The organism is Vibrio sp. Vb1127 (assembly GCF_033338735.1).
GTDB classification, from domain to species: Bacteria; Pseudomonadota; Gammaproteobacteria; order Enterobacterales; family Vibrionaceae; genus Vibrio; species Vibrio alginolyticus.
In genome coordinates this window covers 1-57,671 of sequence record NZ_JAWOTF010000020.1, presented here as the reverse complement: position 1 = coordinate 57,671, position 57,671 = coordinate 1, and the positions used below count along the sequence as shown (strand labels likewise).

51 protein-coding genes (1 of these 51 running past the window's edge) are annotated in these 57,671 nt (G+C 46.2%); 33 read left to right on the top strand and 18 right to left on the bottom strand.

The window, feature by feature from the left end:
- The 4 genes from secB to R7H07_RS19745 all read left to right on the top strand — a co-directional run.
- A protein-coding gene (gene secB, locus R7H07_RS19760) for a protein-export chaperone SecB (RefSeq protein ID WP_005386410.1) crosses the window boundary here: on the top strand, nt 1–103 show its final stretch. Its footprint begins 362 nt before the window's first position; only the last 103 of its 465 coding nucleotides appear in the window; the start codon falls outside the window, past its left edge; the stop codon is at nt 101–103.
- A 195-nt stretch (nt 104–298) separates the two neighbouring features.
- Complete coding sequence (gene gpsA / locus R7H07_RS19755; protein ID WP_005381474.1) at nt 299–1,336, top strand: NAD(P)H-dependent glycerol-3-phosphate dehydrogenase; 1,038 nt, start codon at nt 299–301, stop codon at nt 1,334–1,336.
- Nucleotides 1,337–1,414: 78 nt separating this feature from the next.
- Nucleotides 1,415–2,236 (top strand): serine O-acetyltransferase, encoded by an 822-nt coding sequence (gene cysE, locus R7H07_RS19750; protein WP_005381475.1) that lies wholly within the window; start codon nt 1,415–1,417, stop codon nt 2,234–2,236.
- 27 nt (nt 2,237–2,263) lie between these two features.
- On the top strand, nt 2,264–3,409 hold the full coding sequence (locus R7H07_RS19745) for a murein hydrolase activator EnvC family protein (RefSeq protein ID WP_169643939.1): 1,146 nt from the start codon (nt 2,264–2,266) through the stop codon (nt 3,407–3,409).
- A 73-nt stretch (nt 3,410–3,482) separates the two neighbouring features.
- On the opposite strand, the gene R7H07_RS19740 is transcribed toward R7H07_RS19745, so the two are convergent.
- The 4 genes from R7H07_RS19740 to epmA all read right to left on the bottom strand — a co-directional run bounded on the left by R7H07_RS19740 (nt 3,483) and on the right by epmA (nt 6,596).
- On the bottom strand, nt 3,483–4,439 hold the full coding sequence (locus tag R7H07_RS19740) for a DHH family phosphoesterase (protein ID WP_206954764.1): 957 nt from the start codon (nt 4,437–4,439) through the stop codon (nt 3,483–3,485).
- 144 nt (nt 4,440–4,583) lie between these two features.
- Nucleotides 4,584–5,219: a TetR/AcrR family transcriptional regulator gene (locus tag R7H07_RS19735; protein WP_005381480.1), complete on the bottom strand. Its 636-nt coding sequence runs from the start codon at nt 5,217–5,219 to the stop codon at nt 4,584–4,586.
- Between the two features lie 21 nt (nt 5,220–5,240).
- The gene (locus R7H07_RS19730; protein WP_017635567.1) at nt 5,241–5,615 is read right to left on the bottom strand and encodes a VanZ family protein; all 375 of its coding nucleotides are present in this window, start codon (nt 5,613–5,615) and stop codon (nt 5,241–5,243) included.
- A 9-nt stretch (nt 5,616–5,624) separates the two neighbouring features.
- The gene (gene epmA / locus R7H07_RS19725; protein WP_005381485.1) at nt 5,625–6,596 is read right to left on the bottom strand and encodes an elongation factor P--(R)-beta-lysine ligase; all 972 of its coding nucleotides are present in this window, start codon (nt 6,594–6,596) and stop codon (nt 5,625–5,627) included.
- 435 nt (nt 6,597–7,031) lie between these two features.
- On the opposite strand from epmA, the gene frdA reads away from it, so the two are divergent.
- The 4 genes from frdA to frdD are packed head-to-tail and all read left to right on the top strand — an operon-like array spanning nt 7,032 to nt 10,364.
- Complete coding sequence (gene frdA / locus R7H07_RS19720; RefSeq protein WP_005381487.1) at nt 7,032–8,831, top strand: fumarate reductase (quinol) flavoprotein subunit; 1,800 nt, start codon at nt 7,032–7,034, stop codon at nt 8,829–8,831.
- Nucleotides 8,831–9,589, top strand: a complete 759-nt coding sequence (locus R7H07_RS19715; RefSeq protein ID WP_005381489.1) for a succinate dehydrogenase/fumarate reductase iron-sulfur subunit — start codon at nt 8,831–8,833, stop codon at nt 9,587–9,589. The genes frdA and R7H07_RS19715 overlap by 1 nt, the downstream gene beginning before the upstream one ends.
- A 2-nt stretch (nt 9,590–9,591) precedes the next feature.
- Nucleotides 9,592–9,975: a fumarate reductase subunit FrdC gene (frdC, locus tag R7H07_RS19710; protein WP_005381491.1), complete on the top strand. Its 384-nt coding sequence runs from the start codon at nt 9,592–9,594 to the stop codon at nt 9,973–9,975.
- Between the two features lie 11 nt (nt 9,976–9,986).
- Nucleotides 9,987–10,364, top strand: coding sequence for a fumarate reductase subunit FrdD (frdD, locus tag R7H07_RS19705; protein ID WP_005381493.1), 378 nt, complete (start codon nt 9,987–9,989; stop codon nt 10,362–10,364).
- Nucleotides 10,365–10,465: 101 nt separating this feature from the next.
- Here the strand turns inward: frdD and R7H07_RS19700 are convergent, their stop codons facing one another.
- A complete protein-coding gene (locus R7H07_RS19700) occupies nt 10,466–11,869 on the bottom strand; it encodes an SPFH domain-containing protein (RefSeq protein ID WP_005386397.1) in 1,404 nt (467 codons plus the stop codon).
- A 256-nt stretch (nt 11,870–12,125) separates the two neighbouring features.
- Nucleotides 12,126–12,692, bottom strand: a complete 567-nt coding sequence (gene efp, locus R7H07_RS19695) for an elongation factor P (protein WP_005381500.1) — start codon at nt 12,690–12,692, stop codon at nt 12,126–12,128.
- Between the two features lie 32 nt (nt 12,693–12,724).
- Here efp and epmB point away from each other — a divergent pair, with 32 nt between their 5' ends.
- Together epmB and R7H07_RS19685 are read left to right on the top strand one after the other, a co-directional pair.
- On the top strand, nt 12,725–13,747 hold the full coding sequence (gene epmB, locus R7H07_RS19690; RefSeq protein ID WP_005381502.1) for an EF-P beta-lysylation protein EpmB: 1,023 nt from the start codon (nt 12,725–12,727) through the stop codon (nt 13,745–13,747).
- A 95-nt stretch (nt 13,748–13,842) separates the two neighbouring features.
- A complete protein-coding gene (locus tag R7H07_RS19685; RefSeq protein WP_005381504.1) occupies nt 13,843–14,340 on the top strand; it encodes an MgtC/SapB family protein in 498 nt (165 codons plus the stop codon).
- A 100-nt stretch (nt 14,341–14,440) separates the two neighbouring features.
- Here the strand turns inward: R7H07_RS19685 and R7H07_RS19680 are convergent, their stop codons facing one another.
- The 3 genes from R7H07_RS19680 to R7H07_RS19670 form a co-directional block, all read right to left on the bottom strand.
- Nucleotides 14,441–15,004, bottom strand: a complete 564-nt coding sequence (locus tag R7H07_RS19680; protein ID WP_005381507.1) for a VC2662 family protein — start codon at nt 15,002–15,004, stop codon at nt 14,441–14,443.
- Nucleotides 15,005–15,318: 314 nt separating this feature from the next.
- Nucleotides 15,319–16,956: a chaperonin GroEL gene (gene groL, locus R7H07_RS19675; protein WP_042523711.1), complete on the bottom strand. Its 1,638-nt coding sequence runs from the start codon at nt 16,954–16,956 to the stop codon at nt 15,319–15,321.
- 77 nt (nt 16,957–17,033) lie between these two features.
- Nucleotides 17,034–17,324: a co-chaperone GroES gene (locus R7H07_RS19670; protein WP_005381516.1), complete on the bottom strand. Its 291-nt coding sequence runs from the start codon at nt 17,322–17,324 to the stop codon at nt 17,034–17,036.
- 240 nt (nt 17,325–17,564) lie between these two features.
- On the opposite strand from R7H07_RS19670, the gene R7H07_RS19665 reads away from it, so the two are divergent.
- On the top strand, nt 17,565–18,947 hold the full coding sequence (locus R7H07_RS19665; protein ID WP_065274941.1) for an MATE family efflux transporter: 1,383 nt from the start codon (nt 17,565–17,567) through the stop codon (nt 18,945–18,947).
- 90 nt (nt 18,948–19,037) lie between these two features.
- Here R7H07_RS19665 and pfkA read toward each other — a convergent pair whose 3' ends face one another.
- From pfkA to R7H07_RS19650, 3 genes are all read right to left on the bottom strand, one after another.
- Nucleotides 19,038–20,000, bottom strand: coding sequence for a 6-phosphofructokinase (gene pfkA / locus R7H07_RS19660; RefSeq protein WP_005381521.1), 963 nt, complete (start codon nt 19,998–20,000; stop codon nt 19,038–19,040).
- A 283-nt stretch (nt 20,001–20,283) separates the two neighbouring features.
- A complete protein-coding gene (fieF, locus tag R7H07_RS19655; RefSeq protein WP_053350704.1) occupies nt 20,284–21,192 on the bottom strand; it encodes a CDF family cation-efflux transporter FieF in 909 nt (302 codons plus the stop codon).
- Between the two features lie 111 nt (nt 21,193–21,303).
- Complete coding sequence (locus tag R7H07_RS19650; RefSeq protein ID WP_005386388.1) at nt 21,304–21,816, bottom strand: CpxP family protein; 513 nt, start codon at nt 21,814–21,816, stop codon at nt 21,304–21,306.
- Between the two features lie 190 nt (nt 21,817–22,006).
- On the opposite strand from R7H07_RS19650, the gene R7H07_RS19645 reads away from it, so the two are divergent.
- The 4 genes from R7H07_RS19645 to trmL all read left to right on the top strand — a co-directional run bounded on the left by R7H07_RS19645 (nt 22,007) and on the right by trmL (nt 25,489).
- A complete protein-coding gene (locus R7H07_RS19645) occupies nt 22,007–22,696 on the top strand; it encodes a response regulator (protein WP_005382384.1) in 690 nt (229 codons plus the stop codon).
- On the top strand, nt 22,696–24,090 hold the full coding sequence (gene cpxA, locus R7H07_RS19640) for an envelope stress sensor histidine kinase CpxA (RefSeq protein ID WP_005382383.1): 1,395 nt from the start codon (nt 22,696–22,698) through the stop codon (nt 24,088–24,090). The genes R7H07_RS19645 and cpxA overlap by 1 nt, the downstream gene beginning before the upstream one ends.
- A 174-nt stretch (nt 24,091–24,264) precedes the next feature.
- Complete coding sequence (locus tag R7H07_RS19635; protein ID WP_005382382.1) at nt 24,265–24,873, top strand: superoxide dismutase; 609 nt, start codon at nt 24,265–24,267, stop codon at nt 24,871–24,873.
- A 136-nt stretch (nt 24,874–25,009) separates the two neighbouring features.
- Entirely contained in the window at nt 25,010–25,489 is a 480-nt protein-coding gene (trmL, locus tag R7H07_RS19630) for a tRNA (uridine(34)/cytosine(34)/5-carboxymethylaminomethyluridine(34)-2'-O)-methyltransferase TrmL (RefSeq protein WP_005382381.1), read from the top strand.
- Between the two features lie 70 nt (nt 25,490–25,559).
- On the opposite strand, the gene R7H07_RS19625 is transcribed toward trmL, so the two are convergent.
- Entirely contained in the window at nt 25,560–26,078 is a 519-nt protein-coding gene (locus R7H07_RS19625) for an FxsA family protein (protein ID WP_005386383.1), read from the bottom strand.
- Nucleotides 26,079–26,509: 431 nt separating this feature from the next.
- On the opposite strand from R7H07_RS19625, the gene aspA reads away from it, so the two are divergent.
- From aspA to R7H07_RS19605, 4 genes are all read left to right on the top strand, one after another.
- Complete coding sequence (gene aspA, locus R7H07_RS19620; RefSeq protein ID WP_005382379.1) at nt 26,510–27,961, top strand: aspartate ammonia-lyase; 1,452 nt, start codon at nt 26,510–26,512, stop codon at nt 27,959–27,961.
- A 176-nt stretch (nt 27,962–28,137) separates the two neighbouring features.
- Nucleotides 28,138–29,445: an anaerobic C4-dicarboxylate transporter gene (locus R7H07_RS19615; RefSeq protein WP_005382378.1), complete on the top strand. Its 1,308-nt coding sequence runs from the start codon at nt 28,138–28,140 to the stop codon at nt 29,443–29,445.
- A 161-nt stretch (nt 29,446–29,606) separates the two neighbouring features.
- Nucleotides 29,607–31,439, top strand: coding sequence for a protein-disulfide reductase DsbD (locus R7H07_RS19610; protein WP_206960023.1), 1,833 nt, complete (start codon nt 29,607–29,609; stop codon nt 31,437–31,439).
- 194 nt (nt 31,440–31,633) lie between these two features.
- Nucleotides 31,634–32,263, top strand: a complete 630-nt coding sequence (locus tag R7H07_RS19605; protein WP_005382375.1) for a response regulator — start codon at nt 31,634–31,636, stop codon at nt 32,261–32,263.
- On the opposite strand, the gene R7H07_RS19600 is transcribed toward R7H07_RS19605, so the two are convergent.
- Nucleotides 32,260–34,011, bottom strand: coding sequence for a potassium/proton antiporter (locus R7H07_RS19600; RefSeq protein ID WP_005382374.1), 1,752 nt, complete (start codon nt 34,009–34,011; stop codon nt 32,260–32,262). The genes R7H07_RS19605 and R7H07_RS19600 overlap by 4 nt on opposite strands.
- 520 nt (nt 34,012–34,531) lie before the next feature.
- Between R7H07_RS19600 and R7H07_RS19595 the strand changes: the two genes are divergently transcribed.
- The 5 genes from R7H07_RS19595 (at nt 34,532) to R7H07_RS19575 (ending at nt 39,106) form a co-directional block, all read left to right on the top strand.
- Nucleotides 34,532–34,795 (top strand): DUF4212 domain-containing protein, encoded by a 264-nt coding sequence (locus tag R7H07_RS19595; RefSeq protein WP_005382373.1) that lies wholly within the window; start codon nt 34,532–34,534, stop codon nt 34,793–34,795.
- A 12-nt stretch (nt 34,796–34,807) separates the two neighbouring features.
- Entirely contained in the window at nt 34,808–36,535 is a 1,728-nt protein-coding gene (locus tag R7H07_RS19590) for a sodium:solute symporter family protein (protein WP_005382372.1), read from the top strand.
- 108 nt (nt 36,536–36,643) lie between these two features.
- Nucleotides 36,644–37,126, top strand: coding sequence for a hypothetical protein (locus R7H07_RS19585; RefSeq protein WP_005382371.1), 483 nt, complete (start codon nt 36,644–36,646; stop codon nt 37,124–37,126).
- 199 nt (nt 37,127–37,325) lie between these two features.
- Entirely contained in the window at nt 37,326–37,703 is a 378-nt protein-coding gene (locus R7H07_RS19580; RefSeq protein ID WP_005382370.1) for a hypothetical protein, read from the top strand.
- Between the two features lie 17 nt (nt 37,704–37,720).
- Nucleotides 37,721–39,106, top strand: coding sequence for a class II fumarate hydratase (locus tag R7H07_RS19575; RefSeq protein WP_206960025.1), 1,386 nt, complete (start codon nt 37,721–37,723; stop codon nt 39,104–39,106).
- Between the two features lie 90 nt (nt 39,107–39,196).
- On the opposite strand, the gene R7H07_RS19570 is transcribed toward R7H07_RS19575, so the two are convergent.
- The gene (locus R7H07_RS19570) at nt 39,197–42,628 is read right to left on the bottom strand and encodes a PAS-domain containing protein (protein WP_206960028.1); all 3,432 of its coding nucleotides are present in this window, start codon (nt 42,626–42,628) and stop codon (nt 39,197–39,199) included.
- A gap of 135 nt (nt 42,629–42,763) precedes the next feature.
- Nucleotides 42,764–43,951 (bottom strand): 3-phenylpropionate MFS transporter, encoded by a 1,188-nt coding sequence (locus R7H07_RS19565; RefSeq protein ID WP_206960038.1) that lies wholly within the window; start codon nt 43,949–43,951, stop codon nt 42,764–42,766.
- A 233-nt stretch (nt 43,952–44,184) separates the two neighbouring features.
- On the opposite strand from R7H07_RS19565, the gene R7H07_RS19560 reads away from it, so the two are divergent.
- The 9 genes from R7H07_RS19560 to fis all read left to right on the top strand — a co-directional run bounded on the left by R7H07_RS19560 (nt 44,185) and on the right by fis (nt 53,979).
- Complete coding sequence (locus R7H07_RS19560; protein ID WP_158156983.1) at nt 44,185–46,011, top strand: DUF294 nucleotidyltransferase-like domain-containing protein; 1,827 nt, start codon at nt 44,185–44,187, stop codon at nt 46,009–46,011.
- A 33-nt stretch (nt 46,012–46,044) separates the two neighbouring features.
- A complete protein-coding gene (locus tag R7H07_RS19555; RefSeq protein WP_005382363.1) occupies nt 46,045–46,674 on the top strand; it encodes a 3'-5' exonuclease in 630 nt (209 codons plus the stop codon).
- A gap of 237 nt (nt 46,675–46,911) precedes the next feature.
- A complete protein-coding gene (gene acs / locus R7H07_RS19550) occupies nt 46,912–48,864 on the top strand; it encodes an acetate--CoA ligase (RefSeq protein ID WP_005386359.1) in 1,953 nt (650 codons plus the stop codon).
- A gap of 303 nt (nt 48,865–49,167) precedes the next feature.
- Complete coding sequence (aroQ, locus tag R7H07_RS19545) at nt 49,168–49,617, top strand: type II 3-dehydroquinate dehydratase (protein WP_005382360.1); 450 nt, start codon at nt 49,168–49,170, stop codon at nt 49,615–49,617.
- A gap of 61 nt (nt 49,618–49,678) precedes the next feature.
- On the top strand, nt 49,679–50,140 hold the full coding sequence (gene accB / locus R7H07_RS19540; protein WP_005386355.1) for an acetyl-CoA carboxylase biotin carboxyl carrier protein: 462 nt from the start codon (nt 49,679–49,681) through the stop codon (nt 50,138–50,140).
- Between the two features lie 14 nt (nt 50,141–50,154).
- A complete protein-coding gene (gene accC, locus R7H07_RS19535; RefSeq protein ID WP_005382509.1) occupies nt 50,155–51,498 on the top strand; it encodes an acetyl-CoA carboxylase biotin carboxylase subunit in 1,344 nt (447 codons plus the stop codon).
- A 165-nt stretch (nt 51,499–51,663) separates the two neighbouring features.
- Nucleotides 51,664–52,551: a 50S ribosomal protein L11 methyltransferase gene (gene prmA, locus R7H07_RS19530; protein ID WP_065274944.1), complete on the top strand. Its 888-nt coding sequence runs from the start codon at nt 51,664–51,666 to the stop codon at nt 52,549–52,551.
- Nucleotides 52,552–52,690: 139 nt separating this feature from the next.
- On the top strand, nt 52,691–53,659 hold the full coding sequence (gene dusB, locus R7H07_RS19525) for a tRNA dihydrouridine synthase DusB (RefSeq protein ID WP_005382505.1): 969 nt from the start codon (nt 52,691–52,693) through the stop codon (nt 53,657–53,659).
- A 23-nt stretch (nt 53,660–53,682) separates the two neighbouring features.
- Nucleotides 53,683–53,979 carry a DNA-binding transcriptional regulator Fis gene (fis, locus tag R7H07_RS19520; RefSeq protein WP_000462885.1) on the top strand — a complete coding sequence of 99 codons (297 nt, stop codon included), beginning with the start codon at nt 53,683–53,685 and terminating at the stop codon, nt 53,977–53,979.
- A 74-nt stretch (nt 53,980–54,053) separates the two neighbouring features.
- Here the strand turns inward: fis and R7H07_RS19515 are convergent, their stop codons facing one another.
- Both R7H07_RS19515 and R7H07_RS19510 read right to left on the bottom strand, forming a co-directional pair.
- Complete coding sequence (locus R7H07_RS19515; RefSeq protein ID WP_065274945.1) at nt 54,054–55,211, bottom strand: MFS transporter; 1,158 nt, start codon at nt 55,209–55,211, stop codon at nt 54,054–54,056.
- Nucleotides 55,208–56,779, bottom strand: coding sequence for an ABC-F family ATP-binding cassette domain-containing protein (locus tag R7H07_RS19510; RefSeq protein WP_206960040.1), 1,572 nt, complete (start codon nt 56,777–56,779; stop codon nt 55,208–55,210). The genes R7H07_RS19515 and R7H07_RS19510 overlap by 4 nt, the downstream gene beginning before the upstream one ends.
- Between the last annotated feature and the right edge of the window lie 892 nt (nt 56,780–57,671).

Sequence of the window (57,671 nt, the reverse complement as noted above, 5' to 3'; positions counted from 1 at the left end):
TAAAGGTACGTTCCCTCAACTGAACCTAGCGCCAGTAAACTTTGACGCGCTATTCATGAACTACCTACAACAGCAAGCTCAACAAGGCGAAGCTGAAGCGTAATTCACGTTTTATAAGTGACGAATAGCCACAGTGCTGACGTCACCGAATCAAATAAAATGCACAGAGCGTCTACCATCCGATGCAATGTGCATTTTTTATTTCTGACAAAAGTTCCTAGTTCCTAATCGCCAGAAGGCGTAAAATTTGACGATTAGGAACTAGATTCTACTAGTAGCAAGACAATTAGGCGGTAGCATGACACAAGCAAATACAAACAATGCTTACGGTAAAGACATCGCAATGACTGTGATTGGCGCAGGCTCATACGGCACCTCTTTGGCAATCTCACTCGCTCGTAACGGCGCGAACGTTGTCCTTTGGGGACACGAGCCAGAGCACATGGCTCGCCTAGAAGCAGACCGAGCTAACCATGCCTTTTTACCAGGTGTTGATTTCCCTGAAAGCTTGATCATTGAATCGGATTTAGAAAAAGCCGTTCAAGCAAGCCGAGATTTGTTGGTTGTGGTTCCAAGCCATGTCTTTGGCATCGTGCTAAACAGCTGTAAACCATTCTTGCGCGAAGACTCTCGCATCTGTTGGGCAACCAAAGGGCTTGAACCTGAAACGGGGCGCCTACTGAAAGACGTCGCTTATGACATTATCGGTGAAAACTACTCACTAGCAGTATTGTCTGGCCCAACGTTTGCGAAAGAGCTCGCAATGGGTATGCCGACTGCAATCTCTGTTGCGTCTCCAGATTCTGAATTTGTTGCGGATCTACAAGAAAAAATCCACTGTAGCAAAACCTTCCGCGTATATGCCAATAGTGACTTTATTGGTATGCAATTGGGTGGCGCTGTGAAAAACGTTATTGCGATTGGTGCGGGTATGTCTGATGGTATCGGTTTTGGCGCCAATGCCCGTACTGCATTAATTACTCGTGGCTTGGCTGAAATGAGTCGCCTTGGTGCTGCGCTGGGTGCACAGCCAGAAACCTTTATGGGCATGGCGGGTTTAGGCGATCTTGTCCTGACATGTACCGATAACCAATCACGTAACCGACGCTTTGGCTTGGCATTAGGCCAAGGTAAAGACGTTGATACGGCTCAAGAAGAAATTGGTCAAGTGGTTGAAGGTTACCGCAATACAAAAGAAGTATGGCTACTTTCTCAACGTATGGGTGTTGAGATGCCGATAGTTGATCAAATTTATCAAGTATTGTATCAAGGAAAAGATGCGCGCTTAGCAGCGCAAGATTTACTTGCTCGTGACAAAAAAGCCGAAGGAAAGTAGCAATCTACCGCCCTTTGCAGCTCATCTGAGAAAAATTGAAGTTGTCGGGTCACGGAAGAACCACTCTGGATATTGAGAATGAAACACTGCGAAAAACAAAAAGTCTGGAACAAAATTGTCTCAGAAGCCCGTGAAATGTCAGAACAAGAGCCTATGCTGGCAAGCTTCTATCATGCCACCATTATCAAGCATGAAAGTTTGTGTGCCGCTCTGAGTTATATTCTGGCTAACAAATTGAACACCGCTTCCATGCCAGCGATGGCTGTGCGTGAAGTGGTTGAAGAAGCCTTTGCGGCTGATCCAACCATCACTGACGGTGCGGCTTGTGATATTTGTGCCACGGTCAATCGCGACCCTGCTGTTTCAATGTATTCAATGCCATTGCTGTACCTAAAAGGCTATCACGCACTGCAAGGCTACCGAGTAGCAAACTGGCTGTGGAAGCAAGGTCGTCACGCTCTTGCGACTTACCTACAAAATCAGATTTCGGTAGCATGTCAGGTCGATATTCACCCTGCAGCGCGCATTGGTAGTGGTATCATGCTCGACCATGCAACAGGCATCGTGATTGGTGAAACTGCCGTGGTCGAAAACGACGTGTCTATACTGCAAGATGTCACCCTTGGTGGTACTGGTAAAGAATGCGGTGATCGTCACCCGAAAATTCGCGAGGGTGTGATGATCGGAGCTGGTGCAAAGATTCTTGGCAATATCGAAGTCGGTGAAGGCGCGAAAATCGGATCTTGCTCTGTGGTATTGCAAGCCGTGCCTCCTCACACAACGGTGGCTGGCGTGCCTGCAAAAATCGTCGGACGTCCAAAAACGGACAAACCCTCTCTCGATATGGATCAAGGCTTTAACGGCAAGTCGCAAAGCTTTATCCATGGAGATGGTATTTAATCGTCAACAAACCTTTTTGACAACAACGTGGTAGGTAACTCTCAAGTGCGAAAACAAAATCACCCTGTTCTACGCTCGGCTATTTTATTAACTTGTGCTTTATCTGCCACTTATCCCATTACCTCCTCTGCTGTGAGTCAGCAAGAGCTCAAAGGCGTATCCAGTGAGATAAGCCGTCAGCGCAAATCGCTCTCTTCCCAAGAAAAGCAGCTCAATGAGTTACAGAAGTCACTAAAAGATCAAGAGCTTGGTATTTCTAAGCTTGAGCGTGAAATACGACAAACCAAGTCTAACCTCGCACAAGCAGACAAAAACATAGAAAACCTGGAAGAGAAAATTGCCTTGCAAGAAGCACAGCGTCAAGAGCAAGAAGAAGAACTCAAACAGCTGCTGCAAACGTATTACGTAACCGAGCGAGCGAAGGCCAATGGTCACTTGTTAAATCAAGGTGTGGAAGAAGACCGCATGAGCCAATACTTCCAGCATTTAGCTAAAGCACGTGCTGAAGTGATTGATGCGATCACCAAAATAACCCAAGAATTAGCGCACAACAAAAACCAGCTCGAGCTAGAAAAAGAGCAAATCGAGACTCTGCTCAAGCAGCAATCCGAAAAACGTACAGCACTAGCGAGTACACAATCCAAGCGTAAGCAAACCCTGAATAAAATTCAGAGCAGTATCAAGAATGACAAACGCTACTTAGCCGAGCTGCAACGCAACGAAACCCGTTTAAAAGCAGAGATCGCCAAAGCAGCGAAGCGTAATGCGGTGCCAATGGACGGACTCGGCAAACAGCGCGGTAAGTTGCCTTGGCCACTCAAAGGCAGTGTGTTACACAACTTTGGTACGCGACAAACCGGGCAGGTAAACTGGAAGGGCATGGTGCTGTCTGCCAACTATGGTCAACAAGTGAAAGCCGTTTATCCTGGTACTGTCGTATTTGCTGAGTATCTGCGCGGATACGGTTTAGTGGTACTGCTCGACCACGGAAAAGGTGACATGACCCTCTATGGTTACAACCAAGCGTTAACTAAAAAAGAAGGCGATCGAGTCACCGCCGGCGAAGTGATTGCTCTCGCGGGTGATACAGGTGGTCAAGACAGACCATCGCTGTACTTTGAAATTCGTCGTAATAGTGAAGCGCAGAATCCGAAATATTGGTTAAAGCGCTGATTATCTGACTTATTGACTTGTCATAAAAAAGGAGCCACTCGGCTCCTTTGTTGTATTCATGTTTTGGAAAACGCTATGCGTAGTAGGTTTCTACCGCATCAATAAAAGCATTCACATCATCTTTGCTTAACGCGTTGATTCCTGCCGCCGCCTCTCGCCCCCCACCTGTCGGGAACTGACCACACACGGCAACGGCACCTTGTTTATTGTTTAATGGGGCACGGAGTGAAACCGTATAAGTCCCATCTGCATTTTCAGTAAGTACCGCATGCGCAGAATCAGGGGTTTGGTTTGCTAGCCAGTTGCCATAAACACCACTGATTCGGCGTGATGCCGCCGTGTTTGGTAACTCAAACAACTTCAGCTTACCGCTCTCATGCATGGCAGGCACTGCGAGAGCCGCCTCCATGTCTTGTTGGTAAGCCGATTGCAATTGGTAGTATGGCGAGGCCGTATCTTCAATAGCTTCAAATGGTGATGTGTACTTCAGCAAAGCTCGGTACAGCTCCGCAGGGTGAAAGTGTAAATCTTCGACTTTCGATCCGTAGCCGTTGTAGTTAATTAAAGTACCCAGCTCTTTTAGCTGCTCTTTCTGTTGCTGCGACAAGCCCGCGTTATTCGCTAACTCATCGGCTTTAGCAATCATGTTATCGCCATAAGCCGCCGTAATCGCCCAGTCATGAAAACGCCCATCAAGCAACTTATCGACAATCAACGCCGTGCACATGTTGGCATCGAGATCGATGTGCGCATCCAAATTACCATGCTGAGGAATGTCGCCCGCTTTGTGATGATCGGCGTAAAAGACGTGCGCGCCTTGAGCCAAAGCTTGCTCTAGACCTGCCATGTTCTTTTCCATCGAAATGTCTAACACAGTCAGCTCATCACCCGCTTGCACATCTACTTTTTCCACCAGCTTGATGTCGCGCTTTACACCGGTTATTAACTGGGCATCGACAGGATCAGCCAAACGCAATTGTAGAAGAGCAATGATGCCATCAGCATCACCATTAAAAATGTCGTAATTCATGGGGCGATAGTTCCTTTATCGAGAATCTTATCCCTGCAAGGGTTTTTAGCGTATGGGACTATTGTGCGTGGCATATTTGACAAGTCAACTCGAGCCACGACTCGAAAATGAGAGTGACTCTCGAAATATTAAGCAGTTTGACGTTTAACTGTGTAGATTGCTAACCGCATCTTCTAATAACAGTAGCTGCTCTAAGCCCTGCTCAGTTGCTAATGGCTTAACGACATTAAGCATCTGCAACATCCCTTGCTTCACCATTTGCTCAGTAATGTTGGTTTTTGAAGCCATCGCAGATTGATACGCCAACCAACTACACGCAATCAAGTGCAATGTACATACCAGTGACTTCAACTGTTGTTGATCGACATTCAACAGCTTCATCGTTACGAACTCTTGCATAATAGCAATGAGGTTCGCTTGCAGCTTCTCTTGCACATCGATGTACTGTTCGTGTAGCTGTTCATCTCGTGACAAGATTTCTGGTAAGTTTGCGTAGAAAAAGCGGTATTTCCACATCAAGGTAAAAATAGAGTCTAGGTAGCTCTTCAGCATAGTCAGGCTCTCTTGCGAACCTTGAATAGGGGTAAATCTTTCTAAAAGTTCTGCTGAATAAAGCGCAAAGATCTCACGAACGATTTCTTGCTTATTGCGGAAGTGGTAATACAGATTACCAGGGCTAATTTCGATGTGATCGGCAATGTGATTGGTGGTGATGTTTCGCTCACCATGTTGGTTGAACAACTCCAGTGCCGCGTAGACGATTTTGTCGCGCGTTTTCATTGTTATCGTGTTCCCTCTTCATTAACGAATCGAGTATAGCGACTTCACCAACCTAGGTCGATAGAGGCTCCAAATACGGTAACATAACAGACCAGTTAAGATGCCAGTTGAGTTGGCGACAAGGTCTAACCAAGAAGTTTGTCGCCCTACATACCCTTGCAACCACTCAATAACGGCGCTGAATAGCAAAATACTAATCGCCACCGCCCAACGTTGACGCCAACGCCACACACAAAAACAACCTAAAAACGCAAAGCCGCTGTACGCCATAGCGTGCTGCATTTTGTCGAGATACGCGATATTGCCCCAGTCTTGCAGTTCACCTGAACTCAGAGATAAAAAAGCGATCAATATGGCGTAGCTAAAGATGACGAAACGTGCAGCCGTCAGGTTCATTGGACGTCCTTATGCAATTGGAAATGGAAAGGCCGTCACTTGATCAATGTGGTCACAGCCTAGCGCCAGCATGATCAAACGATCGATACCCAACGCGACCCCTGCACAATCTGGCAACCCTGCTTCCAGTGCAGAGATCAGATGATAATCGATCGGCTGTGGTTTTAAACCCATTTCGATACGCTTTGCGTTATCTTGTTCAAAGCGCGCTAATTGCTCTTTCGGGTTATCCAGTTCATGAAATCCGTTCGCCAGCTCTATCCCCTTAAAGTACACTTCAAAACGATCCGCGACGCGATGATCTTGAGGATTGATTTTCGCAAGCGCCGCCTGTGATGCAGGGAAGTCGTACACAAAAGCCGGCACGTCCTGACCAATTTTGTTTTCTACTCCCACGCTAAATAGTAGTTGCAGCAGCGTATCGCGATCTTCTTCTGGCTCAGCAATGTCACTCAAACCCAGCTTGCTTGCCGCCGCTTTCAGCTCAGTCATCGAGCCTTCCAGTGGACACACACCCAACACATCAATGAAGGCTTGCTGATACGTCATGCGCTGCGCTGCGCCACACTTCAATACCAGCTGCAACAGGTCATCCATTTCATCCATCAATTTATGATGGTCAAAGCCAACGCGATACCACTCCAACATCGTGAATTCAGGGTTGTGGTAGCGACCATTCTCTTCATTACGAAATGCTTTGTTGATTTGATAAATACAACCGCTGCCCGCAGCCAAAAGGCGCTTCATATGGAATTCTGGGCTGGTCATAAAAAACAGCTTACTGCCATCGGCATAGCCTGGGCCAACAAACTCGGTTTGGAAAGTATGCAAATGGATGTCAGTCACGGTTGCGTGACTCATGGCTGGCGTATCGACTTCCATCACCTGTCGGTCAGCGAAGAATTGTCGAATCGACGCGATTAACGTCGCACGTTGACGAAGTTGGTCAATGGAAGCAGTAGGTTGCCAGTTGGTTTGCATAACAAGTCTCTCAAACTTTAATTCAGCGAGGAAAGTCTCATTCTACATGCTTTTTACTCTTCAAGAAGAGAGGAATATCCCTTCTTCTTTTTACTAATGTGCTCGCAAATTTGAGGCAAGCATTACTCGTGCCGCAGAACAAAAAACACTCAGTTAAAATCCTATTATCCATGCGGTTAATGTCACGCAACACGGGTTTAACATCCCTAATGTTAATGCTTGAGGGCCAAAACCTCGATGCCGTGATAGCAGTCACATAACCTATAAATTCTATGCCCTTAAGTGCATTACCGAAGCAAAAACCCAATTACATCAATTTTTCTGCCATGTGGCTCATCTACACTAACCCTACTACTTTTGGGGAGTTCTTTTTAAGGAGCGCCTCGTAATGACAATAACAAGCGGATTTCCGCAATCACACACTGGAGGATAACTGTGCAAATTATCACCACAGATATCGCAGTCATCGGCGCAGGCGGCGCTGGTCTTCGTACTGCTATTGCAGCGGCTGAAGCAAACCCAGACTTAGAAGTCGCTCTGATTTCTAAAGTTTATCCAATGCGCTCCCACACGGTCGCTGCAGAGGGTGGCTCAGCAGCAGTTATCAAGGATGAAGATAGCTTAGACAACCACTTCAACGACACTGTTGGCGGTGGTGACTGGCTATGTGAACAGGATGTTGTTGAATACTTTGTAGAGAACGCGACTCGCGAAATGATCCAAATGGAGCAATGGGGTTGCCCATGGAGTCGTAAAGAGAACGGTGAAGTCAACGTACGCCGCTTTGGTGGTATGAAGGTTGAACGTACTTGGTTCGCTGCAGACAAAACTGGCTTCCACATGCTTCATACGCTATTCCAGACATCAATGAAGTACAGCAACATCAAACGTTTTGATGAGTACTTTGTGGTGGATCTGCTTGTTGATGAAGGCGAAGTTCAAGGTCTGATTGCTATTCACATGTCTGAAGGCGAGCTTGTTACTATCAAAGCAAAATCTGTTGTTCTAGCAACAGGTGGCGCGGGCCGTGTTTACCACTGTAACACCAACGGCGGTATCGTAACGGGCGATGGTATGGCAATGGCTTACCGTCACGGCGTTCCTCTACGTGATATGGAATTCGTTCAATACCACCCAACCGGTCTTCCAGGCACAGGTATCCTGATGACGGAAGGTTGTCGTGGTGAAGGCGGTATCATCGTTAACAAGAATGGCTACCGTTACCTACAAGATTACGGCATGGGCCCTGAAACTCCAGTTGGCCAACCGAAGAACAAATACATGGAACTGGGTCCTCGTGACAAAGTTTCTCAAGCTTTCTGGCACGAACAACAGAAAGGCAACACCATCAAACACCCACTGGGTGACGTGGTGCACCTAGACCTTCGCCACCTTGGTGAAGAGTACCTACAAGAACGTCTACCGTTCATCTGTGAGCTAGCAAAAGCTTATGTAAACGTGGACCCTGCAAAAGAGCCAATTCCAATTCGTCCAACCGTTCACTACACCATGGGTGGTATTGAAACGGACGGCGGTTGTGAAACTCGCATTAAAGGCCTATTCGCGGTGGGTGAATGTGCGTCTGTTGGTCTTCACGGTGCAAACCGTCTAGGTTCTAACTCACTGGCTGAATTCGTAGTATTTGGCCGCGTAGCGGGTGAAAACGCAGTGAAACGTGCGGCAGAATTCAAAGGCTGGAACGACGCGGCAATTGACGCGCAAGTCAAAGCCGTTGAAGAACGCATCGCAAAACTGATGAACCAAGAAGGCGACGAAAACTGGGCAGAAATACGCACAGAAATGGGCCACACCATGGAAGCGGGCTGTGGTATCTACCGCCAAGAAGATTTGATGCAAGCGACTATCGACAAAATCACTGAGTTGAAAGAACGCTACAAACGCATCAGCATCAAAGACAAAGGTAAAGTGTTCAACACAGACCTTCTATACGCAATCGAAGTGGGTTACGGCCTAGAAGTCGCAGAAGCGATGGTTCACTCTGCGATTCTACGTAAAGAATCTCGCGGTGCGCACCAACGTCTAGACGACGGTTGTACAGAACGTGATGACGTGAACTTCCTAAAACACTCACTTGCTTTCTACAAGCCAGAGTCAGCACCAAGTATCGATTACAGCAATGTGACCATCACTAAGTCACAACCAAAAGCTCGTCTATACGGTGAAGCAGCAGAAAAAGCCGCGGCTGAAGAGAAGAACGCAGAGGAGCAAGCATAATGTCAGCAAATCGCATTCAAAAAGTAGACATCCTGCGTTACGACCCAGAAAAAGATGCAGAACCATACAAGCAAACATTCGAAGTCCCATTCGATGAAACCATGTCTGTACTTGACGCACTTGGTTACATCAAAGACCACCTAGACAAAGATCTGTCTTACCGTTGGTCTTGCCGTATGGCGATCTGTGGTTCTTGCGGCATCATGGTGAACAACGTACCGAAACTTGCTTGTAAGAGCTTCCTACGTGACTACCCAGACGGTGTGACTATCGAGCCTCTAGCGAACTTCCCAATCGAGAAAGACTTGATTGTTGATATGACGCCATTCATCGAGCGCCTAGAAGCAATCAAACCATACATCATTGGTAACGATCGTAAACCAGAAGACGGTACGAACTTGCAAACGCCAGAACAGATGGCGAAATACAAGCAGTTCGCTGGCTGTATCAACTGTGGTCTGTGCTATGCAGCATGTCCTCAGTTTGGTCTTAACCCAGAGTTCATCGGTCCTGCTGCACTAACGCTAGCCCACCGCTACAACCTAGACAGCCGTGACAACGGTAAAGATGAGCGCATGAAGCTTATCAACGGTGAAAACGGTGCTTGGGGTTGTACGTTTGTTGGTTACTGTTCTGAAGTTTGTCCGAAGAACGTTGACCCAGCAGCGGCAGTAAACCAAGGCAAAGTGGAGTCTTCTATGGACTTCGTGATTGCTATGTTGAAACCTGATGGTTCACCAAAGAAAGTGGAGGCATAAGGATGAGCAATCGTAAACCTTACGTTCGTGAAGTAAAACGCACTTGGTGGAAGAACCATCCTTTCTACCGCTTCTACATGCTACGTGAAGCGACGGTGCTTCCGTTAATCCTATTCACTCTGTTCCTAACTTTCGGTTTAGGTTGCTTGGTGAAAGGTCCTGAAGCATGGCAAGGTTGGTTAGCGTTCATGGCGAACCCAATCGTAGTCGCAATCAACATCGTTGCACTACTCGGTAGCCTATTCCACGCTCAAACTTTCTTCAGCATGATGCCACAAGTAATGCCAATTCGTTTGAAAGGCAAACCCGTGGACAAGAAGATCATCGTATTGACTCAGTGGGCCGCGGTTGCGTTCATCTCACTGATCGTTCTCATCGTGGTGTAAGGAGCTGAGCAATGAAACCGAATTATAGTGTAAACACATCACCAAAACGTTCTGATGAGCCAATCTGGTGGGGTCTGTTTGGCGCAGGTGGTACTTGGTTCGCGATGATCACGCCAATCACTGTTCTTGTGCTAGGTATCTTGGTCCCACTAGGCGTGATTGATGCAGAAGCGATGAGCTACGAGCGTGTCTCTGCATTCGCAACCAGCATCATCGGTGCGCTATTCATCATTGGCACGCTAGCATTGCCAATGTGGCACGCAATGCACCGTGTACACCACGGCATGCACGACCTTAAATTCCACACTGGTGTGATTGGTAAAATTGCATGCTATGCATTTGCAGGCCTCATCACTGCACTAGCAGTTATCTTTATCTTCATGATTTAAGAGACTGACCAAAAAGAAAAAGCTGGCTAAATGCCAGCTTTTTTATTGCTTTGGGTTACCTATGATCTTTTTGCTTTTTAAGCTTTTGACCACCCATGATCTTATTGCTGTGCGACCTTCTTTGTCTGGTCCATAAGACCCAGAGCACCAAAGCCAGTAATCACATCTAGGTTTGTTTTCAAGCCCGTTTCGTCACTTCCACCAATGTAATTTTGTGGCATCTGAACTTGGAAGTTTTGCAAATTGTTGTACAGCGAGTTCGCTACGTCTCGATTCAATTCTGCCAAGTAAACTTCACGATTTGCTCCTAACGCCGCATACTTACCTTTTAGGACTTCAGATTCTGCGCGACCTTTCGCTAATATCGCTTTCGCTTCAAACTCAGCAGAAAGTGCGTTCGCTTTTTGAATCGCTAAGTTAGCCTCTGCGATAGCTAGCTCTTTCTCCTTCTCGACCTCAGCAAGTCGTTTGGTTTTTTCCACTTCAACGATTTCACGCTCTGCAATCTGACGTGCAACTTCCACTTCTTTTTGCTGAGCAATAATTGCGAGTTCTTTACCACGCTGAGCGTCTTGCACTTCACGAGTACGTTGAATTTCTTTGCGTAACTGCTCCGTTTCTGCCTGTGCTTTCGACGTTTCTTGTTCCTGAATCGCACGAATGCGATCCGCCACTAAACGCTTTTTATCCGCCAGCAATTGGTCGAGCTGTTTCTCTGGTTGTGGATCACCAATGGTCACCTGCGTCACTTGAATACCGTATTGTTGTAACGGATTGTCTTGACGAATTGGTTGCCCGGTTTTGTCTACGACAGGCACGGTTTTCCATACCAGTTGATTGGTGCGCTGTAATTGGTTCGGATTGGCTTGATTCGCCCCAACAGGCGCAAGATCCAACTCTTCCACTTCAACCTGACGTCGCTCTGTTAGATAAATCCCCTCTCGTAACTGATCGCCAAGTTTCGATTTGAACTGGTTCAAGCCACCTTGGAAAAACTCTTCACCCGTGTATTGGGTTGCGGTAATCACCGTTACGTTACGTGCGTTCTTTACAAGCAGCGCATCGATCAAGTTACTGTTGTTGCGGAACTCTTTGTGCATCTTCTTCACCGCTTCAGGGTCATTACTGAGCTTAAAGCGGAATGTTACGGGGATCTGACCAATATAGGTGTCGGCAAATCGAACCTGAATCGCATCAAGACGTTGATAAAAATCTTCGCCCTTGCTGTTACCGAATGACACGGTGATCACTTGGTCATACTTGGTGATTTTGGACAGAAATGGCATGCGAAAATGAATGCCAGGTTCAGTAAACACATCCAACTCACCAGTAATATTATTCTGATGCACGTAGCTGTAACCCGCATCGGTCATCAGCACCGAGCTATTAATCGTTAAGCCTATTGCCAACAGCGGTACGCCAAATACGGCTGCTTTTAATCCTTTATGTAGTAACTGACGTCTTTCTTCCACCTTTAAACCCCTTCCTAAACCTCTGCTTTCCATTTTGTTCTCCTTTTTGGATTGTTACTGAGTTAAATCGATAAAAATCAGATTGCTATGCAACTCAGCGACAAGTACTAATGTATCAAAATGTTACATTAAGGAATAATCGACAGATTCATGGAATAAATAAGATTTTTACGAATAATACAAAATCATCAAAAATTTGCGGAGGATATCGATGTTTTACGCAGAGGGATTAATCACAGGCAATAAAAAAGGCCGCCGAAGCGACCTTTCTAACAATCATATAAAGTGCTTACTTCACACGACCTACGTATTCAGCAGTACGAGTATCTACACGAATCACTTCACCAATTGAGATGAACAGAGGAACACGAACAACAGCGCCAGTTGATAGCGTCGCTGGTTTACCGCCAGTACCTTGAGTATCACCTTTCAGGCCAGGGTCTGTGTCTACAACTTCTAGCTCAACGAAGTTTGGTGGAGTAACAGTAATTGGGTTACCGTTCCAAAGAGTGATCATACAAGTGTTGTTTTCTACCAACCACTTAGCGTTTTCACCTACCGCTTTTGCATCCGCTGCGATCTGTTCAAACGTTTCACTGTTCATAAAGTGGTAGAATTCGCCGTCTGAATATAGATAATCTAGGTCGATATCCATTACGTCTGCCACTTCACAAGTGTCACCAGACTTGAATGTTTTCTCTAGCACTTTACCAGAAAGAAGTTTACGAATTTTAACACGGTTGAACGCTTGGCCTTTACCTGGTTTAACGTATTCGTTTTCCAGAATTACACAAGGCTCGTTATCAAGCATTAACTTAAGACCGCCTTTAAATTCATTGGTGCTAACTGTAGCCATTTTTTCCTCTTACATTCTTAGAGCTAAATTCAATGCCGCACATAATAACCCGAAAAGTCGAATCTGTTGAGCAAAACTGGCTCAAACAGTTGGCGAATGGGATCTCTGATCCTGCAAAATTGCTCGAAATACTGGAAATTGATCCTTCACCGTGGCAAGACGGGTTTGCCGCGCGCAAGCTGTTTGCACAGCGTGTACCGCAAAGTTTTGTCGATAGGATGGAGAAAGGCAACCCTAAAGACCCTCTTTTACGTCAGGTTTTACCACTGAGCGACGAATTTGAGGTGCATCCGGGTTACTCCAATGATCCATTGGAAGAGCAGGACAATGAAGTCCCTGGCCTGCTACACAAGTATCGCAACCGCGCCCTGATGATTGTCAAAGGTGGCTGCGCGGTAAATTGCCGTTACTGTTTTCGTCGTCACTTCCCTTATCAAGAGAACAAAAGCGGGAAACAAGCCTGGACCAAGTGCTTAGAGTACATGGCACAACAACCAGAGTTGAACGAAGTCATCTTCTCAGGTGGTGATCCATTAATGGCAAAAGACGATGAGATTCATTGGCTTTTAGAGCACATTGCTCACATTCCTCACATCAAACGTCTGCGTATTCATAGCCGTTTACCTGTGGTGATTCCTGCTCGAGTCACTGATGAACTATGCCAACTTCTGCAAGCATCAAGGTTACAAATCATCCTCGTCACTCACATCAACCATGCCAACGAAATCAATGACGAATTTGCTGAACAGATGTTCAAGCTCAAAAGAGCGGGCGTTACGCTTCTAAACCAAGGCGTTCTGCTGAAAGGCGTGAATGATTCGGTAGAAGCTCAAGTGGCGTTAAGTGAGGCCTTATTTGACGCGGGTATCTTGCCTTATTACCTCCACGTTCTTGATAAGGTGCAAGGCGCAGCGCACTACTTTATTTCGGACGAAGAAGCGAAAGCTATTATGCGCGGACTCATCACGCGTGTATCGGGTTATCTGGTACCAAAACTCACACGAGAAATTGGTGGTAGGCCAAGTAAAACGCCGTTGGATTTGCATTTAGAATAAGCTCTGACACTCAATTAAATTTGTCGTCTAGATTGATTATTTTTGTTCGCTTTGCACGGTAAGTCTATGCATACTCCGCACTTTTGGAGGTCAAGATGCATACAGCATTCGAACAAATTTTCGATCTTGGCCCATTCAGTTGGCCTGCCCTACTATGCTGCGCCATTAATGGGCTCATGATCGGTATAGAGCGTCAAACTCGTGGTAAACCGGTTGGCATTCGCACAGCAATATTAATTATTTCAGGCACCTACCTGTTTATGTCGATGGCAGTGTCGTTATCGCCAAATACACTTGATCAAGCACGAGTGCTTGGTCAGATCATTACTGGCGTCGGCTTCTTAGGCGCTGGCGTTATGATGACACTTGATGGAAAAATCCATGGCGTAACATCCGCGGCTGTAATATGGGTGCTAGCAGGTTTAGGTTTGATGATAGGTTTGGGTTATTTAACGCAGTCGGTGGTTATTACTCTCCTGACACTAACCGTGTTGTTAGGTGTGGATAAAGCAGAAAACCACATCAAAGCATTACGCCGCGGTGTTCATCAAAGAATTCAACAACGCAAAACTTCATCACGATTAATTAAATAGTTAACGCTCCGAGACACTCGCTTCATCTCATCAGTAATTAAAGAACCCTCGACGAACATCGAGGGCTTTCTGTATATAAAGATTCTGACTTTCTCAGGGATTACTTAGCAAAGTTGATGAGTGGGAAACACTTGAAGAAACCGTTATCCGCACAGTTCAAAAGACCAATTTGCACACCATCGATTTGATCGGTCATGTTGAAGAAACCAAACTGGAAATTAGACTTCTTAGAGATACTCGCTAAGCCCACATCCGCCATGGTGTAGCCTTCAGAATAGTTCACCGCGCTCCAGTTCAAGCCTTTTACGTTGTTCGTAATGTTAACAGCACCCAAGTTAACACCCGTCGTCTGACCTTGGTTCCAGTTAACTAAGCCTAAAGACGCGCCTTTCATTTCTTGATTTACTTTTGCTGCGCCAAAAAACAGACCGAAGTTCACACCTGTCGTACGATCCGTTTCTGACATACCAAGCAGTGAAAAGTCGACACCTTTAACCTCATTTACCTGTCCATGCAACACAGCTAAACGAACACCACCAACTGAAGAATTAGAAGGTGCGTTTGTGTTATCGATAGTTGAGAACATCACAGGTGTACTGTCGGCAAAAGCAACAGGTGATGCGATAGCGGCTGCAACCGCCAATGACGTCATAAGCTTTTTCATTTTCATCTCCATGATGGGAAGCAACAATTTACAACATAGTGTAGTGTTCAGATTTTGCTCTGTCCCCGTTCAAAAAGTGTTAGCAATAGGTCAGATTTAACCATCTGACTCAAAAGAAAAAATATTTCTCTTCGATTTTTTACTTCTGAAATGGCGCTTTTTACGCTCAAAAATCTCATGATAAGCCACACCAGAACGTCATGTTTCTCAGATGACGCGCATAAAAAAGTCGAGGCATCTGCCTCGACTTTTAAAGGTTTGGTCGGTTATCTTTCCGCTATAAGGGATTCCTTAGAGCGATGAGATAAGCTGGCTTACATCATGCCGCCCATGCCACCCATGCCGCCCATGTCAGGCATCGCTGGCGCGTCTTTTTGCGGTAGGTCAGTAACCATCGCTTCAGTTGTGATCATCAGACCTGCAACCGATGCTGCGAATTGTAGTGCAGAACGAGTAACTTTAGTTGGATCTAGGATACCCATTTCTAGCATGTCGCCGTATTCGCCTGTTGCCGCGTTGTAGCCGTAGCTACCTTCACCCGCTTTCACGTTGTTCGCAACAACTGAGTCTTCCTCACCTGCGTTCTTCGTGATTTGACGGATTGGCGCTTCCATTGCACGTAGTGCAACGCGGATACCAACGTTTTGTTCTTCGTTATCACCCGTTAGGTGAGCAATCTTAGATGCCGCACGGATCAGTGCAACACCACCACCAGCAACAACACCTTCTTCAACCGCTGCACGAGTTGCGGCTAGCGCATCTTCTACACGGTCTTTCTTCTCTTTCATTTCAACTTCAGTCGCTGCACCGACTTTGATTACTGCAACACCGCCAGCCAGTTTAGCAACACGCTCTTGTAGTTTCTCTTTGTCGTAGTCTGAAGTTGCGTCTTCGATTTGTTGACGAATCTGAGCAACACGGCCAGAGATCATCTCTTCTTCACCGATACCATCGATGATAGTCGTGTTTTCTTTCGTGATAGAAACACGCTTCGCTTGACCTAGATCTTCTAGTGCAACTTTTTCTAGCTCTAGACCGATCTCTTCAGAAATCACAGTACCGCCAGTTAGGATAGCGATGTCTTGTAGCATTGCTTTACGACGGTCACCGAAGCCAGGTGCTTTCACAGCTGCAACTTTTACGATGCCACGCATGTTGTTCACAACCAATGTTGCTAGCGCTTCGCCTTCTACATCTTCTGCAATGATAAGCAGTGGACGAGATGCTTTCGCGACAGCTTCTAGCGTTGGAAGAAGCTCACGAATGTTTGAGATCTTCTTATCAACAAGAAGAATGAATGGGTTTTCTAGATCAACACTGCCTGATTCTTGGTTGTTGATGAAGTAAGGAGACAGGTAACCGCGGTCGAACTGCATACCTTCTACTACGTCTAACTCGTCTTGTAGCGCCTGACCTTCTTCAACCGTGATAACGCCATCACGACCCACACGCTCCATTGCTTCTGCAATGATATTACCTACGCTTGCGTCTGAGTTTGCAGAGATAGTACCAACCTGCGCGATCGCTTTTGTGTCGTTACATTCAACAGAAAGCTCTTTTAGTTGCTCAACTGCCGCAGCAACAGCTTTGTCGATACCACGCTTAAGATCCATTGGGTTCATGCCCGCTGCGACTGCTTTTAGACCTTCGTTAACGATAGATTGTGCTAGTACCGTTGCTGTTGTTGTACCGTCACCCGCTGCGTCGTTTGCTTTAGACGCAACTTCTTTAACCATTTGTGCGCCCATGTTCTGGAATTTATCTTCCAGCTCGATTTCACGCGCTACTGATACACCATCTTTAGTGATAGTCGGTGCACCAAAAGATTTGTCTAGAACGACATTACGTCCTTTAGGACCCAGTGTTACTTTTACTGCGTCAGCCAGAACGTTTACACCTTCCAGCATTTTAACTCGTGCGTCATTACCAAATTTAACGTCTTTAGCAGCCATCTTTGATTTCCTTTCTAAAATTCTTTGTGTGTAATTTCGTAATTGAATCTGAGCAAAAAATTACTCAATGATTGCTATTATTCAACGATCGCCATGATGTCGTTTTCAGACATGACAAGCACTTCTTTACCGTCGATTTTTTCAGTTTTTGTACCGTAACCTTCAGCAAAGATAACGGTATCACCGACTTTAACGTCTAGTGGCAGTACGGTGCCGTTTTCTAGGATGCGGCCTTTACCCACAGCTAGAACAACACCGCGAGTCGATTTTTCTGCAGCAGAACCAGTCAGAACGATGCCACCAGCAGACTTAGATTCAACTTCTTTACGTTCAACGATAACTCGGTCATGTAATGGACGAATGTTCATCGGTCGTCTCTCCTGAAAATTTCCATGTTTATTTGATAATTGTCCTTAGGGACTGTAGCCCCAGACACGTGATCCCTATATAAGGGGTCGAAGCAGCGATCCCAAGGGGGTGGCACAAAATTTTTGTGACTTAGTTAAAATAACGAACAACTAGGCAACGGTTTGCGTTAGAAATGCTCACTCGCTCGGCATCTCGCTTTCTTGTATCCTTGCAGTTTGCTCACCAGATAGTTGTCACACATGCAGGAAAATAACAAGCTGGAACCCCAAGCGACCGATAAGCATGGTTTGTTGACCGCCCCCATTCCTGAAACGCTGCGGAAAATGACCGTACCCATGACCATGGGCATGATCGCAATTTTGATGTTTAACTTGGTGGACACGTTTTTTATCTCGTTGCTTGGCACTCAAGCGCTAGCAGCTATCAGCTATACCTTCCCTGTCACCTTTGCGGTTAACTGCATTACGATGGGGATTGGGATGGGACTATCGACCAATATTGGTCGCTTGCTTGGGCAAGGTCATGCACCACAAGCTGCTCGGTTCACCACCCACGGTTTGTTGTTAGCCGTGTTACTTGTGGCTATCGCGTCTTCTATTGGCTTTACCACCATTGCGCCATTGTTTCGTTTTCTTGGTGCGTCTGATGATCTCATCCCTCTTATTGAGCAATATATGCAGGTCTGGTATCTCACCATTCCTCTGCTAGTGATCCCAATGGCGGGCAACAGTGCTATCCGAGCTACTGGCGACACAAAAACACCAGCAAAAGTCATGATGTTGGCTGGTTTGATTAATGGCATGCTCGATCCATTGTTGATTTTCGGTTATGGCCCTTTTCCGGAACTTGGTATTCAAGGCGCAGCCATAGCAAGTGCCTTTAGCTGGTTAGGTGCTTTGTGTGGCTCATTCTATGTGCTAATTAAACGGGAAAAATTGCTTGCTCACCCCCAATGGGCTTTGCTGAAACAAGACTGGCAACAGACACTAAAAATTGGTACCCCTGCTGCTCTATCAAACGCGATGAATCCGTTGTCCGGTGCCATTCTGATGATGCTGTTATCCAACCACGGTACAGCGGCGGTTGCTGCTTACGGCGCAGCGCAGCGTATTGAGTCTATATTGATTTTAGTATTGATGTCGCTGACCTCTGCCCTCACACCGTTTATGGCACAAAATTTAGGAGCCAAACAACCGCAACGAGCCTTTTCCGGTTTATTTATTAGCATGCGTTTTGCAGTGGTATTCCAAGGGTTTATCTTCTTGATGATGGTGCCACTGAGCATTCCTCTGGCTGCGCTGTTTTCTCAGGAAGATGCGGTGAAAAACCTGCTTTGGCATTATTTACTGGTGGTGCCATTTAGTTATGGCTTCCAAGGCATCGTGATGATGTTAGTCAGTGGTTTGAATGCGATGCACAAGCCATTGCGTGCATTCCAGTGGAGCTTTATGCGGCTGTTCATTTTTACCTTGCCATCGGCGTGGATCGGGAGCCAAATCTACAGCATTGAAGGCTTGTTTATCGGTATCGCGGTTGGGAATACGTTGGGTGGGCTACTGGGCTACTTGTTTGCGCTGCGCGAGCGAAAATTAACGCTCATAGAGCAGAGCAGCGTGTCTTAACACTCGTCTATCGCTAGTTTCTTTTTGTTGATTCTCAAATACAAAAAAACCGCGGAAAGCCGCGGTTTTGTTTATCTATTTCAAGCTTGCTTAGAACAACTCTTCAGCAACTTTGTATAGATCGTTGCGTACTGGACGCTTCATGTTTTCGATTGCGTCGATGATATCGTGGTGAACAAGTTGCTCTTTCACGATACCTACACAACGACCACCATGACCTTCGATCAATAGGTGAACAGCGTAGTTACCCATACGAGATGCTAGTACGCGGTCAAATGCAGTTGGACGACCACCACGTTGGATGTGACCAAGTACTGTTGCACGAGTTTCACGACCTGTCGCGGCTTCGATGTCACGTGCTAGTTCATTAGCATCCATCATTAGCTCAGTAAGCGCGATGATCGCGTGTTTCTTACCTTTAGCGATACCATCTTGGATGTTGCTGATCAGCTTGTCTTTGTCTAGACCAGTTTCCGGAGTGATGATGTATTCACAACCGCCCGCAATTGCAGACATCAGAGTCAAATCACCACAGTGACGGCCCATGATTTCTACAATTGAAATGCGTTGGTGAGATGAAGAAGTATCACGTAGACGGTCGATTGCATCGATAACGGTGTTTAGTGCACTTAGGTAGCCCACAGTGTAATCAGTACCTGCGATATCGTTGTCGATTGTGCCCGGAAGACCGATACATGGGTAACCCATTTCAGTCAGTTTCTTCGCACCCATGTACGAACCATCACCACCGATTACCACTAGTGCATCGATACCATGTTTTTTCAGGTTCTCAATCGCTTTTTCACGAACTTCCACTTGTTTAAACTCAGGGAAACGTGCAGAACCTAGGAACGTACCACCTTTGTTGATCACATCTGAAACGCTAGAACGATCTAGCTTCTCGATGCGGCCTTCGTATAGGCCTAGGTAGCCGTCGTACACACCGAATACTTCCAATCCTTCGGATAGTGCTGTACGTACTACGCCGCGTATCGCAGCGTTCATACCAGGTGCGTCACCGCCACTTGTTAAAACACCGATCTTCTTAATCATGCTCACCCTCGATCTTTGGCAATCAATTATTTAATTTTCTTTTAGGCCCCTTGTTACCAAGCAACCTGCATAATCCAGAACTGTGCGTTATGTTACATTTCCTCTACAGGATTACCAATGAAAACGCACTTTTTTATGTAACTTTTCTACTTATGTAAGAGTATTACAGTTTCTCTATGAAACTTTGTTGATTCATATCAGGATCACGAATCTTAATAAGTATTGATGGAAAGATAGTCAATAAGTACCTTTTTGTCGTCGGGCACTGATGGATTTTTCAAGCCTACCAATCTTGCGCTTTCTGCTCTTTCTCAGGTCCGAAAACGACAGACAATGGATCTTGATGGATCAATACGTCCGCATCAGGAAACAGAGCCAATAAATTATCTTCCACTTTATCAGCGATGTAATGCGCCTCAATTAATCGTAAGTTATCGTCTAGCTCTAAATGCAACTGTATAAAGCGCGTCGGTCCGGACATTCGCGTGCGTAACTGATGCACGCCCAATACCCCTTTTACGCTCAAACAAGCTTGGTTAATTTGCTCAAGTTCTTCATCGGGCAACTTTCTATCAAGTAAGGTTTGAATCGCTTCGCTGACCATTTTGAAAGCGCTATAAAGAATGAAGACACCAATACCAATCGCAAACACAGCATCCGCTTGAGTCACTCCAAAATAACTGAGCCCCAGAGCAACCATGATCGCAGCATTCATATACAAGTCAGTCTGATAATGCAGAGAATCCGCCGCTATTGCTTGGCTCCCCGTCACGCGAACCACATGTTTTTGGAACATCACCAAGCCAAGTGTGACCACAATCGCAAACAGCGATACATACACACCTAACTCCGGTGCGTGTAAAGCATGCGGGCGGAAAAATCGGTCAATCCCGTTAAGAATCAAAAATACTGCCGAGCCCGAAATAAACATTGCTTGGGCTAGGGCCGCTAAGGACTCAGCTTTACCATGTCCAAACGCATGTTCGCGGTCTGCCGGTTGTAAGGCGTAACGAACCACCACAAGATTCACAACCGAAGCCGCGATATCTAACATGGAGTCAATCAATGACGCCAATAAGCTCACTGAGCCGGTTACCCACCACGTGATGACTTTTACTATCAGAAGAAGCGTCGCCACAATGGTTGCAGTCCAAGCGGCGGTCGTAACTAAACGTGCGTATTGCTGTTTCATAATCAAAGAGTTAACTAAAACCATACGTTGAGTATATTGAATGACCATGAAATAACCAGATCAAAAAGAGGCAACCAATGGCTGCCTCTTTATATAACATCAATTCATGACTTAATTATTGCGCGACTTTTCCATGCGCTTGTGCATTCTGTCGCCACACTCTTGCATACGTTCATTTTGTAGCTCAACAAATTTCGCTTTCTGCTCAGGTGTTAATACGCTAAGCATTTGGTGCTTTCTTTCTAGCATTTGCACGCGACGTTCCGTTTGGCGCTCAACCATCTCTTTTGCTAATTCGCTAGCTTGAGCTTCATCAAAGTTATCCGCCAGCAAAAGCGATTGTACTTTTGCGTGATGCGCTTGACGCTCAGCCATACGTGCTTCTTTGCCATCAGCGAATTTTGCTTTCATTTCTGCTTTGTTTGCTTCACGCATTTCTTTTAGCTGATCTTTTTGTGCATCAGTCAGGTCTAGTTGACGCATGACACCTCGGTCCATACCCATGCCGCATTCGTCACGAGGGCCTTTATGATGGTTTTTACCACCGTAAGCGAATGCGCTTGCGGCGCCAAGAGTAAGAGGTAGAACAACAGCAGCTAACACAAGTTTTTTTGCAGACTTCATAATACGATTCCTTACACAGGTGAGTGGTTCTTCTGAGCTGTTCTCACAGCGCTTGAGTATAGAATACGACCCGCTAGGTAAAGCGACGTATAGGGAGCGTAAAGAATCGTAAAGAGTGATTTTTCTCCTCTTCGTTGCGCATCATTCCAATGTAATATTAGGTTATCGGTAACTTACTATAGGTGCCCCCATGGCAAACATTCTTTTAATCGATGACGATATCGAGCTAACTAGCTTATTAAAAGAAGTACTCAGTTTCGAAGGGTTTGACGTCAGCGAAGCAAATGACGGTGAAGCCGGCTTAGCCGCGATCAATGATAAGATTGATTTGATTTTGTTGGATGTCATGATGCCAAAACTCAATGGCATGGAAACGCTGAAACGCTTACGTGAAAATTGGGAAACTCCCGTCTTGATGCTGACCGCTAAAGGGGAAGAAATTGATCGCGTGATCGGCTTGGAACTGGGCGCGGATGATTATTTACCAAAACCTTTTAGTGACCGAGAGCTGTTAGCGCGAATCCGCGCGATTTTACGCCGCACTAGCAGCACACAAAAAAATACCAAAAACAGCGATTGCATTGAGTATCAAGAAATCCGCCTCTATCCCGGTAAGCAAGAAGCGTATTGTGAGCAACAGTTACTCGATCTCACAGCAACCGAGTTTGCGCTACTCACCCACTTCGTACAAAACCCAGGACAAGTGCTGACCAAAGAGACACTGAGCTTAGATGTGCTTGGTAAACGACTCGCTGCTTTTGATCGCGCTATCGATATGCATGTCTCGAACTTACGTAAAAAATTACCAGATCAAAGCAATGGCAAGCCGCGAATCAAAACCCTGCGTGGTCGTGGCTACATGCTGCTTGAGGAGGATTAATGCGCCTATCACGCATCAAACTGCCAAACATCAATAGCCTGTATGGACGCATCTTTGCCATTTTTTGGTTCACCATGTTATTAGTATTGATAGCCGTGCTATCACTGCCACATTTGGACCCACGCAAAGCTCGCGATATTCCAGAAGAACACTACAAACGTATGGTAGAAACGCGTGACTCAATCCAACAAAAATACAGCCAGCAAACAGATTTAGGCCGCATACTTTTTCGTATCGAGGGCAACCGTCACGGCAAGCACGACCCTCGCCCACGAGTCTTTTTTTCTGACTACAGCGGTAATGTTCTTACGACAGAAAAACGCAGCAATTTTCAATTGCGTGCCATGCAAAACTTTGTCACCAGTATCGAAGATTACAATAATCCAAAGCAGAAGCTGTATGGTCGATACATGATTGCGGGCCCAATTCCTATCACTTTGGCAGGTTCCGATATCTTGATGTACGTGGGCTTCAAATGGAATGAGCCACCACCTCTACTCCTGCGTCTGTTTGATCACCCATTCCAGCTCTTGCTTGCGGTCATGCTGGTTAGTACACCATTGCTGTTATGGCTTGCTTGGGCTTTGAGTCAGCCTGCACGTCGTCTTGAAGCCGCTGCTCAACGTGTGGCGAAAGGTGAATTTGTCACAGACCCAAATTTAGAAAAAGGTACGGCGGAATTTCGTCAAGCAGGTAGCAGCTTCAACCAGATGGTCGAAGCGGTTAATCAAATGATTTCAGGACAACAACGTTTGCTATCCGATATCTCTCACGAGCTGCGCTCACCTTTAACTCGTCTACGCATGGCAAGCGCATTAGCGACGCGTAAACAAGGAGAAAGCCCAGAATTGACTCGTATCGATACCGAAGCGCAGCGCTTGGAACAGATGATCAGCGAACTATTAGAGCTTTCTCGCATGCAGGCGAACAGTCATATGACTCGCGAAACACAGCCATTAGAAAGTTTATGGGAAGAGATCATTAAAGATGCGCAGTTTGAAGCAGAGCAAATGGGCAAACAGCTACACTATTCAGAATTACCTAAGCGCAATATTTCCGGTAACCCTAAACTGCTGATGAGTGCGGTGGAAAATATCGTTCGTAACGCCATTTACTACGGAAAAGATGAGGTACAAATCGACATCAAAGCCGATGACGATACGCTTCGTATCACGGTTGACGATAATGGAGAAGGTGTACCAGAAGAGGAACTGGCCGCGATTTTTCGCCCGTTCTATCGCGTTTCCACGGCACGCGATCGCCACTCTGGCGGCACAGGTCTCGGCCTAACCATTACCGAAAGTGCCATTCGCCAGCACAGTGGCACGATCGCAGCCAGCCGAAGTCCTTTAGGCGGATTGCGCATGAGTATCACCTTACCGATCAATTGTTAGTCTCAATTTGATGAACTAACAATAATTCGCACCATATTTCTAGAGTGAGTGATTAACAGCCCCACCCTCACTTTAGAAATTGGTGAGGCTTCGTAGAATACCCTTACAAAGATCAAAGTTGATAATAATTATCGTTAGCATTAAAGTGAATTTTCCAATTAAGGAGGATTTACTATGTCACATACATTTCCCGCTCTGCCTTACCCGTACGATTCACTAGAGCCGTACATCGACGCGAAAACCATGGAAGTGCATTACAGCAAACACCACAAGACGTACTTTGATAAGTTTGTAAATGCCGTTGAAGGGAGCGAGCTCGAAACTCAGTCATTAGACGAGATCTTTGACAATATCTCTAAGCTCAGTCCAGCAGTACGTAATAATGGGGGCGGCTATTACAACCACATCATTTATTGGAATTGCATGTCACCAAACGGTGGCGGAGAGCCTCAAGGCGCGCTTGCTCAAGCAATTAACGATAAATTTGGTAGCTTTGCGCAATTTAAAGAGGCGTTTGCCCAAGCAGCCATCAATACCTTTGGGTCTGGCTTTGCATGGCTGATCGTAAAAGATGGTGAGATTCACATTACGTCCACCAGTAATCAAGACAACCCTCTGATGGATGTAGTGGATGTGCGCGGTGAACCAATCCTCGCATTAGACGTGTGGGAGCACGCGTATTACATCAGCTACCAAAACCGTCGCCCAGAATATATTGATGCGTGGTGGAACGTCGTCAACTGGCGAGCAGTTGAAGAAAACTATGCTCACGCTCTCTTATAAAGAGCATCACTACTTACGGTATTAACATCCGCGCTAATGCCTGCTTTCATACCCAGGTCAATCTTGCTGAATCTCGCATATCTCGGTGACTTGGGTATATACTGCCCCTCTCTTTGACCAACTCTATTTCAATACCATGTTTGATATCGCTTTATACGAACCAGAAATCGCGCCGAACACCGGCAACATCATTCGACTATGCGCCAACTGCGGTGCAAACCTTCACTTAATTGAACCTCTGGGTTTCGATCTTGAAGAGAAAAAAGTCCGCCGTGCTGGTTTGGATTACCATGATTTAGCTCGCGTAACACGCCATAAAAACTATCAAGCGTTCTTAGAGTATTTAGAGAAAGAGAAGCAAGGTAACTATCGATTGTTTGCCTGCACCACCAAAACCACAGGTCACCACGTTGATGCACAATACCAAGCGGGTGATGTTTTGATGTTTGGTCCAGAAACTCGTGGCTTGCCTGCTGAAATCATCGATAGCTTACCAATGGAGCAGCGTATTCGCATTCCAATGATGCCAGATGCGCGCAGCCTAAACCTTTCGAATGCCGTTGCGATCATTGCTTTTGAAGCATGGCGTCAAATGGGCTTTGAAGGCGCATTGTAAGCAGCACGAATTCCAAATACAGAAAAGGGCGCTTGGTGCGCCCTTTTGTTTTCTTTACTGTCTAACTCAATCAGTTGAGCTTGTTGCGATCATCATCGTCTTTACGCTCGTATTCCCCTTCGAAGGTCTTGCCATTATCTGACTGGGAATCAAATGGGTCACGACGGAACGGGTCTTGCTCAAATGGCCCCTGGTTAGAGAAACCACCTTGGAAGCCACCACCATGCATGGTTTTCACCACCATTTTGCTCATCAAGTATTTAGCTATCGCGGCGCGTGGCGCAGGAAGCAACACCAACATACCAAGGGCATCGGTCATAAAGCCCGGGGTTAACAGTAGCACGCCAGCCACCGCTAGCATTACGCCTTCAAAAATTTGCTGGGCTGGAATTTCACCTTGTTCAAGACGCCCCTGTACTGACATCAGTGTTTGTATACCTTGGCTACGAACCAACGACGCACCAACAAATGCAGTGATTAAGACTAGTGCAATGGTCGGCCATAAACCTAAAAAGCCGCCCACCTGAATAAATAAGCCGATTTCAATGATCGGAACAAAAATAAACGCTAATAATAAGATAGGAAACACACGCCCTCCTTTGTTTAATTCAGTGTAATGGTAAAAGCAGACTAAGCTCAAACGAATCGTTGTAAAAAAGCGTGTTCATACTGGTCTCCTTCTTTTTTAGACAAAGTAGCGGGAGCGCGTTTCATTCAATTGCATACCGATTTTTTCGTGCTTTTAAAGTGCTAATTTCGAACTCTAAAAACTCATGTTTGTCGAGGAAAATCGAGTACCCATAAAGGGTTATTAATAACCCGTTCATACTTTGCAAATTATTGACTCATGAAAAACGAAAAAGGTGATCTAGTTACTATTTTTATGCGCTAGGTGCAGTATCATGTGCCACATAAGTCAGGACGGATTTTCCAGCCAAAAATTCTGATGAATGGATTCTAGATTGCAGAAATGGCTAATAAATAACTTTATTATCAGAATTATCATCTAAGGATCCTGCTATGGCTACCCTATCTGATGCTCCAAAAACAGCAAACCCAGCCACTCGTATTGAAGAAGATCTATTAGGTCAACGTCATGTCCCTGCAGATGCGTACTACGGTATTCATACGCTACGTGCGATCGAGAACTTCAACATCTCTAATATGACCATTTCTGACGTACCAGAATTTGTACGCGGCATGGTAATGACCAAAAAAGCAGCAGCGTTAGCAAACAAAGAACTTGGCGCTATTCCAAAAGACGTTGCAAACTACATCATCGAAGCGTGTGATTTGATCCTAGAAACTGGCAAGTGTATGGATCAGTTCCCATCAGACGTATTCCAAGGCGGTGCAGGCACTTCAGTTAACATGAACACGAACGAAGTGATCGCAAACGTCGCGCTTGAGTTGATGGGTAAAGAGAAAGGCCAATACGAATTTGTTAACCCAAATGACCATGTAAACAAGAGCCAATCAACCAACTGTGCGTACCCAACAGGTTTCCGTATTGCGGTATACAACAGCGTACACAAGCTAATGGAAGCAATTGAGTACCTAAAAGGCGCATTCGAACTTAAAGCCGTTGAGTTTAAAGATGTACTGAAAATGGGCCGTACTCAGCTTCAAGACGCAGTACCAATGACAGTAGGTCAAGAGTTCCATGCGTGGGCGGTAACACTAAACGAAGAGATTCGTGCTCTAGATTACACATCTAAACTCCTCCTAGAAATCAACCTAGGCGCAACCGCAATCGGTACTGGTCTAAATACACCAACTGGCTACCAAGCGCTTGCAGTAAAACACCTAGCGGAAGTAACAGGCCTTGACGTTGTTGCAGCAGAAGACCTTATCGAAGCAACGTCTGACTGTGGTGCATACGTAATGACTCACGGCGCGCTAAAACGCCTAGCAGTGAAACTATCGAAGATCTGTAACGACCTTCGTCTACTTTCTTCTGGTCCTCGTGCGGGTCTAAATGAATTGAACCTACCTGAAATGCAAGCAGGCTCTTCAATCATGCCAGCTAAAGTAAACCCAGTTATCCCAGAAGTAGTAAACCAAGTTTGCTTCAAAGTTCTCGGTAACGACAACACGGTTTCTTTCGCAGCAGAAGGCGGTCAGCTACAGCTAAACGTTATGGAACCTGTGATCGCACAAAGTGTGTTTGAGTCTATCTCTCTACTACACAACGCGTGTGTGAACCTACGTGATAAATGTATCGACGGCATCACTGTGAACAAAGAAGTTTGCGAAAACTACGTTTACAACTCTATCGGTATCGTCACTTACCTAAACCCATACATCGGCCACCACGAAGGTGACATCGTAGGTAAGATTTGTGCAGAAACTGGTAAGAGTGTTCGTGAAGTCGTGCTAGAGCGCGGTCTGCTTACAGCAGAGGAGCTTGATGAAATCTTGTCAGTAGAAAACTTCATGCATCCTACTTACAAAGCAAAACGTTACGAGTAATAACGAATCCGAAGGGGGCCACTCAGGCCCCTTTTTTAGGCTCTCATACGGTTAACCACATTTTTTATATGCTTTTATTGCCGCTAAACCACTAGGTTCTCATTCTCTGAGCATTTACTCCTGTTCCTGAGTGTTCAAAAAATCAGAATCAAATAAAAAACTAAAGAGGTATCAATATGGTCATGGTCGAACTCTTCGTGGTTCTGCTCTTCATCTATTTGGGGGCAAGAATCGGTGGTATCGGCATTGGTTTTGCCGGTGGTGCTGGGGTCATTGCGTTGTCTTTGATCTTGGGCGTACCAACAAGCCAAGCTTACATTCCCGTTGACGTAATTTTGATCATCATGTCTGTAATCACCGCTATCGCAGCAATGCAAGTAGCGGGTGGTTTAGACTGGATGGTGCAAGTTGCTGAAAACTTTTTGCGCAAGCATCCTGAGCGCATCACCTTTTATGCGCCTATCGTAACTTACCTAATGACATTAATGGCGGGTACTGGCCACACGGCATTCTCTACTTTGCCAGTGATTGCAGAAGTAGCGAAAGGCCAAGGCGTGCGCCCTTCTCGTCCACTGTCTATCGCGGTCGTGGCATCGCAAATCGCTATCACCGCATCACCAATCTCAGCGGCTGTTGTAGCGTTCGCGGCAATGCTGCACCCATTTGGCGTTGACTACCTAACACTACTAGCAATCTGTATCCCAACGACGTTCATCGCGTGCATGATCGGTGCGTTCGTGGCGAACTTCATGGGCTGTGAGCTAAAAGACGATGCTGAATACCAAGAGCGTCTAGAAAAAGGCTTAATCAAGCTAAATACAGAAGCAAAACGCGAAATCCTACCAACAGCGAAGAAAGCAACCTTCATCTTCCTAGGCGCAATCGCATTTGTCGTGTGTTACGCAGCAGCAATTTCTGGCTCTGTGGGTCTTATCGAGAACCCTGCTCTAGGCCGTAACGAAGCTATCATGACGGTAATGCTAGCAGCTGCGGCAGCTATCGTAATGAGCTGTAAAATCGATGCTGGCAAAATCCCAGCCGCAGCAACATTCCGCTCTGGTATGACAGCGTGTGTGTGTGTTCTTGGTGTGGCATGGCTAGGTTCTACGTTCGTTAACGCGCACGTTGACGGCATCAAAGAAGTGGCTGGTGCGCTACTAGCAGACTACCCATGGATGCTAGCACTTGTTCTATTCTTCGCTTCAATGCTGCTTTACTCACAAGGTGCAACCACTGTTGCGCTGATGCCAGCAGCACTAGCAATCGGTGTCGCACCACTTACCGCAGTTGCATCTTTCGCAGCAGTAAGTGCGCTATTCGTGCTGCCAACTTACCCAACGCTTCTAGCAGCGGTTGAGATGGACGACACGGGTTCAACTCGTATCGGTAAGTACGTATTCAACCACCCATTCTTTGTACCTGGTGTGGTAACCATCGCTTCTGCGGTAGCACTTGGCTTCGCATTCGGTGGTCTACTGATCTAGTAGAAACAGAGTCTTACTCGGGGAGCTTCGGCTCCCTTTTTTATTGCCTGTTGTCTTGATTTATGCTCAATAAATCTTCATTTTCATGAAACTTATTGACTCGCCTCCGGGTCTGATTGAGTTACACTAACGGCAATTATCTAAGATGAATTGACTCTTTTATGCGCGCATTACTTCCCGTTTTACTCTTAGGGCTCATTACCTTTTCCACTCCGTCTTTAGCTTTATTTGGCAAAGACCAGTTTAACAGTAGCCAGAACAACAGTTTTGGTAGCAGCAGCGACAGTTTTGTTCCTGTTGATCAGGCGTTTCCATTTAACTTCTACCAGCAAGATGACAAATTGATGCTCGATTGGCAGGTACGTGACGGGTACTACCTATATCAAGAGCGCTTGTCTGTAGCTGGTGAGAAAGTATCGCTAGGCGAACTGCAAATGGAAGACGGCACACCGCATAAAGATGAATTCTTTGGTGACGTGCATATCTATACTCAACCTCTCTTCGTTAATGTACCAATGCATGATTGGCAAGACGGTGCGCGCGTAGTCGTGCAATACCAAGGTTGTGCGAAAGCAGGCTTCTGTTACCCGCCAGAAACTCGCGTGATTCCTATCAGCGCGTTTACTTCGTCGAACTCAGATTCAACAACGGCGACAACTGCATCAAAAGCAGAACAGACACCAACAGCAACGCCACCAGCGGCGCAATCATCTACGTCTGGTGACACATCATCAGCGCCAGTAACACAGCAAGATAGCCTTGCAGCCAACCTTGCTGATAACTGGTGGACACCACTTCTGTTCTTGGCGCTTGGTGTGGGCTTGGCGTTTACACCTTGTGTGCTGCCGATGTACCCAATTCTGACCAGCATAGTGCTTGGCAGTGGCAAACTAAGCCAACGCCGTGCGCTAGGCTTGTCATTCGTCTACGTGCAAGGCATGGCGCTGACTTACACTCTACTCGGCCTTGTGGTGGCATCTGCAGGTATGCAGTTCCAAGCGGCAATGCAGCACCCTTATGTGCTGATTGGCTTGAGCGTACTGTTCATCACACTCGCTTTGTCTATGTTTGGTCTGTACTCATTACAGCTACCAAGCAGCGTGCAAACGTGGCTGAATAACTTAAGTAACAAGCAGCAAGGTGGTAGCAGTGCTGGCGTGTTTGCAATGGGGGCAATATCTGGCTTGGTTTGTTCTCCGTGTACTACCGCCCCACTCTCTGGTGCGCTGCTTTACGTCGCACAAAGTGGCGACTTACTCACCGGTGGGGTCGCCCTTTACGCGCTAGCGATGGGCATGGGTATTCCGTTGATCCTTGTAGCGGTATTTGGCAACAAGTTGCTACCAAAAGCCGGCGGTTGGATGGACCGCGTGAAAACGCTGTTCGGCTTTATTCTGCTTGCCGCACCTATCTTCTTACTAGAGCGTATCATGCCAGAAATGTGGTCAACGATTCTGTGGTCAGCACTGGGTATTGCTGCTTTTGGTTGGCTATACCACATCAAAAACAGTCTAGAGTTTGGTGGCTGGAAACAAAGTGCCGTGGGCATAATCGCCGTCTTAGGTTTGCTAGCCTCAGCACAACCTATCTTAAATTACTGGTTTGGCAACAGCACAACACAAACTCAGCAAGCCACTGTTAGCTTTACTCGCATTGCTAACGTGGCGGAGCTTGAAGAACAACTGGCACTTGCGAAAGCGGCAGGTAAACCCGTCATGCTCGATTTCTACGCCGATTGGTGTGTAGCATGTAAAGAGTTTGAAAAGTACACCTTCCATGACCCAAGCGTCGAAGCCAAACTGCAAGACTTCGTTCTTCTGCAAGCGGACGTGACCAAAAACCAAGTGCAAGACATCGAACTACTGAAGCACATGAGTGTGCTTGGTTTACCAACAATTGAGTTTTGGGATGCCAGTGGTGAACACGTTTCAAACGCTCGTTTGACGGGCTTTATGCAAGCCGAGCCTTTCTTAGAGCATATCAAGCAGTTCTGATAACCAGATATTCAAACGCCAGTGATGTCCACTGGCGTTTTTTATTGCTCAGATTTGAATAAGAACATTGCGTTTATATGCAATTTTCCTAATAAAAGTCGATTTGGTTCAGACTTTTAGCGAATAAATATTGTCCACTCTCTCAAAGCTGGACAATAATAAATTTAACGAAATAGTCAAAAGTGTTTAACGTCATGGATTCGACCTACACCATCATTATTGCAGATGATCACCCACTCTTCCGGAATGCCTTGTTTCAATCTATCCACATGGCTATTAGTGGTGCAAATTTGCTGGAAGCGGACTCACTCGACGCACTTCTGGCTTTGTTGGAGCGAGAGGAAGAGCCAGATTTAGTGCTATTGGATCTCAAAATGCCAGGAGCAAATGGTATGTCTGGCTTGATTCATTTGCGAGCAGAGCATCCAGATTTACCTATCGTCGTCGTTTCAGCGAGTGAAGAGCCGGCGATCGTGACGCAGGTGAAAAGCCATGGTGCATTTGGTTTTATTCCCAAGTCCAGCGACATGCGCGAATTAGTGAACGCACTCAATCAAGTGCTGAATGGCGACCCATACTTCCCTGAAGGGTTGATCACCAATAACGCGGCATGTAATGACTTAGCGGAAAAGATTGCTGCGCTAACACCGCAGCAATATAAAGTGTTGGGAATGTTGTCCGATGGCTTGCTGAACAAGCAAATCGCTTACGAATTGAATGTTTCAGAAGCCACCATAAAAGCGCACATGACAGCGATTTTCCGTAAGCTCGGTGTAAAGAACCGCACGCAAGCCGTGATTATGCTGACGGAAATGAGCGACTAGATTGACGTCTTATCGTCAGACTTACTTTTTTCGTTTGGCAATCGGATACCGACTTTCGTGACCTGCTGATCAACAACATCAGCGACGATCCAATGCAAACCTTGCCACTCGAAATGGTCTCCCAATACTGGCGTGCTACCTAATTGCTCTTCGACAAGGTTTCTCAAACTTTTATCCAGCGGTTCATCCCCCAGATTCAAACCATACATCACGGCAATATCGGCAAGCTTCACTTCAATATCGAGGAAGAAGTCACCGAAGAATCGCGCTAGCGACGCTTTCTCTGGGGCTTCACTAAACAGTAAGCTCAGTGCATCTAAATCCTTTTCTTGTGCTAATACACACAAGGTATCATCTTCCTCAAGACGCGTACTGCCGGATGGGTGCAATAGCTCTTTACTGCGAAATACAGCGGCGATACGCGTTCCTTCCGGCATCGAAAGACTACGTAATGGCTCACCAATGCACCATTTATCTGCTTTAAGTCTATAGATAAACAGCTCCCACTCACTGGTCGGGTAAATCTCTACACCCGTACGCGAAATTGGCTCAGGCTTAGAAGGTAGCTCGACCTTTGCAAGAGACATCGCCTTAGTCAACGTGCCCCCTTGTACTATCAAAGACACCATTACTACAAAGAATGCCAAATTGAAGTACAGTTGAGCATCTGGCAACCCTGCCATCATCGGAAATACCGCGAGGATGATAGGTACAGCGCCACGCAATCCTACCCAAGAGACAAACCACTTTTCACGTGGCGTGAAACTCTTGAATGGCAGTAAACCAATCCAAACTGAGATTGGTCGGGCAAACAAAATCATCCCGAAGGCAAGCGCAAGACCTGGCAACGCAATAGAGAGTAAATTAGATGGTGTAACCAACAAGCCAAGCACCAAGAACATACCAATTTGAGCTAGCCACGTCATACCATCTAAAACATGAAGAATAGAGTGTCGGCTGCGTGTTGGACGGTTACCTAATAAAAGACCAACGAGGTAAATCGACAAAATACCACTGCCACCCAAAGTGTTAGATAAAGCAAAAATAAGCAAGCCACCACTGACCGTTAAAATAGAATACAGCCCATCTGGTAATTGATTGCGATTGATAACTTTCCATAAGATCCAGCCACCAGCGAAGCCAAGTAACGCGCCAATACCAAACTGCTTAAGAAAACTGAACGCCAAAAAGCCCGCACTTAAATCTGCGCCAGGGTTCGCTAAAATAGCAATCAGAGTTACGGTCAGAAACACCGCCATTGGGTCATTGGTGCCGGATTCAATTTCCAGCGTTGAACCAACACGTTCGTTCAGGCTACGACCTTTGAGTAGAGAGAAGACCGCGGCAGCATCGGTGGAACCAACAATCGCACCAACCAATATGCCTTGCAATAAATCTAAGTCGAATAACCACGTTGCCATCAGCCCGGTCAAAATGGTGGTGATCGCAACGCCAAATGTCGCCAAAGAGACCGAGGGCCATAACGCAACCCTAAAGCTGGCGACCCGCGTTCTCATCCCACCATCAAGCAAAATGATGGCTAATGCGAGGTTACTAACCAAATAAGCGATGGAAAAGTTATCGAATAAAATGCCGCCTAAGCCATCTTCCCCCGCCAGCATTCCAACGGCTAAAAATACCAAAAGAATTGGGATTCCCAACTTAGAAGACACTGGGCTTAAAAGAACGCTAAGTGCGATTAACAACGCACCTATTAGAAAAAAACTGTTAATGGTGTCTGCGTCCATTCTCACCCTCCCTTAATGAAAAACGATAATAATTGTGATGAGCAAGGCTACTTCGTTAATGAGGTAATGCCCTAATCTGCCTCCCCTTTACACCGTCTCAAAATGCGAGGTTGTACGAGAATGACTCAGTTATATTACTTTATTGTGCGTTAAAACGGTGATTTGATGCGAAAACTTTATGTAAATAAATTACTTGTGAGCTTTCTTATCTACGCCTTATCTCTTTAAGAGCCACAAGATCACCACCAATATTTACACAGCATCTCCAAATTCAATGAAGAAAAGATTAATGGCCCGTCTTAATCATGCTTGTTTATCCAATCAACCTTTAGACCTTTGGCTAACTTAACAGTTTATTAACATAACATTTTACCCCTTTATTCGCTGCAAAAGCCCATAGCATGGAGATTCTTCATTTTTAACACCCCGACTAAAGTTGAAAAGAGTTATTGCCAACACCTTGCTAATGTACATATTGAAACATTTCATTAACAACAATACCAATCGTAAGGAGACGGCAATGGCATTTGAAAGCGAAGAAAGAGCCAAAGCCTATTGGGACAAAAACGTGAAGCTCATGATCGGCCTAATGGTCATCTGGTTCGTCGTGTCTTTCGGCTGCGGCATCTTATTTGTCGACGTACTAAATCAATTTCAACTAGGCGGCTACAAACTCGGTTTCTGGTTTGCTCAACAAGGCTCCATCTATGCCTTCCTAGGAATTATTTTCTATTACGCATGGAAGATGCGCCAAATTGACCGTGAATTCGGCGTGGACGAATAAGGAGTCACTCAGATGGATTTGAAAACTATTACCTACCTGGTCGTTGGCGCCACGTTCATCCTGTACATCGGGATTGCTATTTGGGCTCGCGCCGGCTCAACCAAAGAGTTTTATGTTGCTGGTGGCGGTGTAAACCCGATTGCAAACGGTATGGCAACCGCAGCCGATTGGATGTCCGCAGCGTCGTTTATCTCAATGGCAGGCTTAATTGCCTTCATGGGCTATGGCGGCTCAGTATTTCTAATGGGTTGGACTGGTGGCTACGTTCTGCTTGCGCTGTTGCTAGCGCCTTACCTACGCAAATTTGGTAAGTTTACGGTGCCAGAGTTTGTTGGTGAACGCTTTTACTCCAACACAGCACGTATCGTAGCGGTTGTTTGTCTTATCATCGCATCAGTGACTTATGTTATCGGTCAGATGAAAGGCGTAGGTGTTGCGTTTGGTCGCTTCTTAGAAGTGGATTACTCCACCGGCCTATTAATTGGTATGTGTATCGTTTTCATGTACGCGGTTCTTGGCGGCATGAAAGGCATCACTTACACGCAGATTGCTCAATATTGCGTACTCATTCTTGCTTACACTATCCCTGCAATCTTTATCTCTCTGCAACTCACTGGTAACCCAATCCCACAAATTGGTCTGGGGAGTACCATGGCTGGTACCGATGTCTATCTACTCGATCGGCTTGACCAAGTGGTGACCGAACTCGGATTCAGTGAATACACGACCCAAGTACGTGGCGACACACTTAATATGTTTGTCTACACCATGTCACTGATGATTGGTACTGCCGGTCTACCACACGTAATTATCCGTTTCTTTACCGTGCCGAAGGTTCGCGACGCACGTACATCAGCAGGCTGGGCTCTGATCTTCATCGCAATCCTTTACACTACTGCACCAGCGGTATCAGCGATGGCTCGTCTCAACCTAATGAATACGGTAAATCCAGCTCCGGGTCAGCACCTAGCGTATGACGAGCGTCCTGCGTGGTTCAAAAACTGGGAAACAACTGGACTACTCGGTTTTGACGATAAAAATGGCGATGGCAATATCCAATACACTTCAGATGCGTCCACCAACGAACTGCGCGTTGATAACGACATCATGGTATTGGCTAACCCAGAGATCGCTAAACTACCAAACTGGGTGATTGCACTTGTGGCAGCAGGTGGTCTTGCAGCTGCACTATCTACCGCAGCAGGTTTACTACTCGCCATTTCTTCAGCTATTTCCCATGACTTAATCAAAGGGGTTATCAATCCGAACATATCCGAGAAAAAAGAGCTACTTGCTAGTCGAATATCAATGGCAGTAGCGATAGCAGCCGCAGGCTATCTCGGTTTAAATCCGCCTGGATTTGCCGCAGGTACGGTAGCACTCGCCTTTGGTCTTGCCGCTTCATCCATCTTCCCTGCATTGATGATGGGCATCTTCAGCAAGAGCATCAACAAAGAAGGCGCAATCGCCGGTATGATTGCGGGTATCAGTATTACGCTGTTCTACGTATTCCAACACAAAGGCATCCTTTTCGTTGCTGATTGGAAATATCTAGAAAGCTGGGGAACAAACTGGTTCCTAGGTATTGAGCCAAACGCGTTTGGTGCTATTGGCGCACTATTTAACTTCATCGTCGCATTCGCTGTATCCAAAGTAACAGCAGAAACGCCACAAGAAGTAAAAGACCTAGTCGAACACGTTCGCGTGCCAGTAGGTGCTGGTAGTGCAGTGGATCACTAAAAACTAATCAAAACCACAAAAGCCCCGTTTGGAACCAGCCGTCCGGGGCTTTTTTATTCTCACTTTTCAGTTACCATATTCGCAGTATGTCGTTGCAAGGAAGCCAAGATGTTCAAAAACAAGCACTTTATTCTCGCTCTACTGATTGCGCCAGTTCTCTCTTTGATCGCTTACTTCGGTACCGATATGGCCCTCAGCGAGAAGCCCCACGCGGCGCAAGAAGGGGAAACTTACAAACTCGCGAGTAAGTCTAATTGTCGTTACACCAGCGGTCTGTGTGATATGGAAAATGGCGATTTTAAAGTGAAATTTCGCTCGGAAAAACTCACTAAAAATAACTTAGAATTGTCACTCAACGCCGCTTACCCACTCGAAGGGGTTAAAGTTTCTATTGTGAGTGACAAAGAGAAAAACGCTCAACCGATTGATATGAAGCCCGCCGATCAAGCAGGCCAAAGCTGGTACATCACCTTACCAAAGCCTGCATCTGCAGAAAGCTGGTTAAGAGTCGTCATTCAATCAGGCGGCACACTGTATTATGGTGAAACGCAAACCGCATTTGTGAAGTACGAAACCTTATTTACTGAATAACGCTGACAAGCTAATTCACCGGCCTTCAAACGACAGTGACTTAGTTTCACTCAGCATAAATGAATTCCTACTCAGCCGACGCCTTTGCGTCGGCTTTTGTTTCCGTAAGTCTTTCTTCAACAACCTCTTACTCTAAAAAGGGTTGCCAACTCACAAGTTAATTGATAATAATTATCATTACATTTAATGAGAGGTGGTTATGGACAACAAACGGGACATCTTTAACGCATTTTTTAAAGCCCAAGATAGATTCCTTCTCGCCGCACCACATGGCTTTGAGCCAGACGTGATTCATGACTATATTCATTGGGGAATGGTGTTGTCTTCCTGTTATGAACACGATGCCGATGAAGAAAATCTATTGTTGTGTGAGCTGTTTTTACGTCAGGTTTATTTCCATTTACTAGACGCAATTCAAGACTCAACTCGCAGTCGTATCTTCCGTCGTGTCTGTCTCGATTCTATCCATACGCCATTATTTTGCCTCAAACGCTATTACTACCAGTTTGAACAAGGCGACGTGAAATTTCTCGCACTACAACAACAATTACGCCTGATTCAAATCTCACTCGATTAACCAAAAGGATCCCTACCATGAGCACCGAATTCCGCATAGAAACTGACAGTATGGGCGAAGTAACGGTCCCTGCAGATGCTCTCTACCAAGCCCAGACTCAACGCGCCGTCGATAACTTCTCATTCAGTCAACATAAAATGCCATCTGGTTTTATCAAAGCGTTAGCATACATCAAGCAGACTGCGGCACTCACCAACGCACAGCTAGGGCTGCTTGAGGGAGATATTGCCAACGCGATCGCTGACGCAGCTCAAGAAATTATCGAAGGCAATCATATTGAGCAATTCCCAATTGACGTGTTCCAAACGGGATCAGGCACTAGCTCAAATATGAATGCGAATGAAGTAATTGCAACACTGGCCTCCCAGCATCTAGGCGGCACTGTCAGCCCTAATGATCACGTCAACATGGGACAAAGCAGCAACGATGTGGTACCGACGGCCATTCAAGTTAGCGCAGCATTAGCCATTGAAAAACAGCTCTTCCCGGCCCTGTCACACCTAAGCCAAACACTAGAGTCTAAGCAACAAGCATTGAAAGATGTTGTAAAAACCGGTCGCACCCACTTAATGGATGCGATGCCAATTACCTTTGCTCAAGAACTTGGCGGTTGGCAGTTCCAAATCGAGCATGCAAAACAAGCGATTGAACAAACACTTCCTGCTGTAAAAGCCTTAGCCCAAGGTGGTACGGCGGTTGGAACGGGGATCAATGCCGATCCACGCTTTGCAGACTTATTCGCTAGCAACCTAACCCAGTCAACTCGTATTCAGTTCACGGCCAGTGATAACTTCTTTTTCAATTTAAGCAGTCAAGATGCGATCGTCGCTCTGTCGGGACAGCTCAAAACAGCAGCAGTTGCGATCATGAAGATCGCAAACGATCTTCGTTGGATGAATTCAGGCCCATTGGCTGGTTTAGGTGAAATTGAATTACAAGGCTTGCAACCGGGTTCTTCCATCATGCCTGGCAAAGTAAACCCTGTGATCCCAGAAGCCGCAGCTATGGCATCAGCGCAAGTCATTGGTAATGACACCACCATTACCGTCGCAGGCCAAGCGGGCAACTTCCAGCTTAACGTCATGCTGCCAGTTATTGCTCATAACGTATTGGAGAGCATCGAGTTACTCTCTAACAGCGCAACCGCTTTAGCTGACAAAGCCATTGCGACGTTTGAAGTTCGCCAAGATAACTTGGATGTAGCACTCGCCAAAAACCCAATTTTGGTCACGGCTCTCAACCCGGTCATTGGTTACCTAAAAGCGGCAGAAGTCGCGAAAAAAGCCTACAAACAGGGACGCGCGATTATTGATGTCGCGGAAGAAGAAACTGATTTGGATAGAGCCACACTAGAGCGATTGCTTAATCCAGCCAAACTGACCCAAGGCGGCGTCGCAGAATAAACGGCAAACTCAGCCTATCAACTAAGATTACAAATATCGAGACCTCCATTCGGAGGTCTCTTTTATAGTGATTTTTCAAACACTCCAATCCTAAGCGACTCGATTGAGCACCGAACGCAGCTTAAGCGGCTTAACTGGCTTAGCAATAAAGCTGAACCCATTTGCTTTGATGCCATCAAGCATATCATCGGTACGATCTGCACTGATGATGACGCCTTCAAAGCTGTGGCCTAATCTCAGGCGGCATTGCTGTAGCACTTCTAAACCAGTACGACCATCATCAAGTCGGTAATCGGAGAAAATTACATCCGGAATCCAACCATCCTCAAGCGCTTGTAGACTTTCAACTAAATCAATCGCAACTCGTGTATCGCAGCCCCATCGGGAAAGTAAGTTTTCCATGCCGACTAGAATGTCAGGCTCATTATCGACACATAGGATTCTCAGATGACCAAGTTCAGATTGCTTATTCATCGCCACGTGAACTGGATGAGGCTGAACATGATCAGCTTTATCTAGGGTGATGGAAAAAACACTGCCTTTTCCAACCCAAGAGCGCATCGAAATTTCATGCCCAAGTACCTGAGCAATTCCTTTCGAAATCGCCAAACCAAGTCCGAGACCTTGGTCGGAACGAACTTGAGTTCCGCGATTAAACTCTTCAAAAATCTCTTGCTGCTTCTCTTCTTCAATCCCCACTCCATTATCCCATACATCAATACGCACTCGCCCTTTCACGCGGCGAACACCGAGTGCGACTTTGCCATTCGGGTTATAACGAAACGCATTGGTCAGGAAGTTTTGCACCACACGGCGCAGCAGTTTGGGATCCGACTTAACCATGAGTGAGGACGGAATCATGGTGAACTCTATACCTTGCTGTTTGGCTAACGCACTAAACTCAGCATTCAAATTCGATAACACATCATTTAACGCAAAGCCATGCACGTTGACTTCCAACTTGCCCGATTCCAAGCGCGAGATATCCAGCAAATCTCCAATTAAGTCTTCGGCAGCCTCTAAAGCACTTTCAATGTGTGCTGACAGCTTTTTGGCTTCGCTGTCTTTGGCGACTTCCGATAGTGAAGATGCGAATAGACGCGCCGCGTTGAGCGGTTGCATCAAGTCATGGCTTACTGCCGCCAAGAACCGTGATTTGGACTTCGATTCCAAATCCGAGCGCTGCGTCGCTTCCACCAGCTGCTTGTTAAGTTGTTCTAATTCTCGAGTCCGCAGACGTACCCTTTCTTCCAATGTCTCGTTGGCGTCTTTCAGTGCTTGCTCTGCATCACGGAATACGGTGATGTCGGTAAAGCTCATCACAAAGCCACCACCTGGCATTGGGTTACCTTGCACCTCTATCACGCGACCATCGGGACGAACCCGAGAAGAGGTGTGCCGAGTCCCTTGCTCAAGGTGATAAACACGGCGACGGACGTGGTCATCAGGGTCACCAGGGCCACACAACCCCTGCTCTGCATTGTGCCGAATCACATCCGCAATCGGTCGACCTACTTGAATCAGGCCTGGCGGAAATTCAAAGAGTTCTAAATAGCGTTGGTTCCACGCAACCAAGCGTAGTTGCTTATCGACGACCGCAATACCTTGTCCAATATGCTCAATCGCGCCTTGGAGTAAACCCCGACTAAAATCGTACAGTTCAGAGGCTTCATCGACGATAGTCGCCACCTCTTCAAGCTGCATGTTTCTTCCTTGCAGAGCGGAAGTAAGTACTAACTTAGCAGAAGATGCTCCAAATACCCCTGCTAGCACACGCTCCGTATGCCGAATCAGAGAAGATGGCGCTTGTTGATTCGGCATCAACTCTTCTCGTTGCTGGCTCCAGTAGGCTTGAAACGCCGCTTTAACTCGCGTTCGTCCTACAAATCTGGATGCTAGCATTTCCAGTTCTGCAACCGTAACGCGGCTCTGGTACAGACTCATATTTTCGCTTTCAGGCAACGGTGTACCAACGAATGATGCCGATTGTAAGCGCTCACTTAGGCTTGGTCGGGTAGCCATAGAAACCACAACAAAACACACTGCATTAGCGACCACGCTGAGGATCATCCCCCAATCTGAAATCGCGATATCAAAACTAGCCAATACCTCTGGTGGCGTAATCAACCAGATCAGGAAGTTATTACTGGAGTCTCCGGCAAGCATGTCTGTTTGGCTCATTAACGTAATCAGCCAGGTAGCAAAACCCACCGCGAGGCCAACATACACACCTTTCTTATTCCCTTGACGCCAATACATACCGCCAACCAGCGCAGGAGCGAATTGCGTGATAGCCGCAAACGAGAGAAAGCCGATAGCAGAAAGTGAATGAATGGTGTCCAACGCTTGATAGAAACACCACGCGCCAATCAACAAAACTAAAATCAAACCACGGCGGATCCGCAGTAATAATTCAGAAAAATGGTGGTGGTTACGCTGCGTCAGTCGCATGCGACGCAATAGCAATGGCATAACCAAGTCATTCGAGACCATGATCGCTAAGGCAATCGTCGATACGATAACCATGCCGCTTGCCGCTGAAGTACCGCCTAAAAACGCAAGCAAGGCGATTTCACTCGCCCCTACCGACATCGGTACACTGATGACATAAGTATCAGGCGAAGCGCCACTCAAGAGACCTTGCCCTACCCACGCAATAGGTAAAACAAAAATCCCCATTAAGATCAGATAAATGGGGAACAACCAACGAGCCACGTGCAAATCTTGAGCACGTTCATTTTCCACCACCATCGTATGGAATTGTCGCGGAAGGCAAACGATCGCCAGCATCGTGAGTACAGTATGAATCAATATAGTCGGGATATTTGGTGACTGATACGTCTGTGCGGCAACATCAATTAAGCTCAAATTCTCGGTGTTCATCGCCAACCAAACAATGAAGACACCAACCACTAAAAAAGCCAGCAGTTTGATAATGGATTCGAAGGCAATTGCCATCATCATCCCACGATGGTGTTCCGTGTTATCAATGTGGCGGGTACCGAATAGCATCGTAAAAATCGCCAATGCGACCACAACAAACCACGACACGCTATCGTTTTGATAACCAAAATCAGTAGCCAGCTCCGGAGCAATGATTTCAAGCCCCATAGTGATACCACGCAGCTGTAAAGCAATGTACGGCAAAATTCCCGCAACCGCTATGAGCGTAACAACCACGGCCAAGCCTTGGGATTTACCGTAGCGTGCTCCGATAAAGTCAGCAATCGACGTGATGTGTTCCCGTTTAGCAATCAAAATAAGCCGAGCTAAAACGCGCCATCCGATGGTAAACACTAAAATGGGGGCAATATAGATGGGCAAGAAAGACCAAGGATTACTGCTGGCCTGCCCGACCGTGCCGTAGAAGGTCCATGATGTACAGTACACCGCAATGGAAAGACTATAAATCCAAGGCCGCCAGCGCGCTAGCCACCTTTTCTGAATGTCGCCGTACCACGCGATGATAAATAAAGCTCCCAAATACGCTAAAGAAACGGGAACCACCAGCCATCCTTGCATCCGATATCCTTTCTTGCCTTTCTTGCTACTTTTAAAGCAAGAGAATAAAAAAACCTCTCCATGAGGGAGAGGTTTCATTTAACACTGCTTTGATAACGGAGACAAAGCTTAGTTTTTAACCTTTGTTACATAAGTCTAATTCTGTGTTTCAAGTGGCTTGTCTGATACATCAACCACCTGATGTGGGTCTTGCGAATCAAGCTTGACGAACAGAGCCAATAACCCCATCGCGGCCATGCCCCAGAACACAAGCGGTCCCCAGTGCTCATAACCCCAGCCACTCAATACGGTCATTAACGCGATAAATGCGCCCAACGGAATCGCGTTATACAACGCTTGCAACGCTACGATCTTATTTTCTTCGGAGTTTTGGATATATTGGATCGCGGCAATGTGTGCGGTAGCGAAAGTCACACCATGCAATAGTTGAACAATCACCAAAGCAATAATTGATGTTGTCGACGCCGTAATCCCCCAACGCATCATTACACCAACGGCAGCAGCAATAAACAGCGCGCGTATTGACCAACCTACGAATAAACGCTTACTCAGTGCAAACACTGCCACTTCTGCGGCCACCCCCAAGCTCCATAAGTAGCCAATGACATCTTCCGAGTGACCAGCGGCCTTCCAGTGAATCGCACTAAAGCCGTAGTAAGCCGCATGACTGCCCTGAATTAGTGACACCAACACTAAGAATTTTAGTATCGGCTTGTCGGTCAAAAGAGCGGTCAGCTTTGGACGTTCTGCGCTTTGCCCACCGTGCGTTACAGGCATTGGGTTAGTCGGTCGCATAGCAAACAGCAACGAGATAAACACGCCGCACATCGCAGTGTACAAGATCATATCGGAGCCAAATTCAGCCACCAGGTAGCCCACTGCCGTCGAGCCTGCGATAAAGGCGATCGAACCCCATAGCCGCGTGCGGCCATAATCGAGCATTTTCAGGCGAGCGTAGTAATTTGCCATCGCGTCCGACAACGGAATAATCGGTCCACAACAAAGATTGAACAACACTGTCGCTAGTGCCATTAACCAAAAGCTACCACCCGTAAAAAAGTGAAATCCAACAAAAAGGAGGGCAGCGAAACTCAACCAACGTAAAGCAGGCATAAGATGTTCGACTTTGTGTACTCGTGGGGTGATCACGATATTGGCAACACAACGTGTCGCAAGGCCTAACCCGACCAGCAAACCGATATCTGTCGAAGATACGCCCTGATCCTTAAACCAAAGTGACCAAAATGGCAGATACACGCCATACGCAAAGAAGAATCCGAGAAAGTACTGGGAAATCCAGCCATACGGAGAAGGTTTCAACATTACAAATATCCTAAAACGGGAACACCAACGTTCGAGCCGGGAATTATGGATCGCCATGCGTATTATAAAAAGGGAAGAATAAGAAACTTATCGTTTCCTCGATGGAATACTAACTTTGCGACATTTGGCATCTTCAAGCGAAAACATCGTAATTTAGACCAAAGTCGTCTGGCTTCCGGTAAGAAATTTGTCAGACTTAGAGAGTGTTCCTTCCATCATTATTGGGTGTTCTCATGCCTGACAAATTTAACATGCAATCTCCACCGTTCGATCGCTTAACTGAAGCACAACAAACGCGACTGCGATCGTCTCTGGACGTCGCCTACTATCGAGCTCGAGATGTTATTTTATCCTGCGGACAGAAGAACCCCCACTTACATATTCTGATCAAAGGCGCGGTAGAAGAGCGCTCCAACGATCAACAGGAAGTGTTCGCACATTATGCCAACGACGATATGTTCGATGTACGCTCGTTACTTGAAGACAAGGTACGTCATCACTACATCGCGCTTGAGGACACGCTCTCTTACCTACTGCCGAAAGAAATTTTCCTTGCCCTTTACAACGAAAATGGCCAGTTTGCAGCCTATTTCGATAACAATTTATCGAAACGGCAAGAGCTCATCGAAGCGGCCCATCAACAGCAAAACTTAGCGGAGTTTATTCTCACTAAAGTTGACCGCAGCATTTATCACCCACCGATGATCCTCGAACCAAATACACCAATTAACGAGGTAACACGTTCCTTAAAAGAAAATGGGATTGACGCTGCATTGGTTCAACTCCATGGCGATGATCCACGATTGGAAAAATGGCCATCAGCCCACCCGTACGCAATAGTGACTCGTACTAATATGCTGCATTCTGTGATGTTGGATGGTTGCGCGCTCGACACACCAGTGGGTGAGATCGCGAGCTTTCCTGTTTATCACGTTGATGATGGTGACTTTCTATTCAACGCCATGATCACAATGACCAGAAACAGAATGAAACGCCTCATGGTATGTGAAGGTAACAGAGCCGTTGGCATGCTGGATATGACCCAAATTCTTAGCGCGTTCTCAACCCACTCTCACGTGTTAACGCTCAGTATTGCTCGAGCAAGCAGCGTGGTAGAGCTCGCTTTGGCCTCAAACCGCCAACGTCAATTGGTCGAGAGCTTATTGAAAAACGGCATCCGCACTCGCTTCATCATGGAGCTGATCTCAGCCGTAAACGAGCAAATTATCGAGAAAGCGTTCGAGTTAGTAATACCACCAGCCTTGCACGACCATTGTTGCTTGATCGTACTCGGCTCTGAAGGCCGAGGAGAGCAAATTCTCAAAACCGATCAAGACAATGCCCTGATTATTCAAGATGGTCTGGAATGGCCTCATTGCGAACAAGTTATGCAATCCTTCACACACACACTACAACAGCTCGGTTATCCACTTTGCCCTGGTAAAGTGATGGTTAACAACCCGAAATGGGTCAAAACACAGCAAGAATGGATAAGCACCCTAAACCACTGGATAGCTAAAGCTGAACCACAACAAATCATGGACTTAGCCATTTTCAGTGACGCCCATGCTGTTGCTGGGAATTGCGAGCTGCTGGCTCCAATTGCGGCGCATCTTCGTGACACAATGAAAGATCGCATGTTGATATTGTCTGACTTTACTCGCCCTGCCTTGCAGTTTTCGGTGCCCCTAACTCTATTTGGCAACGTAAAAAGTGCTAAAGACGGATTGGACATTAAACGCGGCGGTATTTTCCCAATTGTACACGGCATTCGCACCTTGTCTTTGGAATATGCCATTGAGGAGAAGAACACGTTTGAGCGCATTGAAGCTCTGAGAAATAAGCGCATCTTAGAACCCGAAACAGCAGATAATCTCAACGAAGCACTAAAATTGTTCTTTAAACTTCGCCTTAACCAGCAACTCAAAAAGCAAGAAGCGTTGAATAACATTGATATTAAACAACTGGATAGAACTGAGCGTGATTTGCTTCGCCACAGCTTACATGTGGTGAAGAAATTTAAGCAATTTTTAGGCTTCCATTATCAAATTCGTGATTAACCCTGATTTTCATAAATCACAGAGGCGTAGGCAATGAACTGGTTACAACGCAAATACTGGCACTACAAACTGAAAGGTTCGCCTTATCAGTCGCTGTTTTGCACGCCAGATAAAACAGAATACGTCTCTCTTGACTGCGAAACCACCAGCCTTGACCCAAATCGCGCCGAGCTGGTGACTATTGCAGCCACCAAGATCATCGACAACCGCATCATCACCAGTCAACCATTTGAAGTCCGCTTACGCGCGCCGCAATCGCTCGACTCAGGCTCGGTCAAGATCCATCGAATTCGCCACCAAGACTTAGTCGATGGCATCAGTGAAAAAGAGGCGCTGCTCGAGCTGCTCGACTTTATCGGCAACCGACCACTTGTGGGCTATCACATTCGTTACGATAAAAAGATCTTAGACCTTGCTTGTCTGCGGCAACTTGGCTTCCCACTTCCTAACCCACTGATCGAAGTCAGTCAGATTTACCACGATAAGTTGGAACGACATTTGCCGAATGCCTATTTCGACTTAAGTCTGGATGCCATTTGTAAACACCTCGAACTTCCTATCCAAGACAAACACGACGCCTTGCAAGACGCGATTTCTGCCGCTTTGGTCTTTGTCCGCTTAACGAAAGGCGATTTACCCAACCTAACCGCGCCGTATACATAAAAATCAGTTGACCTAGCTCCCAGAAATGCTTTTGTTTCAGCGATTTCCCGGCGCTTCCATCACTCTCATCCTAAAGTCTAATTGTGGAAATACGCGCGGTGACTGACAGTTATAAGCACAACGTCGTCATTACCACGACCAAGTTATTTAGAACCAAAAAACAGCCCTACAAAAATATATTCAAAATCTTATCTAGATTGGTGTAAGGCCGAGAAATAAGGCACAAGGAGAGAAGCCATGAGCGAAGCCCACGTTTATCCGGTAAAAGAAAATATTAAAACTCATACACACGCGGATAATGATACTTACTTAGCCATGTATCAGCAGTCGGTAACCGATCCAGAGGGCTTCTGGAACGAACACGGCAAAATCGTTGATTGGATCAAACCTTTCACCAAAGTAAAAAGCACTTCTTTCGACACTGGCCATGTTGATATTCGCTGGTTTGAAGATGGCACACTGAACGTCTCGGCTAACTGTATTGACCGTCATCTTGCAGAACACGGGGATGACGTCGCCATCATTTGGGAAGGCGATGATCCAGCCGACGACAAAACACTCACTTTCAACGAACTGCACAAAGAAGTGTGTAAATTCTCCAACGCATTGAAAGAGCAAGGCGTACGCAAGGGCGACGTGGTGTGTCTATACATGCCAATGGTGCCAGAAGCTGCAGTGGCTATGCTCGCTTGTACCCGTATTGGTGCGGTTCACACCGTAGTATTTGGCGGTTTCTCACCAGAAGCACTATCCGGCCGTATCATCGACTCTGACGCTAAAGTCGTGATCACCGCAGACGAAGGCGTACGTGGCGGACGCGCTGTTCCACTGAAAAAGAACGTGGATGAAGCACTAACCAACCCAGACGTAAAAACCATCAATAAAGTCGTCGTGCTTAAACGTACAGGTGGTGATGTTGAATGGCATGAACACCGTGATGTTTGGTGGCACGAAGCAACAGCCAACGTTTCTGACGTTTGCCCACCAGAAGAGATGAAAGCCGAAGACCCGCTGTTCATCCTCTACACATCTGGCTCGACAGGTAAACCTAAAGGCGTACTACATACTACAGGCGGTTACCTCGTCTACGCGGCAATGACCTTTAAATATGTCTTCGATTATCAACCAGGTGAAACCTTCTGGTGTACCGCGGATGTGGGCTGGATTACAGGCCATACTTACCTAATTTATGGTCCACTAGCGAACGGGGCCAAAACCATTCTGTTTGAAGGTGTTCCAAACTACCCAAGCACGGCTCGTATGAGTGAAGTGGTTGATAAGCACCAAGTGAACATTCTCTACACTGCGCCAACCGCTATTCGTGCACTAATGGCAAAAGGTAACGAAGCGGTAGCAGGGACATCTCGTTCAAGCTTACGTGTGATGGGTTCAGTAGGTGAGCCTATCAACCCTGAAGCGTGGGAGTGGTACTACAAAACGATTGGTAACGAGAGCTCGCCTATCGTTGATACTTGGTGGCAAACAGAGACCGGCGGTATCTTAATTGCACCACTACCAGGCGCAACAGATTTAAAACCAGGCTCAGCAACTCGACCATTCTTCGGAGTCCAACCTGCACTGGTTGATAACATGGGCAACATCATTGAAGAAACCGCAGCAGAAGGTAACTTGGTGATCCTTGATTCATGGCCAGGTCAGATGCGTACTGTTTATGGCGACCACGAGCGCTTTGAACAGACCTACTTCTCAACCTTTAAGGGAATGTACTTTACTAGTGATGGGGCTCGTCGTGACGAAGACGGTTACTACTGGATCACGGGCCGTGTTGATGACGTACTAAACGTGTCGGGTCACCGCATGGGTACCGCTGAAATAGAATCGGCTCTTGTCGCACATCATAAAATTGCTGAGGCCGCTATTGTGGGCATTCCGCATGATATCAAAGGCCAAGCTATCTACGCTTACATTACCTTGAACGATGGTGAATTCCCGTCAGCAGAGCTACACAAAGAAGTGAAAGATTGGGTGCGTAAAGAAATTGGTCCAATTGCAACACCAGATGTACTGCACTGGACGGATTCCTTACCGAAGACTCGTTCTGGTAAGATCATGCGTCGAATCCTGCGTAAAATTGCAACGGGTGATACTAGCAACCTCGGAGACACATCAACGCTTGCCGATCCGAGCGTTGTAGATAAACTTATCGCAGAGAAAGCAGAATTGGCATAAATTCAACCAACTGTTTTAAAAGCACTTTAAAAACCGCCATCACTCATGGCGGTTTTTTGCTTTAGTGCACAAATTGGCCACACAAAAAATATGGCAATTATGTTGTTTTTGTTAACTTGGTTACAGAAACGAGAGTGGCTATTAGGAGATTAGACCAGTAAATTGCTGCTAATTGCTATGAATTAGCTATAATCTTGGTCGATTTTTTAAAATTTGCTCGGTTTTAACAAAAAAATCGTGCTGAACTATCGTATATTTGGGAATATAAACGTTCCACTCACGATAAGGGAAGATAGCAACACAATGTCTGCAAAGTCACGGATTCTTGTTCTAAACGGACCAAATCTTAATCTATTGGGTCTGCGCGAACCGACACACTATGGTCACAGTACCTTAGCTCAAGTTGTGGATACTCTTACAGAGCAAGCCCATAACGCTGGGGTAGAACTGGAACACCTACAATCAAATCGTGAGTACGAACTGATTGAAGCCATTCACGCTGCCTATGGCAAGATTGACTTCATCATCATCAATCCAGCGGCTTTCACTCATACTAGTGTGGCGCTGCGAGATGCATTACTTGGCGTCGCCATCCCATTTATTGAGGTGCACTTATCAAATGTGCACGCACGTGAACCATTCCGTCATCACTCTTACCTGTCAGATAAAGCAGAGGGTGTGATTTGCGGTTTAGGCGCACAAGGTTATGAATTTGCTCTGTCTGCAGCGATCAATAAGCTTCAGGCAAAGTAACCCTAACACTCTGCAACCCTACGAGGGTTGTCTTAATCACAAGATAAAAGAGAAAGAAAAGATGGATATTCGTAAAATCAAGAAGCTAATTGAGTTAGTTGAAGAGTCTGGCATTGCTGAGCTAGAGATCTCTGAAGGTGAAGAGTCAGTGCGCATCAGCCGTCATGGCACTGCAGCCCCTCAAGCACCAATTCACTACGCAGCAGCTCCAGCGGCGGCACCTGCTCCAGTAGCAGCGGCACCAGTAGCGGAAGCGCCAGCAGCAGAAGCTCCAGCAGCAACACCTGCAGGTCACCAAGTTCTTTCTCCAATGGTTGGTACTTTCTACCGCTCTCCAAGCCCAGACTCTAAAGCATTCGTAGAAGTGGGTCAGAAAGTAAATGCTGGCGATACTCTATGTATTGTTGAAGCAATGAAAATGATGAACCAAATCGAAGCGGACAAATCTGGCGTTGTTACAGCAATCCTAGCTGAAGACGGCCAACCAGTTGAATTCGACCAACCTCTTGTTGTAATCGAATAAGCGGGGCTTGCCTTATGCTAGACAAAGTAGTCATCGCGAACCGAGGTGAAATTGCACTTCGTATTCTTCGCGCTTGTAAAGAATTAGGTATTAAGACCGTCGCTGTTCACTCAACAGCGGACCGCGATCTTAAGCACGTACTACTCGCAGACGAAACCGTATGTATCGGCCCTGCTCGTGGTATCGACAGCTACCTAAACATTCCACGCATCATTTCTGCAGCAGAAGTGACTGGTGCTGTGGCTATCCACCCAGGTTACGGCTTCCTGTCTGAGAACGCAGACTTCGCAGAGCAAGTTGAGCGCAGTGGTTTCATCTTCGTTGGTCCAAAGGCAGACACTATCCGCCTAATGGGCGATAAAGTATCTGCTATCAATGCAATGAAGAAAGCAGGCGTTCCTTGTGTACCGGGTTCTGACGGCCCTCTAGACAATGACGAAGAGAAAAACAAAGCATTTGCTAAGCGCATTGGTTACCCAGTAATCATCAAAGCATCTGGCGGCGGCGGCGGTCGTGGTATGCGTGTTGTTCGCGCAGAGAAAGACCTTATCCAAGCTATTGCAATGACACGTGCTGAAGCAAAAGCGGCGTTCAACAATGACATGGTTTACATGGAGAAATTCCTAGAAAACCCTCGTCACGTTGAAGTTCAGGTTATTGCTGACGGTCAAGGCGGCGCAATCCACCTTGGTGAGCGTGACTGTTCAATGCAACGTCGTCACCAAAAAGTAGTGGAAGAAGCTCCAGCACCTGGTATCACAGAAGAAATGCGTAAGTACATCGGTGAACGCTGTACTCGTGCATGTATCGAGATCGGTTACCGCGGCGCAGGTACGTTTGAATTCCTATACGAGAACGGTGAGTTCTACTTCATCGAAATGAACACTCGTATTCAAGTAGAGCACCCAGTAACAGAGATGGTTACTGGCATCGACCTAATCAAAGAACAGCTTCGTGTTGCAGCGGGTCAGCCTCTGTCATTCACTCAAGATGATATTAAGATCCGTGGCCATGCGATTGAGTGTCGTATCAACGCAGAAGACCCTGAGCGCTTCCTACCATCTCCGGGTAAGATCGAGCGTTTCCACGCTCCTGGCGGTATGGGTGTACGTTGGGAATCTCATATCTACACAGGCTACACAGTTCCACCTCATTACGATTCAATGATTGGTAAACTGATCACTTACGGTGAGAACCGTGATGTAGCGATTGCACGTATGAAAAACGCACTGGGTGAGATGATCATCGAAGGCATCAAAACTAACGTGCCACTGCAATTCTCCATTATGAATGACGAAAACTTCCAACACGGTGGTGCAAACATCCACTACCTAGAGAAGAAGCTTGGCTTACAATAAGCCTAAGCAAACGTCTTAAAAAATGCCCACTCCCGTGGGCATTTTTGTTTTATATGTACGCGAAGGGCTCAACATATAAATCGGCTTATTTGGGTATATACTCAAACAAATCGTAGAGTTCTGGTAAACTCTGCGCCACTTCATTCACTTTAAGAGCAAAAACCAATGCCTTGGATTCAAATCAAACTCAACGCGACCAATGAAAACGCTGAGCAAATCGGCGATATGCTAATGGAAGAGACTGGCGCGCTGTCTGTTACATTCTTAGACGCGCAGGATACACCTGTATTCGAACCTCTACCTGGCGAAACTCGCTTATGGGGCGATACTGATATTCTGGCACTGTATGATGCAGAAGCAGACACTAACTTCATCATCGACCAAGTTAAAGCGAGCAACATGCTGGCTGACAATTTTGCTTACAAAGTAGAACAGCTTGAAGATAAAGACTGGGAACGCGAATGGATGGAAAACTTCCACCCAATGAAATTTGGTGAACGCTTATGGATTTGTCCAAGCTGGCGCGATATTCCAGATCCTGACGCTGTTAATGTTATGTTGGATCCAGGCCTTGCATTCGGTACGGGTACTCACCCTACAACAGCACTTTGTCTTGAGTGGCTAGAAAGCATGGACTTAAGCGGTAAGACCGTTATCGACTTCGGTTGTGGCTCAGGTATTCTTGCGATCGCAGCGATCAAACTGGGCGCTGAAAAAGTGATAGGGATCGACATTGATCCTCAAGCCCTGCTTGCTTCAAAAGACAATGCTGAGCGTAATGGCGTTGCAGACAAACTAGAAGTTTACTTACCGCAAAATCAACCTGAAGGTCTCGTCGCTGACATCGTTGTGGCCAACATCCTTGCGGGACCTTTACGTGAACTTGCACCTATCATCAAAGGACTAGTTAAGCCAAATGGCGACCTCGCTATGTCCGGCGTATTAGACACTCAAGCTGAAGATGTTGCGAACTATTACCGTGACGAGCTTCACATTGACCCGATTGTTGAGCAAAGTGAATGGTGTCGCATCTCTGGTCGTAAGCAAGGCTAGACAAGGTTTTCAGAGCTAATTGTTTGAAATTCATACAATTTACAAAAACAATTTGTAAATGCTCAAATATTAGTCTTTTCACGCAGTGAAAAAATGCGTAAAATGCGCGCCCTTGCTGGTACAGAACTGTGATGACGTTTTGAAAATCGGAAACTATCAACTTAAGAACAATCTAATCGTAGCCCCTATGGCTGGTGTAACGGATAGACCGTTTCGCGAGTTGTGTCTTCGCTATGGTGCGGGAATGGCCGTCAGTGAAATGATGTCTGCTAACCCAAAACTATGGGGAACGTCAAAGTCGAAACAGCGCATGGTACACGAGGGCGAATCGGGCATTCGCTCTGTACAGATTGCGGGTTCCGATCCACAGCTTATGGCGGACGCAGCTCAATTCAGTGTTGAGAACGGTGCACAAATCATCGACATCAACATGGGCTGCCCGGCAAAAAAAGTGAATAAGAAGCTAGCGGGCTCTGCTCTGCTTCAATACCCAAACATTATCGAAGAGATTTTGAAAGCGGTCGTGAATGCAGTGGACGTTCCTGTAACGTTAAAGACTCGAACTGGCTGGGATACAGACAACAAGAACTGTGTCCAGATCGCTAAATTAGCCGAAAACTGCGGCATACAAGCTCTTGCTCTGCATGGCAGAACGAAAGCATGTATGTACAAAGGTGAGGCCGAATATGACAGCATTAAAGCGGTAAAAGAGGCGATTTCAATTCCGGTTATCGCGAACGGTGATATCGATAGCCCGGAGAAAGCCAAATTTGTACTGGAGTACACCGGTGCGGACGCTTTAATGATTGGACGCCCTGCCCAGGGTCGTCCTTGGATTTTCCAGGAAATCCATCACTATTTGGAAAACGGCACCACAATGGAGGAACTTCCAACTGAGGAAGTGAAAACCATTATGCTTGGTCATGTAAATGCTCTGCATGAGTTTTATGGGGAGTTCTTAGGTCCACGTATCGCGCGCAAGCACGTTGGGTGGTACCTGAAAGAGCATGAACAGGCAAGTGAGTTTCGCCGTACCTTCAACGCTATCGACGCAGCTCCGCTGCAAATTGAGGCGTTAGAAGGTTATTTTGATAACGTTGCATCATAATTAAGAGAAGAGCTAGACCGAATATGTTCGAACAAAATCTGACTTCAGAAGCATTAACAGTAACTACAGTAACGTCACAAGACCAGATTACTCAGAAGCCTTTACGTGACTCTGTTAAAGCGTCTCTTAAAAACTACCTTGCTCAACTAAACGGCCAGGAAGTAACAGAACTATACGAATTAGTTCTAGCTGAAGTTGAACAGCCACTACTAGATACTATCATGCAGTACACTCGCGGTAACCAAACTCGCGCAGCAACTATGATGGGTATCAACCGCGGTACTCTTCGCAAGAAACTTAAGAAATACGGCATGAACTAAGACCGTTTTTCAAAAAGTATTTGGAACAAGCCGTTACCTTTTTAGGTAACGGCTTTTCTTTATCTACTAAAACACTACGAATAACGCTCACTTTGTTCAGTATTACCAACTGGCTTTAAGATAACTACTGCTGAGCCAAACAATAGGAAAGCCACGAAAGCGACCCATTCATTGCCTACAGAATACGCGAAGCCCGCCAAGGCAGACCAAATCGCGACACCAAAGTGCATCATACTCATTCCAGAAGACATTAACACACCTCGATATTCATCAGATAAGCTTGCGATATGTGCTTGTAATGCCGGAGAACCAAACCCTCCAGCAAGAGACCAGAGCACTAGAGCTGGAAGATAAGCGGTCACCGTACTCATCTCATTTGAGAACACCCATGCACTGCAAGGTATGCACACCATTAAAGCCACTCGCATAACGGCTCGAGAGCTACCAAGCCAGCGAGAAGCTCTCGCCACGCACATATTTCCAACCACACTCACGATCCCTAGAGCTGCATAAATAGCGCCCACCCAACCGAGCGCCAAATCACTGGTATCTCGAATATGAAGGCCTATCAGGTTAAATACACCAATACCTCCCCCTAGGCCTAAACACATCGCTAGAATCGCCCTCAACGCGCCTGGAAGATGAATGACGTCTGTGATAGGTGGCAGAGTATCTGACTTCTTGGACTCATTATGCTTGTTGTTCATGGACACTACGCTCATGGCACCGACAAAAAGAGCCGCAACGCCCAAAATAATAAAAGCGGCACGCCATGATAAAAGCTGGGTCAACAATGCTCCGATCGCCGGGCTAGTTATCATACCTAGCGTTAATCCCGCCTGAACCATCACAATTTGACGCATCGCTCTATTACCCTTCGCGTCTCCCGCTAACGCGAATGCAATTGGTAACATGCCTGCACTTGCAATACCAGTGATCACTCGAGTTGCAATAGCAAGTTCAAAATCATGAACTATGCCCGTCGTAATAGACGCAACCCCAAATACAAAGCAAGCAGGCACCATGATACGAATACGCCCAACTCGGTCTGATAAACGGCCCAAGTAAGGAGCGCAAATTGCTATGGCTAAACTATATGCTGTAATAAATAAGGTCACCTGACTCGGTTGAACACTTAAATCATTTCCGATAGGTTCAAGAATAGATCCAAGCATCAACTCATCAGCACCAACAAGAAAAGCCACGAGAAATAGGATCATGGACTGCATCATAGCTCCACCTCCTGTTCTGTTTCCGATTCAGCACAAGTGAGCAACGAAATATCTAAAACTCTATCAGGCCAAGATTGCAAAAATGCCTTCTCATGAGATACTACAATCACGCTACCGGAAAAGCGCTGGAGAGCCTCTTTAAGCGCATTTTTACTGCTGCTATCCAAATGTGTTGTTGGTTCGTCCAACAGCAAAACATTGCATTTCTGAACCGATAAACAACACAACTTCACCCGAGTTTGCTCACCACCGCTCAATGTATCTAAGTGGCGCTGCGTCTTATCCCCCGTAATCCCAAAGCGAGCTAATAGCTTGCGTGACTCTTTGCTTGAGATTGTTGGCGCACAAGAGCACAGCTCCTGTTCAGGTGTGTTCTGAGGATGGCGCCAAGACAAATCTTGAGAAAAATAACCAATCATTGCACCTTTTGCCAATACCACCTCACCAGAGAGTGGCTCGATCTCCCCCATCAGGGTTTTAAGTAAGGTCGACTTACCCACGCCGTTAAAGCCAGCAACAACCAACTTTTCCCCGCGCGCTAACGTGATATCAAACACTGGAAGCAGAGGCTGCTGATAACCGATCATCAACGCTTTTGCGTCAATCACATTCGGTTGCCCAATGGGCTGGTAAGCAAAGTCAAACATCGATACTTTCTCTACATTATTCAGTTGAATACGTTCGATTTTATCCAGTTTTTTCTTACGCCCTTTAGCAAGACTCGCGTTAACTCCAGCGCCATTTTTGGCAATAAATTGCTCTAACTTTCGAATTTCATTTTGCTGAGCCTTATATTGCTTTTCTATCAAAGCACCATCGTGATGCTTTTGCTGCATTGCTTTGACATAAGTGCCGCTGTATTTTCGAACCGTTTGATAATCAATATCACAAATACTGGTCGCTACTTGATTAAGGAAATCAACATCATGAGAAACCAGTAAAACGGTGCCAATGTAATCATTGAGAAACGTGACTAGCCATTCAATGTGCGGAGCATCAAGATAGTTTGTCGGCTCATCAAGAATTAACACATCGGGGTTGCGAAGTAACAACCTGCCTAAAAGGACTTTGTGTCTTTGACCGCCACTTAGCGAGACAAGCGGTGTATCTAAGCCAAATTGATAAATGCCAAGACCTACAGCAACTTGTTCAATTTTGGTATTAATTGCATAGAAGTTTTCATCTTCTAAATATGCCTGTAGCCGAGCGACTTGGCTTAAAAGAGATGTAGAGTGAGACTCGGTCATCGCATGATACAAAGTCCAAAGCTTTTGCTCTGCAGCGTATAAACTCTCAAAAGAGCCCTTTAAACACTCATGAACTGTCAGCACATTATCGATCTTAAAATGTTGTTCTAAATACCCTACCTCAAGGCTTGGTAACCATTCAATGCGGCCCTTATCTGCAGATAATTCACCGAAAAGCAGTTTCAATAAGGTGCTTTTTCCAACACCATTCGCTCCGGTGATACCTACTTTCTCTCCCACGTTAATACGAAAGGTCACGTTGTTGTATAATGTCTTATCGGCTATCTGATAAGACAAATTTTTAACTTGTAAAATACTCATGTTTTCAACCAAATAAAAAAGGGCCGGTGATCAATACCGGCCCTTATTTCAATACTGGGAAATGCTTTGTAGCTGCTTAACAGATACAAAAAGGCCGATGATGAAATATCACCGGCCATCTCTTCTCTTTTATCAGGTGTACAAGCACCTGCGTATAACTTCAGCGAAGCTACCCACACATAAAACACCTGATGAAGATTAATTTAAGACTCCGAGCAACACTTCATCGCGTTTTTTGCACGGAGTTCAGCCTTCTTACAAAGCTTTTAAACAAGAGATATAACATGATTTACTGTCGAAAAAATATTCGATGTGAAGCGTACACCTTTAGAATAAAAAGTACCAGATAATTATTAAAAACTATCGTGACTTAGACGAAGATCCACTGAAAGAAGACCTTTCCTCAGTCAATGTGCTAGGTGAACGACTTACTCAGCAAACACAGCTATGAAAGCACCTATACCGCTCACGTTATACGTACGTAGTGGTGGCTTTGAAGGTTGGAGAGGGTTAGAGGGAAGAAGTAGCGAATATACTTTAAGACACTGGCTTAAATAGATCGACAAAACAAAATCCATGTTTGGAAAGTTTTAAATGCGCTGAGTTTATATTAATAAGCGCCTATGGCTAAATCAAAACATCTAAAGCAGAGAAATCTCCCCCGAAAATAACATAACCTATTGAATAAATTTTCCAGGTAATAATAAAGGAAGCTTTGGTAAGTTAAGCACAGGGGCTCAAAACTAGCGCTCGAGACTGCAGAAACCACACAAAACTGCGTTCCACTTCACTCATAACAGGGCTTAGAAAGCATCGCCAGAGGGAAGCCGGCCTCTCGATGCAAGGTTTCAATATGAAAGTGGGTTTAAGGTAAGTCGGGGAACCAAAACGA

Coding starts and splice junctions, on each gene's coding strand:
- R7H07_RS19650 (WP_005386388.1), bottom strand. CDS start 21,816: ATGAAGTCTGCAAAAAAACTTGTGTTAGCTGCTGTTGTTCTACCTCTT.
- R7H07_RS19735 (WP_005381480.1), bottom strand. CDS start 5,219: ATGAAAACGCGCGACAAAATCGTCTACGCGGCACTGGAGTTGTTCAAC.
- R7H07_RS19575 (WP_206960025.1), top strand. CDS start 37,721: ATGAGCACCGAATTCCGCATAGAAACTGACAGTATGGGCGAAGTAACG.
- R7H07_RS19685 (WP_005381504.1), top strand. CDS start 13,843: ATGCATACAGCATTCGAACAAATTTTCGATCTTGGCCCATTCAGTTGG.
- prmA (WP_065274944.1), top strand. CDS start 51,664: ATGCCTTGGATTCAAATCAAACTCAACGCGACCAATGAAAACGCTGAG.
- R7H07_RS19595 (WP_005382373.1), top strand. CDS start 34,532: ATGGCATTTGAAAGCGAAGAAAGAGCCAAAGCCTATTGGGACAAAAAC.
- accB (WP_005386355.1), top strand. CDS start 49,679: ATGGATATTCGTAAAATCAAGAAGCTAATTGAGTTAGTTGAAGAGTCT.
- pfkA (WP_005381521.1), bottom strand. CDS start 20,000: ATGATTAAGAAGATCGGTGTTTTAACAAGTGGCGGTGACGCACCTGGT.
- R7H07_RS19555 (WP_005382363.1), top strand. CDS start 46,045: ATGAACTGGTTACAACGCAAATACTGGCACTACAAACTGAAAGGTTCG.
- R7H07_RS19565 (WP_206960038.1), bottom strand. CDS start 43,951: ATGTTGAAACCTTCTCCGTATGGCTGGATTTCCCAGTACTTTCTCGGA.
- aspA (WP_005382379.1), top strand. CDS start 26,510: ATGGCTACCCTATCTGATGCTCCAAAAACAGCAAACCCAGCCACTCGT.
- R7H07_RS19570 (WP_206960028.1), bottom strand. CDS start 42,628: ATGCAAGGATGGCTGGTGGTTCCCGTTTCTTTAGCGTATTTGGGAGCT.
- R7H07_RS19510 (WP_206960040.1), bottom strand. CDS start 56,779: ATGAGTATTTTACAAGTTAAAAATTTGTCTTATCAGATAGCCGATAAG.
- accC (WP_005382509.1), top strand. CDS start 50,155: ATGCTAGACAAAGTAGTCATCGCGAACCGAGGTGAAATTGCACTTCGT.
- R7H07_RS19580 (WP_005382370.1), top strand. CDS start 37,326: ATGGACAACAAACGGGACATCTTTAACGCATTTTTTAAAGCCCAAGAT.
- R7H07_RS19560 (WP_158156983.1), top strand. CDS start 44,185: ATGCCTGACAAATTTAACATGCAATCTCCACCGTTCGATCGCTTAACT.
- fieF (WP_053350704.1), bottom strand. CDS start 21,192: ATGAAACAGCAATACGCACGTTTAGTTACGACCGCCGCTTGGACTGCA.
- R7H07_RS19600 (WP_005382374.1), bottom strand. CDS start 34,011: ATGGACGCAGACACCATTAACAGTTTTTTTCTAATAGGTGCGTTGTTA.
- trmL (WP_005382381.1), top strand. CDS start 25,010: ATGTTTGATATCGCTTTATACGAACCAGAAATCGCGCCGAACACCGGC.
- aroQ (WP_005382360.1), top strand. CDS start 49,168: ATGTCTGCAAAGTCACGGATTCTTGTTCTAAACGGACCAAATCTTAAT.
- R7H07_RS19670 (WP_005381516.1), bottom strand. CDS start 17,324: ATGAACATTCGTCCATTACATGACCGAGTTATCGTTGAACGTAAAGAA.
- fis (WP_000462885.1), top strand. CDS start 53,683: ATGTTCGAACAAAATCTGACTTCAGAAGCATTAACAGTAACTACAGTA.
- R7H07_RS19665 (WP_065274941.1), top strand. CDS start 17,565: ATGCAGGAAAATAACAAGCTGGAACCCCAAGCGACCGATAAGCATGGT.
- cpxA (WP_005382383.1), top strand. CDS start 22,696: ATGCGCCTATCACGCATCAAACTGCCAAACATCAATAGCCTGTATGGA.
- R7H07_RS19715 (WP_005381489.1), top strand. CDS start 8,831: ATGTCAGCAAATCGCATTCAAAAAGTAGACATCCTGCGTTACGACCCA.
- acs (WP_005386359.1), top strand. CDS start 46,912: ATGAGCGAAGCCCACGTTTATCCGGTAAAAGAAAATATTAAAACTCAT.
- R7H07_RS19635 (WP_005382382.1), top strand. CDS start 24,265: ATGTCACATACATTTCCCGCTCTGCCTTACCCGTACGATTCACTAGAG.
- R7H07_RS19615 (WP_005382378.1), top strand. CDS start 28,138: ATGGTCATGGTCGAACTCTTCGTGGTTCTGCTCTTCATCTATTTGGGG.
- R7H07_RS19515 (WP_065274945.1), bottom strand. CDS start 55,211: ATGATGCAGTCCATGATCCTATTTCTCGTGGCTTTTCTTGTTGGTGCT.
- R7H07_RS19585 (WP_005382371.1), top strand. CDS start 36,644: ATGTTCAAAAACAAGCACTTTATTCTCGCTCTACTGATTGCGCCAGTT.
- cysE (WP_005381475.1), top strand. CDS start 1,415: ATGAAACACTGCGAAAAACAAAAAGTCTGGAACAAAATTGTCTCAGAA.
- gpsA (WP_005381474.1), top strand. CDS start 299: ATGACACAAGCAAATACAAACAATGCTTACGGTAAAGACATCGCAATG.
- R7H07_RS19680 (WP_005381507.1), bottom strand. CDS start 15,004: ATGAAAAAGCTTATGACGTCATTGGCGGTTGCAGCCGCTATCGCATCA.
- R7H07_RS19610 (WP_206960023.1), top strand. CDS start 29,607: ATGCGCGCATTACTTCCCGTTTTACTCTTAGGGCTCATTACCTTTTCC.
- epmA (WP_005381485.1), bottom strand. CDS start 6,596: ATGCAAACCAACTGGCAACCTACTGCTTCCATTGACCAACTTCGTCAA.
- R7H07_RS19700 (WP_005386397.1), bottom strand. CDS start 11,869: ATGGAAAGCAGAGGTTTAGGAAGGGGTTTAAAGGTGGAAGAAAGACGT.
- frdD (WP_005381493.1), top strand. CDS start 9,987: ATGAAACCGAATTATAGTGTAAACACATCACCAAAACGTTCTGATGAG.
- efp (WP_005381500.1), bottom strand. CDS start 12,692: ATGGCTACAGTTAGCACCAATGAATTTAAAGGCGGTCTTAAGTTAATG.
- epmB (WP_005381502.1), top strand. CDS start 12,725: ATGCCGCACATAATAACCCGAAAAGTCGAATCTGTTGAGCAAAACTGG.
- R7H07_RS19740 (WP_206954764.1), bottom strand. CDS start 4,439: ATGAATTACGACATTTTTAATGGTGATGCTGATGGCATCATTGCTCTT.
- frdC (WP_005381491.1), top strand. CDS start 9,592: ATGAGCAATCGTAAACCTTACGTTCGTGAAGTAAAACGCACTTGGTGG.
- R7H07_RS19645 (WP_005382384.1), top strand. CDS start 22,007: ATGGCAAACATTCTTTTAATCGATGACGATATCGAGCTAACTAGCTTA.
- R7H07_RS19730 (WP_017635567.1), bottom strand. CDS start 5,615: ATGAACCTGACGGCTGCACGTTTCGTCATCTTTAGCTACGCCATATTG.
- groL (WP_042523711.1), bottom strand. CDS start 16,956: ATGGCTGCTAAAGACGTTAAATTTGGTAATGACGCACGAGTTAAAATG.
- R7H07_RS19605 (WP_005382375.1), top strand. CDS start 31,634: ATGGATTCGACCTACACCATCATTATTGCAGATGATCACCCACTCTTC.
- R7H07_RS19590 (WP_005382372.1), top strand. CDS start 34,808: ATGGATTTGAAAACTATTACCTACCTGGTCGTTGGCGCCACGTTCATC.